The sequence below is a fragment of the Candidatus Dadabacteria bacterium genome (assembly GCA_026708565.1).
In the GTDB taxonomy this organism is placed as follows: Bacteria; Desulfobacterota_D; UBA1144; order Nemesobacterales; family Mycalebacteriaceae; genus Mycalebacterium.
Genome location: JAPOUR010000005.1, coordinates 57,672 through 103,081, shown reverse-complemented (window position 1 = coordinate 103,081; position 45,410 = coordinate 57,672). Strand labels below are relative to the sequence as shown.

The following is a 45,410-nucleotide window of genomic DNA, read 5'->3' as shown; positions in this document are numbered from 1 at the left end:
CGGACTTCCTTATCAGGTTCACAACATCAGCCTTCACGACGGGGAGCAGAAATCGCCCGAATTTCTTGCTATAAACCCCAACGGCAGAATTCCCGCAATAGTGGATGAAGACCGGGGCAACCTCGCGGTTTTTGAATCGGGGGCGATATTGCTGTATCTGGCGGAGAAGACCGGCAAATTGCTTCCCGCAGACACGGAGGGCAGATACGCCGCAATCCAGTGGCTTATGTTTCAGATGGCGGGAGTGGGCCCTATGCAGGGGCAGGCGCATGTTTTCCGCCACTACGCGCCGGAGCGCATTCCCTATGCGGAAGAGCGCTACACAAGAGAGGTAAACCGGCTTTACTCCGTTCTGGACGGGCGGCTCTCAACAGTTCCCTATCTCGCGGGCGAACAATACTCCGTTGCGGACATAGCCCTCTGGCCATGGGTGAAGGGTTGCGAAAAGGCGGGGGTTGATTTGGCGCGTTTTGAAGGACTCTCCGAATGGTTTGAGCGGGTCGGCTCGCGTCTGGCGGTCAAACGGGGAAGCGAAGTTCCGCCGCCGCCCGAAGAGACGGAAGAGGAAAAAAACCGCAGGGTCTCGCGGATTCTTGTTTGAATTTCACGGCGCGGCGGTTATGATTGCCCTTGCCCGCTTGGGGCTTCTTTTGATTTTCTGAAATGCCTGACGCAAACAGTTTTATATTCACATCGGAGTCCGTAACGGAAGGGCATCCGGACAAGGTCGCCGACCAGATATCGGACGCCGTTCTGGACGCCATGCTCACGGATGACCCCAAGAGCAGGGTTGCGTGCGAAACGCTTGTTACCACCGGGCTCGTGGTTGTGTCGGGCGAGATAACAACTTCAAGCCGCGTCAACATCACTGAAACGGTCAGGGAGACTGTGGAGCGAATAGGCTACACCGGCAGTTCAATGGGATTTGACGCCCGCACATGTTCGGTGATGGTGGCAACGGATATGCAGTCTCCCGACATTGCGGCGGGTGTTGACACCGGCGGCGCAGGGGATCAGGGGCTTATGTTCGGCTACGCAAATACCGACACGCCCGAACTGCTTCCTTTCCCGATAATGTGCGCCCACCGCCTCTCAAAGCGGCTTTCGGAGGCAAGAAAAAGCGGCAAACTGCCGTTTCTCCGTCCCGACGGCAAGTCTCAGGTTACGGTCAGATACGAAAACAGAAAACCGGTTGAGGTGGACACGGTTGTCGTGTCATCCCAGCACTCGCCCGATGCCGACAACAAGACAATACACGAGGGAATAACGGAGGAGGTTATCAAGCCCGTAATTGACGCCTCCCTTTTCACGGACAACACAAAAGTGCTGATCAACCCGACGGGCAGGTTTGTGATAGGCGGGCCTATGGGCGATGTGGGGCTTACCGGGCGCAAGATCATCATTGACACTTACGGCGGCTGGGCGCGCCACGGGGGCGGCGCATTTTCCGGCAAAGACCCCTCAAAGGTTGACCGCAGCGCCGCATATATGGCGCGGCACATAGCAAAAAATGTTGTCGCAAGCGGAGTCGCGTCCGAGTGCGAGGTTCAACTCGCCTATGCGATAGGCGTGGCAGAGCCGGTGTCCGTTATGGTGAACACGTTTGGAACTTCGGAGTTGCCGGAAAACGAAATAGCGTCCGCCGTAAGGGAGATTTTTGACCTTACGCCTTCGGGCATAATAAAGGAACTTGACCTGTTGAGGCCCGTTTACCTGCCGACCGCCGCTTACGGGCACTTTGGCCGCGAGAGCGGCAACGGGCTTTTTACATGGGAAAAAACCGACAAGACCGGGGGGCTGAAAAAGGCTCTCGGCGGATAGGAGAAAAAATGGCAAAACAAAAAACAAAAGGCGACATAAAGGACATCCGGCTTGCCGCAGAGGGAAAATTGAGGGCGGAATGGGCGGCGAAACAAATGCCCGTTCTTGAGAAAATTATGGCGCGGTTTGCCAAGTCAAAACCGCTCAAAGGCGTTCGCGTTGCGGCATGCCTTCATGTTACGACGGAGACCGGAAATCTGATGTTAGCCCTCAAAGCCGGGGGCGCGGATGTGCGCCTTTGCGCGTCCAACCCGCTCAGCACGCAGGACGACCTGGCGGCTTTTCTGGTCAAAAGCGGCATTCCGACTTTCGCGATAAAAGGCGAAAGCACGGCGACTTTTCACAAGCACCTAAAAGCCGTTCTTGCAATGAAACCGCACATAACGATGGATGACGGAGCCGACCTGACGGCGGAGATTCACAAAAATGCGCCCGCCGCCCACAAAGACATAATCGGTGGGACGGAGGAGACAACCACGGGCGTTATACGGCTTCAGAGCCTCGCAAATCAGGGAAAACTCCGGTATCCGATAATCGCCGTGAACGACGCCAAAACCAAGCACTTTTTTGACAACCGCTACGGAACAGGCCAGAGCACACTTGACGGCATCACGCGCGCGACAAACCGCCTCATATCGGGAACTAACTTCGTGGTTGCCGGATACGGGTGGTGCGGCAAGGGGCTCGCGATGAGAGCCAGAGGAATGGGGGCAAATGTGATAGTAACCGAGATTGACCCGGTCAAGGGGCTTGAGGCGAGAATGGACGGCTTCAGGGTGATGACGATGGACTCGGCCGCTTCGGTGGGAGACTTTTTCTGCACTGTTACCGGCAACCTGAACGTAATAAGAAAAGAGCATTTCCTCAAGATGAAAGACGGCGCGATAGCCTGCAATTCCGGGCATTTTGACGCGGAGATAGACTTGCGCGGACTGCGCTCCGTCACAAAGGCGCGGCGCGCCATAAGGGAGTTTGTGCAGGAGCACAAACTCAAAAACGGAAAGTGCGTCAACATTCTCGGAGAGGGCAGGCTGGTCAATCTTGCCGCCGCCGAGGGGCATCCCTCAAGCGTAATGGACATGAGTTTTGCCAATCAGGCGCTGTCGTGCGAGTATCTGGTGAAACACAAGGGCAAACTTTCCGCGGATGTTCATACCGTTCCGGAGAAACTGGACGCTGAAATTGCGGAGATAAAACTCAAGTCTCTCGGCATCGCGATAGACAAACTCACCGCGGAGCAGAAAAAATATCTGAGTTCATGGGAAGCGGGCACCTGAAACTGGTTGACGGCTCTCCGGATGAAATCAGGGAGATGTTCGGGAGTTACCTGACGGTTGTTCACGGGCTTTCAGACAACACCGCGAGCGCATACTGCTCCGACATAGAAAAATTCGTTTCTTTTGTGAAAGCAAGTTCGCCCTCCGCCGACCTGTCCGATGTGGGTCGCGGCGGCGTGAACGACTTTCTTGCCTCACTGAGAGACAGGGGCGTGAGCGCGCGCTCGGCAAACCGCTGCCTCTCATCCATAAGGAAGTTTTACCGGTTTCTGCAAAGCGAAAGACTGGTGGCCGCAGACCCCACTGAAAACATCACGGGGAGCAGAACGGACGCGTATCTGCCGAGGGTGTTGTCTGAAAAAAGTGTTGAAAAAATCCTTGACGCGCCCGGAACTGCCGGGTCTCCGGGCAAGCCTGAAACGGTGAGAGACTTCGCCATTCTTGAGGTGTTTTATGCGACGGGCGTAAGGGTTTCGGAGTTGTCTTCCCTGCCGGTGAACGGCCTTCATCCGGAGCACGGATACATACTTGTTCGCGGCAAGGGCGACAAGGAGAGGCTCATTCCGCTGGGGGAGCGGGCTCTTGAAAAGATAGGCCTGTATGTGTCCGGGGCGCGGGAAACCCTGCTCAAGGGAAGGGAGTCTCCGTATCTGTTTGTTTCCCGGAGGGGAACGCGTCTTACACGCCAGCGGCTTTGGAAGATGATAAAGTTTTACGCCCTCGCCGCCGGTGTGAATCAGAACATCAGCCCGCACACTATGCGGCACTCGTTTGCCACACACCTGCTCAACCGGGGCGCGGACCTCAGAACCATACAGATGCTACTCGGACATTCTGACATATCGGTTACGCAGATATACACTTCAGTCGGCATGGAAGAGTTGAAGGAACTTCACAACAGGTTTCATCCGAGGGCGTAGCGGTGTTTTCATTTGACCCTTATCAGATTGCGATTACCGCCGTTGTCATTCTGTTTGTGCTGACCGTGCATGAGTTCAGCCATGCGCTTGCGGCGGACGCCCTTGGCGATGACACTGCCAGAAGGTTGGGGCGTTTGACTTTGAACCCTCTCGCGCATTTGGACTTTCTTGGAACGGCGCTGTTTTTTATCGCCGGTTTCGGGTGGGCAAAGCCCGTGCCGGTCAATCCGTATAACTTGAGAAATCCCAAGAAGGATATGATAGTGATAGCCGCTGCGGGGCCGCTTTCAAACCTGCTGACGGCAATCATCGGCGGTTTTGTTATCAGGGCTGCGATGGAGGGCGGACTGCTTATGACTCAGACGGGCGAACTTGTGCGGGCGATACTGGTTTTGCTTGTTTTTTACAGTATTGCGCTTGCAGTTTTCAATCTGATTCCCATACCGCCGCTTGACGGCTCGCGGATACTTTACGGCATATTGCCGGACGGGATTGCGGAGTTTTACGCGCGGTTTGAGAAGGTCGGGATGCTTGTGCTGTTCGGGATTTTTATATTTGCAAGGGAAGGGGCGATGAGGGTTTTGTGGGGGCCGGTGGATTGGATGTTTCGCTTGTTCACGGGGATGGGGATTTTTTGAATGGGTTGCCTGTTATTCCTTGCTTCCCCGCCCTTGACATTCCCCCGCAAGTTTGAAACTCTTAACCCCGTTGTGGATTGAATGACTAAACAACAGACACTTGCGCCCCCGCCTGAAGAACGTTTCTACACCGTTGACATAGACGAGTTTGAAGGCCCCTTGGAACTGCTCCTCTCCCTTGTGAAGAAAAGAGAGGTGGACATATACGACATACCCATAGCGGAAATTTCAGACCAGTATCACCGGCGGCTTGAACTGATGGAAGACCGTAGCCTTGATGTGGTCGCGCGGTATCTTCCCTTTCTTGCCGAACTGGGGCTGATTAAATCCAGAATGCTTCTTCCCCGCCCCGAAGAGGAGGAAGAGGAGGAAGGGGTTGACCCGCGCATGGAACTGGCGCGCCGCCTGATTGTTTATGAAAGGTTTCGCGATGTTGCCGTGAGAATGGGAGAGATGAGCCTGCTGGGCAGGGATGTGTTCGCCAGAGGAGCGACTTATGCGGACGAGTTCGGCGAACCGGAAGTTGAGACCGAATTGGTCGCTTCGGGAATATGGCCCCTCGTAGTCGCGCTGTGCGGGATGAGGGCAAGGGTCAATGCGGGTGACACCGAAGATATTGAACTGCACATAGACCCCGTAACCGTTGAGCAGAGAGTCGCCGAGATCAGGGCGGCTCTGAAACAAAAGGGGTCGGTTGAAGATTTCAGCATGCTCTTTGATGAGAAACCGTCCAGGAGTCAAGTGGCGGTTTCATTTATGGCGATTCTGGAACTTGCCAGAAACCGTGTGATTGAACTGATTCAGAAGAGACCTTTCTCTTCAATAAAACTTTTTTATGTGGAGGGGCGCGAAAATGGAAAAGACCCGGATAAAGAAAATAGTTGAGGCGGTGATATTTTCATCGCCGTCGCCCGTAAGCCCGGCGGGGCTCAAGAGCGCGCTTCCCGAACTCTCGTCCGAAGACCTCGGCGCGGTTTTCAAGGAACTCGCCGAAGAATGGAAGGAAATGGACAGGGGGGTTGAACTCGTGAAGGTTTCCGGCGGCTACCAGTTCAGAACCGGGAAGGACTTTGCCCCGCAGATAACCGGCTTTAACAAAAAAATTAAAAAGTTGCGCCTGAGCAAGGCGGCGCTTGAAGTGCTCGCCGTGTCGGCGTATCAGCAGCCGCTCACCAGAGCGGACATTGAAGAAATACGCGGAGTGGATTCGTCCGCTGTCGTCAACCTGCTTATGGAGAGGGGGATGCTTGAAATCTGTGGAAGAAAAGATGTTCCCGGAAGACCTTTCCTTTATAAAACCACGGATGACTTTCTCAAGACCTTCGGCGTGGACAAACTGTCCGACCTGCCGACCCTCAAAGAGATAGAGGAAATAGAAAAAGACCTCGCCGCGCCCCCGCTGGTTATCGCCCCCAAAGATGCTGAAGATTCCTCAGACGGCAATTCAGAGCCCGGAGACGGCACGGAGAACGCGTAACTCTTCGGCGCGCATTGCCTCGCCCTCTTTTTTTCTCTTGTGCGTGTGTCCCGCGAGGTGGGCAACGCCGTGAATCACAAGTTTTTTGAGTTCCTCTTCAATAGTGATGCCGTAGTGGCGGGCGCGCCTCCGGGCGGTTTCAATGGAGAGGACAAGGTCTCCCGCAAGCCCCCGCTCCCCGTGCTCAAAAGAGAGCACGTCCGTGGTTCTTGATATGTTTCTGTAAGTCCGGTTGAGGGTTCTCATCTCCGGGTCGTCAACTATGGCGACACTTATCTCGCCCCTGACCGAAAGCAAACGTGCCGCCTCGGCGCAACAGAGTTTGACAAGCCCCGCGAACTCCGCCGCCCCCGCGCCGCTTCTGTCAACAAACGAGACCCTTGCCCCGTTTCCTGTTTTGAGTTTCCGCTTCTCCGGCACAGCGGGCAATAATATATAATCTGCGGCTGTTATGGCTACCAAAAAAGGCAAACCGCCGCTTGTGGCGATTGTGGGCCGCCCCAATGTGGGCAAATCAACTTTGTTCAACAGGATAGCCGGGGCGGACAAGTCCATAGTGGAGAGTACGCCGGGTGTTACGCGCGACAGGGTGTATGCGGACGTGAGGTGGAAAGGGGCGGAGTTTTGCCTGATTGACACCGCGGGGCTGGAGCCGCCCGGAAGCGCGGACGAGCCCGGAGCGCGTGAGCAGGCGGAGGTTGCCATTGAAGAGGCCGACCTCATACTGATGCTTCTCAGCGCGACCGATGCCCCTCTCCCTCAGGACGGCGAGATTATAAGGGCTCTCAGAAAGAGCGGGAAAAAGGTTCTCTGCGTTGTTAACAAGGTTGACCATAAAAAGCATGAGGGCCTTGTTGACGATTTTCACTCTCTGGGAGAGGTGGAGCGGGCGGGAGTCTCCGCGCTTCACGGCAGAAACATCTATGAACTTGTTGACCGGATAGCATCTCTGCTTCCGGCTTCAGAACCGTCTCTTCGGGAGGGTGAACCCGCCGTCCGGCTCGCCGTATTGGGAAAGCCCAATGTGGGCAAATCCACCCTTGTTAACACCGTTCTGAAGGCTGAAAGAATGGTAACCAGCCCGGTGGCGGGAACTACGCGGGACGCGGTTGATGTTGAGTTTGAATACGGCGGACGCAAATACGTCATGACGGACACCGCCGGTGTGCGGAAAAGGGCGAGAGTGGGGGCGGGAGTTGAGAGGCTGGCAACCCTCAGGGCGATAAGAAGCATAGCGGAGTGCGATGCGGCGGTTTTGATGATAGACGCGGCCGGGGGGCCTTCGCGTCAGGACACCCGGATTGCCTCCATTATAGAGGACAGGGGGAAGGCGGCCGTTATCGCGCTCAATAAGTGGGACCTTGCGCCCGATGGAATGGAGGAGGAGGCGGGCGACATAGCGGAGAAAACCGTCCGGCGGCTGGGCGGCGCGTTGCATTTCGCGCCGGTCGTAAAACTTTCAGCTCTTCAGGGCGGCGGCATACGCAGCCTCTTTGCCGCCGTCCGCAGGGCCGCCTCCCGGCACGGCGCTAAAATCTCCACAAGAAAACTGAACGATTTTCTCAAAAAAACGGTCGCGCGCGGGCCGTCGGTTTTCAAGGGGCGCGAGTTCAAGGCGTATTACATGAGTCAGGTGGGCGTCCGTCCGCCCGCCTTTGTGGTTTTCACAAACGCGCTGAGCGCCTCCATTCCCCGCCATTACGCAAGATATTTTGAACGTTGCCTCAGGGATGAGTTCGGCTTTGAGGGCACACCCGTGCGGCTGTTTTTCAGAAAAAGGAAGGATTCCGGCGGAAAATGACAGTGAGGAAAAGCCCCTCAAACCTCCGCCGCTTCAAGCAGAACCGCCTGAATCTCTGCGGTTTTCTCCCTTGCCTGATACAGCGCGCGGACGCGCTTTCTCGCGGCGCTTCCCATGGACTTTCTCATCCCGGCGTCTTCAATCAGCCGGCGGAGGTTTTCAGTCATGTGGCGGGTGTCTCCGGGCGGGCTGAGCAGTCCCGTAACACCGTCCTCCACCGATTCCTCTATCCCCCCGATTGCAAAGCCGACAACCGGCAAGGCAAAACACATTGCTTCTATGACGGAGCGCGGGAACGGGTCGGGATAGTTTGAGGGGATGAGGAATATGTCAAAGTCCGGCAGGCAGTCCGTCACGTTTTTCCTGAAGCCGGTGAAGATGAAGTTGTCCGCTATGCCCATGCGCTCCACTTTCTCTTTTATTTCGGACAGATGGTTGCCCACAAAAAAGCCCGGCGTGTCTCCCACTATCACGAATCTCAGAGCGGTTTTCAGTCCGGGGTCTTTGAGCAGCGCCGCCGCCGCTTCAACGAAGCGCCCGTAACCCTTGCGTGGAACCACCCTGCCGGTGTTTCCCACCACCACCGCGCCGTTCGGGATTTGATACTCCCGCCTGACCGTTTGCGCGCGCGGCGCGGCGGGGTCAAACTCTTCGGTGTCAATTCCGTTGTGTATGACACGAACCTTGGGGTTGCCTCCGAACTGAACGGCGGTGGCCTCGGAAACGCAGATAATCCTTTTTACCGCGTCCGCGCGGGCAAGGCGCGTGATTAGAAACTTCATAAACGGCGTCTGCTGAATGTTGCGCACATGCCACACCACGGGCACGCCGTGCAGCATTCCCGTGAACGCGCCCGTTATTTTCGCTATCGTCCCGTTGCAGTGGAGAAGGTCTATGCGCCGCTCTCGTATCACATTGCCAAAGGTGAGCACAAGGGCGGCTATCCGCGCTATGTTTGCCGCCGCATAGGCGGTTTTCATCAGAGCCGAAAGGACGCCGCCGAGGGGGCCGCGCCAACTCACCCGTCCCGGCAAACTGTTCCAAAACGGGCGGAAGAGCCCGTCGGGAAATCGGGAATCAACTATAACGTCCCGGTATATCCCGTGCTCTTTGAGCCTTTCAGAGAAGATGTCGTCTCTGGGAATGAGCACAAACGGGCGGACGGAGTTTCTGTCCAGGTGCTTGAGAATATAAAACAGACTCCTTCCGGGGCCGCCGTCCCGAACGGAGTGATTGATGAAGAGAACTCTTTTTTCGCCGTTTTCCATGACAGACGGCGGGAAATCTAACACACAACGGCGTCAAGGGAATTGCCCTTTGCCTCCGCTACCGTTAGAATAGCGCCTTTGTTGGCGAATCTTCATGAGTCATTCTTCATCAGAAACAGGCCGTAAAAGCGCGGACACGCCCGGACTTATATGGTTCAACGGCTCTCTTGTTCCGTGGGAGCAGGCAAATGTTCATATACTCACCCACACCCTTCACTACGGGATAGGGGTCTTTGAAGGCATCAGGGCCTACAGGGGCGCGGGCGGCAAAACCGCCGTTCTGAAATTGGGCGCGCACATAGACCGGCTTTTTATGTCCGCCCACATCGCGGGCATTAAAATCCCCTACGGCAAAGACGAGATACGCGAAGCGGTTTTTTCCGTTCTGGAGAAGAACAGTCTCAAGGAAGCGTACATAAGGCCCATCGCTTTTCTCGGACATGGCTCAATGGGGCTGTTGCCCGTGGACAACCCTGTCCGCGTCGCCGTTGCCGCATGGGTCTGGGGTGCCTATCTGGGTGATGACGGCATTAAAAACGGCATCAGAACGAAAATCTCATCCTTTACCAGAATGCACGTCAACTCCTTCATGACAAAAGCCAAGATATGCGGCAACTATGTGAACTCCGTGCTTGCAAAGCAGGAGGCAATATCAACCGGCTTTGATGAGGCGTTGCTTCTTGACGCGGAAGGCTATGTGGCCGAGGGGAGCGGTGAGAACATTTTCATAGCGCGCGGCGGAGCGCTTAAAACCCCTCCGCTGACCTCCGCTCTTGAGGGCATAACAAGGGCGTGTGTGATTGAGATTGCGCGGGACAGGGGAATACCGGTTGAGCAGCAGCGCTTTACCAGAGATGAGCTTTATACGGCGGACGAGGTTTTTCTGACCGGCACTGCGGCGGAGATAACCCCCGTGCGTGAGGTGGACAACAGGATGATAGGGGACGGCAAGCCCGGAGAGGTGACAAAGGGTCTTCAGGAAACCTTTTTTGAGATAACGAGAGCCGAGAACGGAAAATATGGGGAATGGCTTGAGACCGCCTGACCGTTCGTTACTTCTTCCACGAATCCCTCAAAGTTGCGGTTCTGTTAAACACCGGCCGCATGCCGCTTGAATCCTCATCGGCGGCAAAATAACCCTTTCTCTCAAATTGAAAAATTGCGCCGGGGTGCGAATCGACAAGAGACGGCTCAACCGGAACATCTTTCAGAATTTCAAGGGAGGCGGGGTTTGTCAACTCCTTCAGCGGCCCGCCTGAGGCGGCGGGGTTTTTTTCTTCAAACAGCCTGTCGTAAAGCCGCACTTCGGCGCGCGCCGCATGCCCGGCGCTGACCCAGTGTATGGTGCCGCGGGGCTTGCGCCCGTCCGGGGCGTTTCCTCCGCGTGTCTGCGGGTCATACCGGCAGCGCAACTCCCTTACACTGCCGTCCCCGTTTTTGACGACCTCCTCGCAAGTGATGAAGTATGCGTATCTGAGCCGCACTTCTGTTCCCGGAGAGAGGCGGTGAAACTTTTTGGGCGGGTTTTCCATAAAGTCATCCCGCTCTATGTAAAGGACGCCGGAAAACGGCACATCTCTGCTTCCCGCAGACGGGTCTTCAGGATTGTTCACGGCGGGCAGCATCTCTTCTGAGCCGGGCGGATAGTTCGTTATGACAAGTTTCAGCGGGTCAAGCACGGCCATTCTTCTTTCTGCGGTTTTGTTCAGGCGCTCCCTGACGGTGTGCTCAAGCAGTTCCAGTTCAATCGTGCTTTTCTGCTTTGTAACGCCCGCCTTGTCACAGAAATCCCTTATGGCTTCCGGCGGGTATCCGCGCCTCCTCATTCCCGATATCGTGGGCATGCGCGGGTCATCCCAGCCGCTTACCGCGCCATCCTCAACCAGTTCGGACAGCAGCCGCTTGCTCATCACCGTGTGGCTGATGTCCAGACGGGAAAACTCTATCTGGCGCGGTCTGCTACTACCGAGCCGATGGGAGAGTTTTTCAACAAACCAGTCGTAAAGGGGCCTGTGGTCTTCAAACTCAAGGGTGCAGAGCGAGTGTGTTACGCCCTCAATCGCGTCCGAAAGCGGGTGGGCGAAATCGTAAGTGGGATAGATGTTCCATTTTTCGCCGGTTCTGTGGTGAGGGGTTTTCAGTATGCGGTATATCACCGGGTCGCGCATGTTGATATTGCCTGCCGCCATGTCAATTTTCGCCCGCAACACCTTTTCCCCCTCATCAAACTTGCCGTCCTTCATTTGTTTCAAAAGGTCAAGGTTTTCCCACCGCGACCTGTCTCTGAACGGGCTGTCGCTTCCGGGCTCGGTCAGAGTGCCGCGAAGGCGGCGAATCTCATCGGGGCTCTGGTCATCCACATACGCGAGTTCTCCAAACGTGAGATAAGAGGCGCATTCAAAAAGTTTGTCAAAGTAATCGGAGGCGAAACGCAGCCGGTCTTCCCAGTCAAAGCCAAGCCACTTGACATCCTCCTTGATTGACTCAACAAATTCGCCGCTCTCCTTTCCGGGATTAGTGTCGTCAAACCGCAGTTTGCAGATTCCGGAATTTTCCGCCGCCACGGAAAAATTCAGGCAGATGGATTTGGCGTGCCCGATGTGCAGGCGTCCGTTGGGTTCGGGGGGGAAACGGGTGACCACCCGCCCGCCGTTTTTTCCGGCGCTTAAATCCCCGGCGATAATCTCCCTTATAAAATCTCTCTTTTTGCCGCCGCTCACGCGCCGCCCCGGAAGCGCAAAGTTACTTCCACTTGATATTGCATCCCATGCTTGGAATCTGGTTTTCTGAGGGAGACTGCCCGCGCGCTATTGCATCAAGCGCCGCGCGGAGGTCTTTCCCCGTAACAGGCTTGCCGTTTTCGGGCCTTGAATCGTCAAGTTGGCCTCTGTAAACGCACCGGAAATCAGAGTCAAAAACAAAGAAGTCCGGCGTGCATGTCGCGTCATACGCCTTTGCCGTTTCTTGAGTCTCGTCAAAAAGGTAGGGAAACGGATAGCCGAGCCGGTTTGCGTCTTCAAGCATCTTTTCGGGCGAGTCATCGGGATAGTTCTCAACATCGTTTGAGTTGATGGCGACAAAACTGACCCCGCGCTCCGTATATTCGCGCGCGAGAGACACCAGTTCATGCTGAATGTGCTTCACATAGGGGCAGTGGTTGCATATAAACATCACCACGGTTGCCACATCGGAGCGGAAATTTTCAAGTTTCCTGTTTTCCCCGCTGACCACGTCCGCAAGATCAAAGTCGGGCGCTTTCATTCCCAGCGGAATCATACTTGACGGTGTAAGAACCATGGCTGTTACTCTCCGGAGCCGTCAACGAAACCTATTTTCTTATGAGTTCCGTCACAAAACGGCTTTGTCTGTGAAGCGCCGCATCTGCACAGCGCCAATTTTTCCCCGCCTTCAACTTTTGCGCCCGGAGCGCCGGTCAACTCAAAATCGCCCGAAACAATGATGGGGCCGTTTTGAAGAATCTGTATGGTTGTTTTTTCGCTCATAACAGCCAATCCTACCACAACCGCCGCGCAAGTCCACATACCGGGGGTGTGGTATAATTCACACGGATTATGAGCATTATCGCCCCCTCAATTCTCGCCGCCGACTTCACAAATCTCGGAGAGCAGGTTCGCGTTGCGGCGGACGGAGGGGCGGACTGGATACATGTGGATGTTATGGACGGGCGTTTTGTTCCCAATATAAGCATAGGAGTTCCGGTTGTGGCGTCCCTTTCAAAGACCGGCTACTGCCCGCCGATGGATGTTCACCTTATGATAGAGAATCCCGAAAACATGATAGACGCATTCGCGCAGGCGGGCGGAGACCGGATAAACGGCATCACCGTTCAGATTGAGTCGTGCGAAGACGCGCCGCCGGTTCTCTCTCACATACGTTCCCTCGGCCTCAAAGCGGGTCTGGCTTTCAACCCTTCAACGCCCGTCTCCCGCATTGGCGGCATGATTCAATATGCGGATATTCTTCTTGTGATGTCGGTTGAGCCGGGGTTCTCAGGGCAGAGTTTCATAGAGTCGTCTCTCGGAAAGATAAGGGAGTTGCGCGGCGTATTGGGCCCGCCTTCTGACGGCGCGCCAATCATTGAGGTGGACGGCGGCATAACTCTTGAAAATGCCGGGGCGGTTTTCAGCGCCGGCGCGGACGCCCTTGTGAGCGGCTCCGGCATATTCGGCAAGCCCGACATAAGCGCGGCGGTCCGGAAAATGAAATCACTTGCGGGCGGTCGGGCGCAATGAGCGATACGGACTCTGAAAGCAGTTACATACGCGAGGTGACTGACTATTTCTGCGCCCTCGCGGGCAGGGTGGCGATGATCTCCTCCGAAGACGAGCATCTTCTTATGAAGTGGCGGAGAGACGGCATATCAAAGCAGGATGTTCTGACGGGCATAAAAAAGGCGTTTGAAGGCGGCGGGGTGAAAAGGATGAGAATTTCCGCATGCAGCAGGTTTGTTGAAGAGCGGGCGGGCGGCTCTCCGTCCGTCGCCCCCGGCGGGCAGGCGGAGCGCGCGGGCGTCCATTCCGTTCTTTCGGCGGTCTCAGTGAATATGACAAATGTTCTTGCTCAAACCCGCGACCCGAAGATCGCGGAGTGTTTGAGGGCGGCGCATAAAACCTTTTCGCAGTCCACTCCCGAAGCGCCGGATGTGTGGGATTTGTTGAAGCAAACGCGCAGGCAAATGTGTGAAGATTTAATGGCTGTTTTTGAGCCGTCCCGCCGCGAGCGTATTGTGTCCGCCGCGCGTGAAACGGTTTTTTCTTCGGGGCGGAAGTTTATCAATGAAGATGAAGAGCAAAAGGTTCTGACCGCCTGTGTGGATGATCTTGTTATGAGGGAGGCCGGTTTTGAGGGGCTGTTTTCCCTGTCGGGTGAGGAAGGCGATGGGTGACAGTTGCAACAAGTGCGGCGGCAAGAAGTATCGGATAGACGGGAAAGGCGAGTTTGCGCGCGCGGTTGTGTGTGGTTGCGCCGGGGATTGCGGCGATTGCGGGGGGCGGGGGTTTCTTATTGAAAAGAAGGATGGCTACAAGTCCAAGGTTTCGTGCCGCTCATGCTCAGATATGCGCGACAATGTGAAAAAATACAACCGGGCGCAGATTCCCGCAGTAATGGCGGGCGCCAGGGTGAAAGGCGGTAGCGTGACGAACAACTACATTGCCGCCGCCCAATATGTGGAGGGTTTTATAACTCACTATCCTGAAAGGCAAGGTTTTGTTCTTTGCGGTTCCGCCGGGTGCGGCAAGAGTGATCTTGCCGCCTTGGTGGTGGCGGAACTTACGCTCAAACAAGGGGTGGGGTGTCTCTTTCAGGATTTTGGCGATTTGATTCTCCGCTTGAAAGACAGGAGCGCGGGGACTTCCGAACTTGTTGTTCTTGAACCGCTTTTCAAAATCCCGTTGCTTGTAATAGACGGCGTCGGCTCCGGCGGGAGGGAGATTACGGATTGGGAGAGGAATGTGCTTGAGAGTATTGTTTCAAAACGTCATGGGGCGAGGGCGAAGACGGTTATTACCACTAAATATGGCGAGAGCGAGTTTAAGACTCATGTGGGGGACAGAAGTTTTTCAAGGATTTCGGCGATGTGCGAGTTTTTGGGGATGGATTGAGACGGAATGTTCGTGTATCAACCTCTTTACTTCTCCCGCGAAATAAAGCGAACCCGTCAAACAACAGGGAAGTGATGTTTGAAGCGCCTTTTCCATGGCAAACAAGGGAGGCGAAACCGCCTCCGCTCTGATTTGCGGGGGCGCGAGTTTTAACAATTTTTCAGGGTCAACAAACTTTTCACCTCCGGTCCCTGTGAATATAAGGCGCGAACATACTGGAGCGATATTCTCCACAAACCTCCGGTGGTCTTTGTCATCAGACATAGCCACAACAAAAACAAACTTTTCCTCCCCGTGGCTCTCCCTTATTGACCGCGCAAGACGTTCTGCGGCGGCGGCGTTGTGCGCTCCGTCCAATATCAGGGGAGGGGAGTGGCGCAGATACTCCATTCTTGCGGAGACAAAGGCGCTCTCCACCGCCTCCTTTGCCCCGTCCGGCGTTATGTTGAAACCGCCCGCCGCCTCAAGCGATTCGGCACACGCAAGGGCGACCGCAATGTTTTCCGCCCGGAAAATTCCTTTTGCCGCCGGGCGAATGCCGTGAATCTCCCATTTAAGTCCTCCGTATGAAAACTCCCCGTTCCCCGTTTGCCGACATCTGAAATCCCTTCCGTTTACAGAAACGGGAGCATTTTTTTCAGAACAGATCTTTTCTATGACACCAAGCGCGCCGCCCTCAGCCGCCGTTACAAGAGGGGTTTCCGGCTTTGCTATTCCCGCTTTCTCCGCCGCTATCTCCTCTACAGTGCCGCCCAGATAGCGGGTGTGGTCAAGCGAAACATTGGTTATCGCCGTCCCAAGCGGACGCGAGATGTTTGTTGCGTCCCACCTTCCTCCCATTCCGGTTTCAAGCACGGCAAAATCGGTTTTTCTTTCCTTGAAAAAAATAAACGCCGCCACAGTCAGGATTTCAAAATAACTCGGCTGAACGCCGACCAGAAGCGAAACCCGCCGCGCTTCGTTTATTGCACCGGCAAATTCGGCGTCTGTTATCGGAATCCCGTCAACGCTTATTCTCTCATTCACCTTTATCAGGTGGGGGGAGGTGTAAAGGCCCGTGCGGAGACCCGCGCCGGAGAGTATTTTGGCAAGCATGGCGGCGACCGATGTTTTGCCGTTTGTTCCGGCTATCAGCACGGAATTTTGCAGTAAATGCGGATTGTCCGCCGCGCTCATGATGGATGATATTCTCTCAAGTCCGGGCTTGACAGTGTGCCGTCCGAGCGAGTTGAGATACTTGAAAGGGTCTGTTTCAGGATTCAAGAAGAACAACGGCCACACTGTGGGATTTTTCATGAGAGAGAGACAGGTGGATGCGCTTCACTCCCATTTTCCGGGCGAAACCCGCCGCCCTGCCGGACAGATTGATGCGGGGTTTTCCGTGCCGGTCGCGGACTACTTCAATGTCGCCAAAAGAGATGCCGTATCTGAAACCCGTGCCGAGCGCCTTTACCAGCGCCTCTTTTGCGGCAAAGGTTGACGCCGCCCGCTGTGTGTTCCCGACTCCCCGCAACCGCTCCGCCTCACGGCTTGAAAAAACCTTTTTAATGAATCTTTGCCCGTGTTTTGAAAGAACGGAATTTATTCTTTCGTTGTCCACTATGTCCGTGCCTATTCCAAGTATCAACCCGTTTTCCCTCCCATGACCGCCACCATATCCCTCACCGCTTTCTCCATACCGTCAAAAACCGCCCTGCAAACTATGGAATAACCAATGTTCAATTCTTCCATTCCCTTAATGCCCGCCACCGCGCCCGCATTCCCGTAGTCAAGCCCGTGCCCGGCGGCTACACACAAGCCCGCAGACAGCGCGGATGAAACGGCGTCCTTTATCAGCAGCATCTCCCTGTCCGCATCTTTTTGTGAAGACGCATTTGCAAGCACGCCCGTGTGGATTTCAACCATATCCGCCCCGATATCAGCCGACGCCTCCACCTGCTTTGGACTTGGCTCTATGAAAAGGCTGACCGCCACATTCTTTTCTTGCAGAGCGGAAACCGTTTCCGCCACCGCCCGCCGGTTTCCGGCAACATCAAGCCCCCCTTCGGTTGTCAATTCCTCCCTCTTTTCCGGCACAAGGGTGGCCGTGTCGGGAAGAACGGACAGCGCAATCTCCGTCATCTCGGCGGTCGCCGCCATCTCCATATTAAGCCGGGTGGAGACGCGCCGCCGGAGTTCAAACAGGTCGCCGTCAAGTATGTGCCTTCTGTCCTCCCGCAAATGCGCCACTATGCCCGCCGCTCCCGCTTTTTCAGCGGCAAGAGCCGCCTTTACCGGGTCCGGCTCGCTTCCGCCCCGCGCCTGCCTCAGGGTGGCCACATGGTCTATGTTTACATTCAACAGCGTCACGGCGCGCCCTCCGCCCGTTTTATGGTCTCCGCTATTTCTTCGGCGGCGCTGTTGACCGCGCTTTCATCTTCACCTTCAACCAGCACTCTTGCAAGCGGCTCTGTGCCCGAATAGCGGATGTGTATCCTTCCCGCCCTCCCAAGTTTCTTTTCCCTTGCCGCAACCAGACCTCGGAGACCCGGCATGGAATCAAACGATTTTCTTTCCCGGACACGCACATTCTTGAGAACCTGAGGGAAAAGATCAAACTCCGGCAGGATGAGAGAGAGCGGTTTGTTTTTTTCTTTGACCATATCAGCCATGAGAAGAGCCGCGAGAAGCCCGTCTCCGCCGGTTGAATAATCGGAAAATATCAGGTGTCCGGATTTTTCACCGCCGAAATTTAAACCCTCTTTTTTCATTGCATCGGCGACATTTCTGTCTCCCACGGCGGTTCGCACCATCTTCAGCCCCATGTTTTCAAGAAAAATTTCAAGCCCTTTGTTGCTCATCACAGTTGCGGCAACGGAAGGTTTTTTAAGCGTTTGATTTTCAACCATCGCCGCCGCAAACAGGGCAATGATCTTGTCGCCGTCCACCTCCCGCCCGTTCTCGCAACAGAATGACACTCTGTCTCCGTCTCCGTCAAGGGCCGCGCCGAAAGCCGCGCCGCGCCGCCTGACCTCCCGCCCCAGCGCGGCGGGTTGCAGGCTACCGCAGCCGCTGTTGATATTATCGCCGTCTGGCTCGCAACCGATTGTGTAAAGAGCCGCCCCTGTTTTTTCAAATATCTCCGGAGCGATTTCACTCATGGCGCCGTTTGCGCAGTCAAGGGCAATTTTTATTCCGGAGAAGTCGCGCCCCTCCGGAGCGGACCCGCCGAGCGCGTCTCCGTAAACGGTTTTCCACAACCCGTTTTCCTCTCCGTTTCGGGGCGGCGGCAAATCTCCGGGTTTTTCAAACTCGCTTTCTATCTCCGCCTCCGCCTCTTGCGGAATTTTCAGCCCGTCTGAATTGAACACTTTGAAGCCGTTGTATTCCGGCGGATTGTGAGAGGCCGAAACCATGATTCCCGCATCCGCGCCGCTTTCAATAATGAGCGACACAACGGCGGGCGTGGGGCATATTCCGGCGCAAACAACCCGGGCTCCCGCGCCGGTGAGTCCCCGGCATATCTCATCTTGAAGACCGGCTCCGCACTTTCGCGTGTCTCTGCCCACCGCCACCAGAGGGGCGGGCTTGTTTCTTTTCAGAATTTCCGCAATTGCAAAGCCGACCTTTCTTGCGCCTTCCGCGCTCACCGGAAAAGCGCCGGACACCCCGCGTATTCCGTCCGTGCCGAACAGTTTTCCGCTTTCGCTTGTTACTTTCCCTTTTCCCCTTCCGTTGTTTTCTGTCTTGTAATCACGGTTTTTTCAGGCGAGATGCCCATCAGCCGTATCTTTTCAGCGTGGGGGTATTTTGATTCCAGAGGCACGGTTTTTCTGCCGCCTTTCTCTATTTCCCCCGCAGCGCGGACATCGGCGTATATTGTGATGTCTTCACTGTAAAGGCTGTTTATCAGGGAGCGCGGCCCGTAAAACTTAATGTCCGCCGTGTTATTTTTCAGAGAATAAATGTCTTTTTTGGGCGCGTTTACAATTTTCACTTCAAGACTGCGGAATGTTTTTTCCACGTTTGTCTCAATGATGTTTACCGTTACCTTCACAGTTTCGCTCTCCGTGAATTCCACACGGGAATCCGGCAGCACAAGTCCCACATCCAGAGAGAAGGTTGATTTTTCTTTTTCCACCTCAATGGGAACTGTTACCACCTCGCTGATGTCCCGTATGACCTTCTGGGGGCCCCTGATTCTAACCGCCGAGGGTATGACTTTTGCCGGGCCGTCCATTTTATATCCCTGCGCGGGCTGGCCGAGGTCGGGGTTCACGCGCACGAATTTCTCAAGAATTGTGTCTATGTCCAGATTGACCTCGCGGGGGCTTATTCTTACTATCTGCACATTTCTCGGAAGGCTGACTGATTCGGGGCTTATCTTGTGGGAGAAAGTTCCGGTGTTTTCATCCCGAAGGTCTACATTTATGGCGGCGTTGGTTTTCAGAACGGAGGAGACCTGACTGCGCGTTCCTTTTATTCTCAATTTTACGTAAACGGGCAGGTAGGGCTTGTTGCTGATGATCAGATTTTCCGGCAGGTTGAGGTAGTTGATGGGTATCTCAACCTCTTTTTCCAGATCGGACTCGTAGTTTGCCACAAACCACAGAGCGCCCGCAAGCAGGAATGAGAGGGCAAGCCGACCAACACTTACCGAGGACATCAACTGCTTTTCTCCTTGTCCCGCGCCGCGCCCTGTGAGTCAAGAAGAGATATAAGCGCGCTCCTGACCGCCGTTGCGTCTATTGCGAAATTCCGCTCGTTCTGAACCATGAGCGATATCTCCCCCCTTTCTTCGGAAACTACAATGACGGCGGCATCAGTTTCATTTGACAGCCCGAATCCGGCGCGGTGACGCGTTCCGAAATGATTGGGGATTTCCGGGTTTGTGTCTATGGGGAAGAAACATCCGGCGGTGTGTATCTTGTTGCCTCTGATTATCACGCCCCCGTCATGGAGGGGAGAGCCGGGGTTGAATATGCTTATCAGGGTTTCCGCGGAGACGGATGCGTCAATTACTATTCCCCCCTCGGCAAAATCGCCGAGGCTATTCGCCCTTTCTATGGCGATTATGGCGCCCGTTTTGTTATTGGCAAGGTAGTTTGCCGCCTTTACCACCTCATCCACCGTTTGCGCGTTGTAATTTGACTGCTTGAAAAATTTCCTCAACGGCGAACCGCGCCCGATACTGGCGAGTGCCGTTCTTATGTCGTTCTGAAACAGCACCACTATTATGATGATTATCGCGCTGAGGAACTCGCCGAGTATCCAGTTGATTGTGAAGATGCCCAGTTTGCCCGACAGCAGATAGACGCCGAATATAAAAAACAGCCCCATGATCATCTGTATGGCGCGTTTGCTCTGGAGAATGGATATGAGTTTGTAAATAATCACCGTGACCAGAAGCAGGTCAACGGCGTCTCCGACGCCGAAGCCGCCGGAGAAATCCAGTGACAAAATCTCCGTTATCTCTTTCATGCCGCCATCCTGTTTTTTATCGCGTCCGCCACTCTCGCCACACGCGCCATTTCCCTGACATCGTGCACCCGCACCACGGACGCGCCTTTCATAACCGCCACCGCCACGGTCGCCGCAGTTCCCTCAAGCCGCTCTTCGGAGGGAAGCCCGCCAAGCGCCTCGCCGATGAAGGATTTGCGCGAAGTTCCCACAAGAACGGGGTGGGGGAGGGCGGCAAACTCGTCAAGCCGGTTCAGTATTTCAAGGTTCTGCCGGAACGTTTTCCCAAACCCGATGCCCGGGTCAATCACTATGGACTCTTCACCCACTCCGGCCTCTATGGCTTTTTGCGCCGACAGTTTCAGACAGTCCGTCACATCTCTCACCACGCACCCGTATTCGGTTCTGCTCTGCATAATGTCTGGCCGCCCGGAGGTGTGGGAAAGGACTATCGCGCCTCCCGCTTCCGCCACAATGCCCGCTATTTCAGGCTCAAAAGCGAGGCCGCTTATATCATTTATCATTCGCGCTCCGCCCTCCAGAGCCCGCCGCGCCACTGCGGCTTTTGTGGTGTCAACGGACAGGATGCCGTCCGGAAATTTTTTCGCGCACATCTCAACAACGGGCATGAGACGCGCGGTCTCCTCCTCTTCGCTCACGGGAAGAGAGCCGGGCCTTGTGGATTCCGCCCCGATGTCCACAATGTCCGCCCCTTCATCAAACATGCGCCCGATGCGTGAAACCGTTTCCTCAATGTTTCCGTCAAATCTGCTTTGAGGGAAAAATGAGTCGGGAGTCAGGTTCACAACCCCCATTACGAGGGTCTTTGAGGTTTGTAAAACTTTGCCTTTGACCTTAAGAACCGGCGCTTGAGGAAACCGCGCCGCGCTTGTTTCACCCGCCGTCATGTTCCGGCGCCCGCCACTTTGAAATGCTTTGCGAACAAGTCCGCCGCCTCCATTATTTCGTCAATTTCTTTTCCGTCTATGCTCTCTTTCTTCAGCAGCCGCCGCGCCACCGATTTGAGCAGGTCGGTGTTTTCCCTGACCACCTTCAGGGTCTTTTTATAATTTGTCTCCACTATGTTTTTAATCTCTTTGTCTATCTCCTCGGCCGTCTGCTGGCTGTGCTCCGCGCTTCTTTGAAACTCCTTGCCGAGAAAAACCTGTTCATCGGTTTTCGCAAGCGATATGGGGCCGATGTTTTCACTCATTCCCCATTCGCACACCATTTTTCTGGCTATCTCCGTAACCCGTTTCAGGTCATTGCCCGCTCCGCTTGTGCGCTCTCCGAATATGACCTCTTCCGCCGCCCGTCCGCCGAGCAGAACCATAATCATTGCGTTCAGGTATGACCGGGACTGCGTGTATTTGTCTTCCTCCGGTATCTGCTGAGTCAGCCCCAGGGCCATTCCGCGCGGGATGATGGTCACCTTGTGTATGGGGTCTGTGCCGGGGGTGAGTTTTGCCACAATCGCATGCCCCGCCTCGTGATACGCGGTTATTTCGCGCTCTTTGTCGCTGATGACAAGGCTTTTGCGCTCCGAGCCCATCATGACCTTGTCTTTTGCGTATTCAAAATCCTCCATTGACACCACATTGACGCCGCGCCGCGCCGCGCGAAGAGCGGACTCGTTGACAAGGTTTTCCAAATCCGCTCCGGAAAAACCGGGAGTTGAACGCGCTATGACCGCGAGGTCAACATCCTCCTTAAGCGGCGTCTTTCCCGAATGAACTTTCAGTATGGCCTCGCGTCCCTTGAGGTCCGGCAGGGGGACTGCTATCTGCCTGTCAAATCTTCCGGGGCGCAAAAGCGCGGGGTCAAGCACGTCAGGGCGGTTGGTCGCCGCCATCACTATGGTTCCCCTGTTGTTTTCAAAGCCGTCCATCTCCACAAGCAACTGATTTAGGGTCTGCTCTCTTTCATCGTGCCCGCCGCCGAGCCCCGCCCCCCGGTGCCTGCCGACCGCATCAATTTCGTCCACAAAAACTATGCAGGGAGAATTCTTTTTCGCCTGAGCAAAGAGGTCTCTCACCCTTGAAGCGCCCACCCCCACGAACATCTCCACAAAATCACTCCCGCTTATCAGAAAGAACGGAACGTTCGCCTCTCCCGCTATCGCTCTGGCAAGCAGGGTTTTGCCCGTTCCCGGAGGGCCGACAAGCAGCACGCCCTTGGGAATCCTGCCGCCGATGGAGGTGAACTTGGACGGGTTTCTCAGAAACTCCACTATCTCCCTCACTTCCTCCTTCGCCTCTTCAATTCCGGCCACATCCCCGAATGTTATTCTGTTCTTGTCCATGGTCAGCATTCTTGCCTTGTTTTTCCCGAACGACATCATGCGCGAGCCGCCGGTCTGCATCTGGCGCAAAAACAGGAAGATGAGCATTATCAGGAACAGGAAGGGGCCCCAGCTTATCAGTATCTGCCCAAGTGTTTTGCCTGAACTTTTTTCGTAACTGAAGCGGGTCTTGCTGTTGACGAGGGCTTTGAGCAGGTAGTCATCGCTCACGGGGCCGAAGGTTTTGAACCCTTCCGCGCCGGTGGCTTGCGGGGTGTCATCGGCTTTGTCAACCGGCGGCGCGGGAGGCAGAAAGCCGTCCGCGAAAGAGCCTTCCACAAGGCCGCTTTCAAGGCTTATTTTCACCTCTTTTATCTTTCCGTCTTCAAGGTAGGAGAGGAAGTTTCCGTAAGAAATCTGAAGCGGTTTCTCTCCGGCTGAGTCCTTGAATTGGTAAAAGGCCACCAATCCGACAAAGATCAGCAACCAGATAAAGATGCTCCTGAAGACACTGCTTTTCATAGGGGCTTCTCAAAAATATCACACGCGGCGGACTGTTTCAATTACCCGCCCGCCGGATAGCGGTCGCCCGAATCGCACACTATGGTGACCACTTGCGCGGAAGGGCCGAGTTCACGCGCAACTTTTTGGGCGGCGATGTAGTTTGCTCCCGACGAGGGACCGGCAAGCAACCCGTTTTCCCTCGCCAGCCGCTCCGTCCCGCGCCGCGCCTCTTCGTCCGTCACCGTAACAATGGAGTCGTAAACTCCGGTGTCAAGAACATCGGGAATGAACCCGGCTCCTATGCCTGAAATGGAGTGCTTGCCCGCCTTTCCGCCGGAGAGAACGGCTGAGGCGTCCGGCTCAACCGCAACAATTTTTGCGTCCGGAAACTGTTTTGTTATCTCCCGCCCGATGCCGGTAATCGTTCCTCCCGTGCCGACCCCCATCACAAAGGCGTCTATCCCGCCGCGCATCTGGCCTGTGATTTCCCGCGCCGTTTCGCGCTCGTGGGTTTCGGGATTCAGCGGATTTGAGAACTGGTCCACAAGAAAGCGCGCCTCCGGCATTTCAGAGACAAACCGCTTTGCTTCGCTCATCGCTCCGAATATTCCCTTGTCCGCCGGTGTTTCAAACACCCCCGCCCCGTAGACGCGCGCTATCGCTTTTTTTTCGGCCTCCACATTTTCGGGCATAAACAGGGCGGCGGCGTATCCCCGCGCCGCGCACAGGTAGGAGAGCCCTATGCCGGTGTTTCCGCTTGTCGCTTCCACCAGGGTTGACAGACCCGCCCGAAGCAGTCCTCGGCTTTCCGCATCGGCGATTATCGCCGCGCAGATTCTTTCCTTGGAACTGCCCGACCCGTGCATGTTCTCAAGTTTCACCCAGATATCCGCCTCAGAGACCGGGGTTTTAAGTTTTAGCATCGGTGTCATTTTTCGTGCTTTCCGCCTTGTGAACTGAACTCTTCACCAGTAGATTGTAATTTATGGACGCAAAGATAATAGACCACAATTTTATATCACCGAAGGTCATTGCCTCATACCTGCTTGACAGTTCCGAAGGACTGGCGCTTGTGGAGAGCGGCCCGCATTCCACTTTCGGCAATGTTGAGAAGGGTCTCGCCGCGCTCGGGGCGGCGGCTTCGGACATCAGGCATGTGTTTGTTACGCACATACATCTTGACCACAGCGGCGGGGCGTGGAAGTACGCCGAAATGGGCGCAAAGGTTTATGTTCATCCGAACGGCGCGGAACACCTGACCGCCCCTGAACGTCTTGTGGCATCCGCGGCAAGGGTGTTCGGAGAGGACAATATGGCAACAATGTGGGGCGATATCAGACCGATTGACAAAGACGGAATCAAGGTGGTTGAAGACGGGCGGACGGTTTCTCTGGGCGGCCTCAAGATAACGGCTTTTGACACTCCGGGTCATGCGGGGCATCACCACTGTTACCTGACCAATGACGGCGAAATGTTTTCGGGCGACGCCGCGGGCGTGAGGATAGATTCCGGCGCTGTAATCCCGCCCACGCCGCCGCCGGAGATCAACATAGAACTGTGGCGCGAAACGGCAAACAAGATACGGAGCATATCTCCGGAGTGCCTCTGTCCGACACATTTCGGGCGGCACACCGATGTCGCCGCCCACCTTGACGACCTTGAAGAGGCGCTTGATGAGTTTTCCTCATGGGTTGGCAAAAGGGTTGAAGAGGGTGTTGCGGACGATGAGATAGCGGAGGGGTTTCAGCGGCATCTGGAAGATCGGGTGTTGTCGCGTCCGGAGGGGGAAAAGTTGCTTGACTCCTACAGGAACACGGACACGGTGGGAATGAACACCGGCGGGCTTATCAGGTATTGGAAGAAGTTCAGGATGGAAAAGTGAAACGGTTGGCTTTTGCTCCGTTTCATCAAGCAATGTATAATAGGCGTGCGTTGAATTCGGGGCGTGGCGCAGTTTGGCAGCGCACGGCGTTTGGGACGCCGGGGTCGGAGGTTCAAATCCTCTCGCCCCGACACGCTTGCCGGATTAGGCGTCTGCGCCCGTAGCTCAGCCCGGACAGAGCAACGGACTTCTAATCCGTGGGTCAGAGGTTCAAATCCTCTCGGGCGCGAAAAAAAGATATGGTGGATGTAGCTCAGTCTGGTAAGAGCGCCGAGTTGTGGCCTCGGAGGTCGCCGGTTCAAATCCGGTCATTCACCCCTGCAGGGCGCGCGTTGAAAAAATTCCATGGGACTTAAATGCGGTGTTGTCGGGCTTCCAAATGTCGGCAAGTCAACTCTTTTCAACTCTCTCACGGGAGCCGGGGCGGAAGCCGCAAACTTCCCCTTCTGCACCATAGAGCCCAATGTGGGCGTAGTTCCGGTTGCGGATGAGCGGCTGGAAAAGATAGAGTCAATTGTCCGCCCGAAGAAAACCGTTCCGGCTTTTATTGAGTTTGTTGACATTGCGGGGCTCGTCAAGGGGGCTTCCGAAGGCAAGGGCAGGGGAAACGCCTTTCTCTCCCATATTCGCGAGGTTGACTTGATAGCGCATGTTGTCCGGTGCTTTGAAGACGGCGACATCACCCATGTTGACGGCTCGGTTTCGCCCGCGCGCGACATTGAGACCATTGAGACCGAACTGATACTTAAAGATATTGAGACGCTTGAAAAAAGAGAGCAAAAACTGTCATCCCAGTCAAAGAGCGGCGACAAGGAGATAAGGAAACACCTTTCCGAAGTTGAGGAACTGAGGCGGTTTATTGAGGAAGGCAACCTTGCCCGCGCTCATCCGGATTGCGCGGAGATCAACGCGGAACAGCAGCTTTTTCTTCTGACCGCCAAGCCGTTTTTGTATGTGTGCAATGTTGCGGACGGTGAGGCCGATTCGGAATTCTCGCGTGAAGTTGAAAGCCATGCGGCAAAAATGTCCGCCCCGGCGGTGAAGGTTTGCGCCAGAATTGAAGAGGAAATCTCAACGCTTGACCCGGAGGAGAGAGAGGAATTTCTGCAGGAAATGGGGATTGAGACAACGGGCCTTCAAAAACTGGTAAAAGCCGCTTACGACGGGCTTGGTCTCATAACCTATTTCACGGCGGGTCCCAAGGAAGCAAAAGCTTGGACAATCAAACGCGGGACAAAAGCCCCTCAGGCGGCGGGTGTCATCCATACCGATTTTGAAAAAGGGTTCATCAGGGCGGAGACAATCAAATACGAGGACTTTGTCGCCGCAGGGTCTGAAGCCTCGGCGCGGGAAGCCGGGAAAATGCGCTCCGAGGGGAAGGATTACGAAGTGTGCGACGGAGACATTATGCTTTTCCGCTTCAATGTTTAGGGAGGCGGGAAAGTGTCCGTATACAAAACTGCGATAAGCCCCATACTTGACAGGTTTGATTCGGAAACGCTTCATTCCCTTGCCGTTGAAAGCCTGCATTTTGCGGCAAAAACGCGCCTGACCCTTTTTCTTGCCGAACTCGCGGCAAACGGCGGAACAAGGTTCAAAGACGCCCGCCTTGAGGTCGGGTTTGACGGCATTCGTCTGGACAGCCCGCTGATGGTCGCCGCCGGGTGGGATAAAGCGGGAAGGGCGGTTGAGGGAATGCGCGCCATGGGTTTTTCGTGCGCGGAGGTCGGAACTGTTACCTTGCGCCCGCAAGTCGGAAATCCCCGCCCCCGCCTTTTTTCACTCGCTCCGGGGGTGTTTCTCAACAGTCTGGGTTTCAACAGCCCCGGCGCGGACGGAGTCGCCGGAAATCTGGAAAAGTCGTTTCCGTTCCCGATGCCGGTCGGCATAAGCATAGGTTTGAATAAGGACGGCGACCCGGCGGAGCATGCGGAAACGGCGAAAAAACTGCTCCGGTTTGCTTCGTATTTTGCGGTTAATGTCAGTTCCCCGAACACTCCGGGCTTAAGGGATTTTCAGGCAAGGGAGTATCTGTCCGAGATCCTGAAAGCGGTTGTCCCCGTTGCCGGGGAAATTCCGGTTTATGTGAAGGTCTCTCCCGAACTGTCATTTGCCGAAACGGACGGCGTGATAGACGCGGTTTTGTCAGCCGGGGCGCGGGGCGTCATTGCGACCAACACCACAAACTCGCCGCAGATTAAAGCCAAATACGGCGAGCGGTGGGCTGAACGAAGCGGCGGAGTGAGCGGAGACGATGAGGATTACAGAAAACTGTCAACCGAAAGGGTCAGATATATACGCTCTCAGACGAAGGGGAAGATAACCGTTATAGGATCAGGCGCGGTTAAGGACGCCGAAACCGCGCTTGAAAAAATCAAAGCCGGAGCGAGTGCGGTTCAACTTTTCACCGCCATAAGAGGCGAGGGGGCGGGGGTTGCCGGTAATATAAATCGCGGGCTTGTCCGGTTTATGGAAAAAGAGGGCGTTAAGTCCATCTCCGAGATTGTGGGCGCGGATGTCTGATATAGAGTCAGTTTGTTTTGACGCAGGAAGTAATCCTGTTACAATGCCCATCACTTCGTAGAAAAAGTGTGGTTTGCTATGAAAAGACTACTTGCCATTGCCCTAATTGTCCTCTTTGGGCTTTCATCACTTGCGGAAGCAACAAAGAAAGATAAGTTGCTGGACTATCAGTTTATGGAAACCGCAACGCTTGAAGATATTAAGAAAGCCATAAAGGGAGGGGCGAAAGTAAAGGCGAAAGATAGAGATGGGAAGACTGCCTTGTTCTACGCAGCAAAGTATACCCCCTATCCCGATGTTGTGAAATTCCTTGTCAAGAAAGGTGTAGAGGTCAACGCCAAGACCAAGGGACAGTATTCGGACGCTTCAACGGCATTAATGGAAGGTATTGCCAATCCTAATCCTCAAGTTATCCAGTCCTTAATTGACAGTGGTGCGGATGTCAAAGCAAGGGATGTATATGGTGGTACGCCTTTGCATTATGCGGGCATTACTTCCCACAAAGTGTTGCCCGAAACTATCATTATACTTCTTGAAGCAGGGGCGTATGTGGATGCAAAAGATGATGCAGGAAAAACGCCACTGATGGAGGCAATAACTAACCCTTATGAACCAAATCCAGATGTTATAGTTACTTTTATTGCCAATGGTGCTGATGTGCGAGAGCGAGACATCAAAGGTTACACCGTTTATGGGTTAGCCGGTAGATCTGGACGAATTTATAATTGGGAAAATAAAGATGAGGTTCACAAGGCTCTTAGAATGGGTCAACAACGAGCAAGACAGAGGATTCAGCAGTTGTTGAAGAAGAAATAGCCACTACACTTTAACCAGCAGATTGTGGCGTTGGTTTCCACTCCGCTTCAATGGTGTCGGCGCACAAGTCGGCTCCGCAGTCCCATTCAATGAAATATCCGCCACTTCTGACTTTGCGGAAACTTTCCGCATTTTTCAGTTCTTCAAACGCTTCCAGATTCAAGTAGGCCGAAACATCAAACAGCCCGGACCTGCCGTCTTCGGCTACAATGTAAAGTTTGTAGTTGTTCTTAGGTAACACTTCCCTGATTGTCATTATTCCAGCCCCTTGATTGGCAACGGTTTTTCCCCATTCATGGCAAGTTTCCAGTTTGCCGCTAAATCTTCCTTGTGAATTTCAATCCACGCAACAACAAGTTTATGCTTCTTAGGAGGCAGTTTACCCGAAAGCAACCCCCCGTCTTCAATTGAATACTCTCCCATCTGTCCCTGATACTCTGCGTGTATGTGCGGAGTGTGATGTTTTCCTATGTCACGGAAGAACATCCTGATAACTATTCCGTAAAAGACCGATATTGTGGGCATGTTCAGTTCAAACAGGGAAGACCGCTCCCGTCAACTCCTGTACTCCGAGTTAATTCTAACATACTCAAGCGACAAGTCGGACGCGAGAACAAACGCTTTCCCTTTTCCTTCCGAGAGGCGTATCTTTATTGTGTAACCGCTTTTTTTCATTATTTTTGCCGCTTTTTTCTCCACTCCCGCAATCTCCATTCCACGGCTCATAACCTTCAGCCCCTCAATAAAGATGTCCATCCCGTCAGGGTTGAACGTAGCCCCCGACCTTCCAACGGCGGCGGCCACACGCCCGAAATTCGGGTCTTCCCCGAAGAACGCCGTTTTCACCAGCGCTGAACCGCCTGCCGCCCTTGCGGCTTTGTCCGCATCAGCCGCGTTTTTCGCGCCCTCAACTTCAATCCGAACCGCCTTTGTCGCGCCTTCGCCGTCCCTCACTATCATCTCCGCAATGTCTCCGCAAACATCCGCAACCGCTTTTGAGAACCTCGCGCCGTCCGGGCTTGAAGCGGAGAAAGTTTTGTTTCCAAGCGCCCCGCCCGAAAGCAGAAAAACCGAGTCGTTTGTTGACATATCGCCGTCCACAATTATCCGGTTGAAAGAGCCGTCCGCCGCCGCGCGCACGGTTTTGTCGGCAAGGGATTTTGAAATTTTTATGTCCGTGAGAATAAAGCAAAGCATGGTCGCCATGTCCGGCGACACCATTCCCGCGCCTTTGCCAACGGCAAGCACAGTTCCGTTTTGCCCGCCGATTTTAACCTTCCTTGAAGATATTTTTGGGAAGGCGTCCGTGGTCATTATCGCCCGCGCGACTTCTTCCGCCCCGCCCGGACTCATCCGTGAAACCAGAGACGGAATCGCCTTTTTGATTTTTTCCGCCGGAAACTTTCCGCCTATAAGCCCCGTTGAAGACGGGACGGCGAGGGAAGCGTCAATTTTCAGGGCGCGGGAGAGGGCGGAGGTTGTTTCCACCGCCGCGCGGGCTCCGGCTTTGCCGGTCATCGCATTTGCGTGGCCGCTGTTTATTAGAAGCGCCTGACATTTCCCCCTGCGCATCCGCTCCGCTCCTAAAATGACCGGCGCCGCCTTGACCCTGTTGGTTGTGAAGACGGCGGACGCCACGGCGGGGCTTTCCGCAAATATCAGCGCAAGGTCAAGCAAGCGGCTTTTGATGCCGCACCGGACGGACGAAAAAAGGAAGCCGGGCACGGCGGGCGGGCGGGTTTTCAAGTTCTTCGCATTCATACGTTCAGCATATTCTCCAGAAGTTTCGCCGATTTCAACTCTTTTCCCGTCTGATACTGAACAAAGGCGTTGAGGCATTTGATGTTTTCAAGCGCGCCGCCCGCCGAGCGGAGACTGAACGCCTTGCGCGCGGGCCGCCCGCGCGACTTGCGGGCGCACCTGCCGCACAGAAAAAGACCGGACGGAAAAACCAGCACGCCGCTTTGCGGACTGTCGCCGCACCCGCCGCAGAGTGAGAAATCAACTCCGTATCCGAGTATGCCGAGCGCGGCGGTCTGGAAATCAAGAGTCGCCTGAAACCCCGCGCCGCCGTCCATCGCCTCCAGAGCGCGGACGGCTTCGGCAAACACTTCTTCGCAAGGGCTTTCTTCCTCGGACACGGCGGCGTCTATGAACTCAAGCACACAACTTGCCTGAAGAAACACCTCCATCTTTTTTGCGATATTCTCAAAACTTTTCACCACTTCGGCGTCCGTAATCGCCCGCCCGCCGGAGCGGGTGAGCGCCGTTTCAACCCTTATGAGCGCAAACGGCTCAAGCCGCCCGCCAAAGCGCTTTCTGCTGGTTGCGGCGTTTCTTGCCGCCGCCCTTATTTTGCCGAACTGTTTTGTAAACAGGGTTGTCATAATGTCGGATTCGCCCAAAGGCATTTTCTTTATGAGCAATGCTTCCGAGACGCCCGTCAAAACAGCAGCACCGTTCCCACGAACAGGTAGAACACCGAGCCCAGCATGTCGTTAAACATCATCAGAAACGGGCCGGATGAGGCCGCGGGGTCTATGTTCAATTTTTTCAAGACCATGGGAAGCACAACGCCGATGGAGGATGTCGCTATGGTTGCGGTGAGCATTGCTATGAAAACCGCAGAGCCCACCATGAAGTTGCTTGGGTCTCCCGGGTTAATGAAACCGACCGTGAACGCTCCTATAATTCCGCAGATAAGACCGAGGATCAGTCCGACTTTGGTTTCCGCAAACAGGATTGACACCACCTGCCCGCCGCTTATGCTTCCAAGCCCCAGCGAGCGTATGACCACAGTGTTTGTCTGAACGCCCACATTTCCGCCCGCCGCCATAATGGCGGGCATAAAAGCCGCGAGTATGGCGAACTGCTCAAGCGTAACCTGAAAGTTGTTCAGAACCAGAAACGCGATGAGGATTTCCCCGAGAAGCGTGAAAATTATCCACGGGATTCTCACCTTTATCTTTTCAAACACCGGCGTGTGAATGGGGTGGAGGTGATCCCCCAGTCCCACGATGCGGCCAATGTCCTCCTCCGCCTCCTCGGTGATAACATCCATTATGTCATCGCCGGTTATTCTGCCGAGAAGTGTTCCGTTCTCGTCCACAACGGGCGCGGAAAGCAGGTCGTATTTGCGGAACATAACGGCCGTTTCCTCCTGATCCATAAGAGGGGAGACCGTGGGTTGCCCCGACACCGATTCCATTACGCTCCACAGCGGGGCGACGGGGTCTGCTATTGCCAGTTTGCCCAGCGACACCGCTCCGACCAGTTTGTCTTTCTCGTCAACCACATAGATTTTGTAGTATTCCTCAACATTGTTTGATTTGGACAACTCCCTTATCTTCTCAATGGTTTCCCTGACCTGAGACTCCGGCGAGCCCTTGAGGACTTCGGTCTGCATTATCCCGCCTGCGGAGTCGTCCGGGTATTTGAGCAGCGGTTCAACTTCCCGCCTTTCCTCAGGGTCTATTTTTGAGAGGACTTCCTCCGCCTTTTCCTCGGACAGTTCCTGCAAAAGGTCGGCTGCGTCATCGGAGTCCATCTCGCTTGCGATGTCCGCTATTTCGTCTTCGTCAAGGATGGAGAGCAGTTCTTCCCTGAGGCTTTCATCAAGTTCGGGAAGCACTTCGGAGGCAACAGATTTGCTGAGGGACGAGAGCACAAACGACTGCTCGTCTCTTTCAAGAACATCAATAATTTTGGCGATTTCGGACGGGTGAATCCCGCCAAGCGCCTTTGCGACATCGGCGCGGGCGCCGTTTTCCGCGTTCCGCCTTATTTCTTCTATCAGTTCGCTTCCGGCCATTTCGGCTATTGTATCGGTCAGTTATATTAAAGCCAAACACCAAACGGGGGACAAACAAGTGCTTAAAGACAGAAGAATAGATTTCGGCGACCCGCCGCAAAAAGAATGGGAGTTGCTCAAGCAGAAGGTTGGCGGCGGCATTGAGTATATGCTTCCGGACTCGCAGAGATGGTTTCTCGCAAAGGTTGACGGAGACGGCATAAGAATTACAGCGGCGGAGAGGAATGTGCGCCCGCTTTCTGTTCCGGATGAACCCCTGATTGACTTTGCAGAGTTCAGTGTGGTTGCCGGGGCCTACAATGAGACCCTGTTCGGCGGCATAAACAATCTGCAACCCAAACTGGCGGCTCAGAAAAAGAGCCCCCACATGCGCTACATATTCATGCTGATATACAATCTGCTGTAGTTTGCGGCGCGGTCAAAACAGTATCTGTTTTCCCTTTTCCCTTATCTCGGCGGCGGAGCGGAATCCGCAGAGCATCATTGCCTTGTCAAACTCCGCCCTGAGGATTTCAAGAACCTGCCGCGCGCCGTTTTGCCCGTCCGCCGCGAGCCCCCACAGAATAGGTCTTCCCACCAGAACGGCGTCCGCGCCGAGGGCAAGCGCCTTGAAAACATCAGTTCCCCGCCTCACGCCGCCGTCAACGAGCACCGCCCCGCCGCCGTCCACCGCTTCGGCAATGTCGGGCAGGGCGTCTATGGTTGCCGGGCTTGTGTCAAGCTGGCGTCCGCCGTGGTTTGAGACCACAATCCCGCTCGCGCCGCTTTTCAGGGCAATTCTTGCGTCTTCGGGATGAACCACGCCTTTTACCAGAACGGGAAGTTCCGTTATGCCTTTGAGCCATTCAATGTCTTTCCATGAAAGGGAGGGGTCTATGGAGGAGGCAAAGTAGTTGCCGAGTCCGGAGCCGGTGTCTTCGCTCATCTTTTCAAGTTGCGCGGCGGTCATGTTTTTGATTGTCAGCCCTTCGGGCAGGCGGAAGTCGTTGCGCACATCGCGCTCGCGAGTTCCGAGAATAGGGGCGTCAACCGTAACAACAATCGCCTTGTAGCCCGCTTGTTCCGCTCTTTTCACGAGTTCGGCGGTGGCGCTTCTGTCGCGGTAAACATACAGTTGGAAGAAAAGCGGGACTTCCGCCTCTTTCTTCACATCTTCAAGGGCGGTGTTTGACAGGGTGCTGAGTATCATAAGCGTTTGCGCCTCGCTTGCGGCGCGGACGGTGGCAATCTCCGCCTGAGGAGACGCGAGCCCGTGAAACGCAGTCGGAGCGACCAGTATGGGCATTGAACACCGCTGCCCCAGAATCTCAACGGACATATCGCGGTCGGACACATCCACCATCACCCTGTAGCGGAGACGTATGCGGGAATACGCCGCGCTGTTGTCTGAAAGGGTGAGTTCATCGTGCGCGCCGGAGGCGTAATAGTCGTAAAACATTTGCGGAAGTTTTTCTTTAGCTTCTCGGTGGAAGTCGTTGATGTTAATGAGTTTTTTGGTGGTCATTTTGAATTTCTCCTTTGTATTTGAATCCTGAGTTGTTTGTAAGTTTGAAATGAATGAGTGGATTTTTTCAGCATAAAAATCCCATTTTTCTTTTTGCTTGTAAAACTTCCCATAATTACTCGGATGCCAAGTATGAAGCCAGAAAATGCGCCTTCCGTGCAAAACGGACTCTGAAGCGAACCTGTCAATCTGTTTCTTCTTCTCTATGAGTGGGAGAACCGCCTGTTCTGCTTCATTGCCCTGAGTAACCAGTATGTCGGGAGCAAGAATTTTCAACTCCCCGTCCATATATTCCCTACAGTTATCAAACAACCGCTTATCCGCTTTTCTCTTATGCTTCTTATTTAGGCAACACTTTGCAGAGTTTGCGTGAGCAAAAAAATGCTTTGCTTGAGATAACTCCAGTTCGCGGTTGAACTTTCTGAAAATAATCCACGCAAGTTCGTGGGTTCTATACCAATGCCTGCCTTTGTGCAATGAGTTAATGTCTCTTTCTACTTCTTCTTGTTTTCTTACTGCGGAAGGAAGTCTTTCTCTGTCATCAGGTTTTCCCTTGCCAGAATCCAAAGATAGAAACAGTAACCTAGGGAGTTCGTTTCGTACATACCCGCTACTCACAAAAGCCGATTTTGGCCCCGTGAACTTTTTACAATCTCCTTTGCAGATTTCTTCGTGTTTACAAGTGAAAGAGGTTGATAATATCCCTTTGCGTTTATAGTAGCCAGTCAGTTTCTGCAACATTCTAATTATACACCCTCAACTCATTATACAGCGCATCCCTTTCAACCGGCACATACCCCGCATTCTTAATCATATTCACCATAAAATCCCTGCTGTGTCCCAACTCCGAGGGCGCTCCGGCGTCGTGAATGATTTTCTCGCGCATTATCGTGCCGTCCGCATCACTCGCGCCGTAGTGAAGGGCGACTTGCGCCGCCTTTTCACCGAGCGTTATCCAATACGCCTTTATGTGCGGGATGTTGTCCAGAAACAGACGCGCGGCGGCGTGAATCTTCATATCGTAAGAGGCGGGGAAGGGCGGAATGTCTTTCAATCCGGTGTTTGCGGGCTGAAAAAGAACGGGAATGAACGCAAAGAATCCGGGCGCCTCATCCTCAAGGTTTCTCAACCTCTCAAAATGGTCAATGACGTGAAACGGCTTTTCCAGATGGCCGTAGAGAATGGTGGCGTTTGTCGGTATGCCCATGCCGTGCGCCAGTTTGTGAATCTCCTCCCATTTTGTGGCGACCGTTTTCGGGGCGCAGATTTTCTTTCTGATCTCCGGGTGCAGTATCTCCGCCCCGCCGCCCGTAAGCGCGTTTACACCGGCGGCGGTCAAATCCTCAAGGACGCGCTCAACCGGCTTGCCGCTTATCTCCGAAAACCAGTCTATCTCCACGGCGGTAAACGCCTTGATGTGACAGGAGGGCTGCGCCTCCCTTATTGCCCGGACAATGTTCAGATAATGGCTGAATTCCCAGTCGGGATGCAATCCGCCGACTATGTGAACCTCCTTGAGGTCGCTATGCAGAAGCCCCAATATCTGCTCCGTTGTCATCTCATAGGCATCGGAGGATTTTTTGGTTTTTCCAAACGCGCAGAACTTGCAGGATATGGCGCATATATTGGACGGGTTTATGTGGCGGTTGACCACGAAATAAACCTTGTCGCCGCTCTTTCTGCGCTTTACCATGTCCGCCATCATTCCGACCGTGTGCAAGTCATCCGTTTCCAGAAGCCGCACTCCGTCTTCAAAAGACAGCCGCTCGGACGCCTCCACCTTCCTGAGCACGGGAAGCAGAGACTTGTCGGCGCACAATTTCTCTATGAGTTCCGGTCTGTTTTCCAACTCTTTGACACCTTTGCCTGAATTTCCGGCGTCATTTCGGTTACTTCAGGATACCACTCCTTGATTGTGGCGTCTATTGCCATGCGCCCCTCCCTTTTTATGTCCGAGCCCACGGGGGATGTTTTTTCAAACTCAATGTCAAGGCGCGGGTCAAACCGCGTGAATATGCCCCATATCAGTTCGGTGTCGTTATGGACGTCTATGTCGGCGCTCACAAAGACGGCGATTCTGATGTTCTCAAAGCCGGGGGTTTCAAAAAGGCGTTTCGCAAGGCCGCCGGGGCGGGCAGCGAGTTTGGCGACAAAAAAACCGCCCTCAAGCAACCGCCAGTCTTTTATTTCAGGGTGTTTTTCCCTTGGGTCGGGAACGGAAGAGCAATACTGCGCGGGCGGCGCGCCGGTTTTTTTGACGGCGTTGATCCCCATCTTGCTTCCCACGTTGAACCTTCCGCTTGTGAAATCAAGCGTGTCAAGAGGCGCGGTCGGAATAAGGACAAAATCGTCTTTCGGGTCAAAGTGTTTTCCTATCTCCCTTGTAACGGCGGAGAAGTCCCGCAGGTTGACATCGCCCGACACGGTAACAATGCATTTTGTGAGCGCAAGCTGCCCCGTTCCCCAGAGCGCGAGCATGGATTTGACCGCGTTTTTCGGATACCTCTCGTCCACCTTCACAAACAGAAGGTTGTGAAAGCCCGCTTCGGGGCACGCCCACATCTCTTTTATTTCGGGATGGATTATGCGTATCAGGGGGGAAAACATCTCTCCCGCCGCGACTCCGAGAAACATATCCTCCTGCGGCGGCTTGCCCACCACTGTGGCGGGAAACACCGCCCCGTCCGCAAAACTCATGCTTTTTGCCTCAAAGACGGGAAAATCCGCCTGCATTGAATAATGGCCGAAATGGTCGCCGAACGGCCCCTCGGTGCGGCGCTTGTTTTTCGGAACTACGCCCTCTATTACCATCTCGGCATTTGCGGGAATCTTCAGGGAAACAGACCGCCCCTTTGTCATGGAGACCGCCCTGCGGCGGAGGTATCCCGAAAACGCCACTTCATCAACCCCTTCGGGCAGCGGGGCGATGGCGCTGAATATCAGGGCGGGGTGGCCTCCGAGGACAACCGCCGCCTCAAGGTCGCGCCCCAGTTTTTCCGCCTCATCGTAATGAGCCGCGCCGCCCTTGTGGGGATGCCAGTGCATGCCGGTGGTTTTTGAGTCGTATATCTGAAGGCGGTAAAGCCCCATGTTTCTTGAGCCTGAAACGGGGCTGTGAGTTATTACGAGCCCGAAGGTTATAAACCTTCCGCCGTCTTTCGGCCAGCACTTTATGGCGGGCAGGCTCAAGAGGTCTGCCTCCTCGCTGTTTGCCAGAACGGGCGCGCGCGTCCACGAGTTTGATGTTCTCATTGAGAGGGCGCGCGTAAGTTTGGGCAGCGCGGAAAATACGCCCTTCACCGAGGGCGGGTTTACCTTTTCAAAAATCTCCACAAGTTCCTCGCCCACCTCTTTGGGGTCGCCGCCGAGAGCGGTTCTGATCCTCTCCTCCGAGGCAAAAAGGTTTATTGCGAGGGGAAAGCGCGAGCCCTTCACGTTTTCAAACAACAACGCCGGGCCTCCGGCTTTCATCTCGCGCGAGGCAATTTCCGTAATCTCAAGTTCGGGGTCAACGGCGGTTTGAACCCTCATCAGGTCGCCTTTCTTTTCAAGGTGCGCTATGTATTCGCGGAGATTTGAGAAGGTTTTGCTCACTCAAGTTCACCGCTTCGCCAGCCGTCCGCATGTTTGTTTGACGAGACGGAAATGAGCCTGTCCACAAAGGCGCGCGCGAGTTCTTCGGCGGTTTTTGCCCCGGTATAAGAGGGCGGGCTTACGGGCATTATTGTCGCCCCGTAGGATGAGAGGCGGGCGGCGTTCTCAAGGGCGACGGTGCTGAGCGGCGTCTCCCTTAACGCTATAATCAGTTTGCGCTTTTCCTTGAGCGCCACCTGGGCGATTCTTGTTATGAGAGTGTCGGCTATTCCGTTTGCGATTTTGGCAAGAGTGGAAACGGAGCAGGGAACTATGACCATTGAGTCAAAGTGATTGCTTCCCGATGAAAACGGCGAGGCGAGGTCGGAATCGCTGAAGGTTTTATCCGCCCACTGTCCGAGTTCCTCCATTTTGACCCCCATTTCCTCGTTCAGAACGGCTTTGCCCCATTTGCTTGCGACCAGATACTTCTCCCCTTCGCAGCGTCTCAGAAAATCAACCGCATAGACGGCCCCCGAAGCCCCGGTTATGCCGATTATTGTTCTCAAATCCCGACCTCTCTCACAAGTATATCCCGCACAGAATGAAAACTAAAACAAGCGCCCCGCAAACCGCGTTCAGTTTGAAAAAGGCAAAGCCGATGTTGTCCGCCGCTCTGCTCTCCGCCGCCAGAACGGCGCAGACGGCCGCAAGGGCGGCGAGGGAAAACATATTCCCGCCGAATTCCAGTATTTGCAGCGCCGCCAGAGGAATCGCCGCGCCTGCGTGAAGCGCCGCCGAGACCCGCCGCGCGCCCCGCGCGCCGAGAGAGACCGCCGCCGAATGCAACCCGTTTGCCCTGTCAAAATCCTCATCGGCGGTTGAATAGATGACGTCAAACCCCGACACCCACAACAGTGTGAACAGGCCGAGCATCAAGGGCGCAAAAATTTCATCCGCCGCGCACCGCACGGCGAGCCAGCCGCCCGCCGGGGCAAGCGCAAGCGCGAACCCGACTCCGAGGTGGCACAGCGGCGTTATCCTTTTCATATAAGGATAGGCGGAGAACACCGCCACCGGAAACGGGGAGAGCAGGAACACAAAAGGGCATATCATATACGCCGCCCCGAAATACACGGCAAGGCCCGCGCCTGTTACCGCATACGCCTCGCCCCGGCTTATTTTTCCCGCCGGAATCTCCCTGCCCGCGGTTCTGGGATTTGCCGCGTCCACGGCGGCGTCAACAATTCTGTTTACCGCCATTGCAGCGGTTCTCGCCCCCGCCGCCGCCGCAACTATGAGCGCCGCAATGCGAACGTCCGGAACGCCGCCCGCCGCCAGCATTGCGCCCGCCGCCACCAGCGGAAGAGAAAACAGGGTGTGTTCAAACTTCACAAAAGAGAGATATTTTTTCATCACTGAAAATAGGGCTTGAGAAAACGGCCGGTCAGAGATTTTTTGTTTTTTGCCACTTGCCGGGGTGTTCCCTGCGCCACGATTTCCCCTCCGCGCTTTCCGCCTCCGGGGCCAAGGTCTATCACATGAGCCGCAGTTTTGATTATCTCCGGATTGTGCTCAATCACAATTACGGAGTTTCCCGCCGAGATAAGTTTTTCAAGAACCTCAAGCAACCGCCTCACATCTTCGGTGTGCAGGCCGATTGACGGCTCGTCCAGAATATACAGAATGCCGCGACCGTCTTTTCTTGACAGTTCGCGCACTATTTTCATCCTCTGCGCTTCTCCTCCGGAGAGCGTTGTCGCCGACTGGCCGAGCCTCAGGTATCCGAGTCCGACATCCGTGAGCCCCTGCAATTTCTTTGTGACCGCCGCGGAGCCGGAGAAAAACCCCGCCGCTTCGCTTACTGTCATGTTCAAAACATCATCTATGTTTTTGCCCCGCAACTTTGCTGAAAGAACGTTGTTTTTGAACCTCTTTCCCTCGCATTGCGGGCACGTGACGGACACGTCCGCAAGAAACAGCATCTCCACTTTTTGTATTCCCTCCCCCTCGCACATTTCGCACCTGCCGCCCGTGATATTGAAGGAGAAGTCCGACACGGAAAGCCCTTTTTCCACCGAATCGGGCGAGCCCGCCATCGCCTTGCGTATTGCGTCATACGCCTTCACATAGGTAACGGGGTTTGAACGCGAATTTTTCCCTATGGGAGACTGGTCAAGCATTACCGTGTCCGTGATTTTTTCCGCTCCGGAAACGGCGTCGCAATCCGCCGTCTCGCGCGTCCCGTTTAGGAGGTTTTTGTGCAGGACATCTTTTATCAGGGAGCTTTTGCCTGAGCCCGAAACTCCGGTTACGCATACGAGAGTTCCGAGCGGTATGGAAACGTTGATATTTTTGAGGTTGTTTTTTCTCGCTTTTCGGACGGTTATTTTCCCGCCGCCGTTTTTCCCGTTTCTTTTCGGGGGCGTGATGGTTTTTTTCCCCGAAAGATAGAGGCCCGTATAGGAATGCGGCGCGCGGGAAACCATTTTCCCCGGAGGCCCCTGATAAACCAGATTTCCGCCTTCCTCTCCGGTTTCCCTGCCTATCTCAACTATGTGGTCGGACTCTTTTATAATGTCCATATCGTGCTCCACCACCACGACCGTGTTGCCGTTGTCGCGAATGTTTTTAATTACCGAAACCATGTTGCGCGTGTCCTGAGGGTGCAGACCCACGGAAGGCTCATCCAGTATGTACAGGGTGTCCGTGAGGCCGGAGCCGATTTGAGAGGCAAGCGCGGCTCTCTGCGCCTCGCCTCCCGAAAGCGTGCGCGTGAGGCGGGAGAGGGCAAGGTATTCAAGCCCCACATCGCGAAGGAAACAGAGCCGCCCGCGTATCTCTTTCAACACATCCGCCGCGACCGCCCGGCCTGTTTTTGAAATAATTTTTGATATTGATTTTCCGGAAAACATCTCCGCCAGTTCGCCCACGGGAATTTCCGTCATCTCGCTTATTGAGAGTCCCCCGATCTTGACCGCATCGGCTTCTGGGCGCAATCTGCTTCCGCCGCATGCGCCGCACAAAACAGTTGACCTGTAACGTGAGAGAAAAACCCTTGTCTGAACCTTGTAGATTTTCTTTTCTATTTTTTTGAAAAACCCCATTACGCCGCCTCGCGCCACGCCGACCGAGCCGTCGCCTTGAAACAATGTTTCCTTTTCTTCGGGGCGGAGGCTGTCAAAGGGAACGTCCGGGCTTACGCCGTTTGCTTCCGCGAGTTGAATAAGTTTTCTGTTGGCAAATCTGTATGAAGGGTAGGTGAACGGCTCAACCGCCCCGCCGCGCAAGGTTTTCGCGCCGTCCGGGACAATAAGAGAGCGGTCTGTTTCAAGTCTGTTTCCAAACCCGTTGCAGTTTCCGCACGCCCCTCGCGGGCTGTTGAACGAGAACATCGCCGGATACGGTTTCGGAAAAGTCAGTCCGCACTTCTCGCAGGAAAGCCCCTTTGTGAAAGAGAGCGGTTTTCCGCCCTCCGGCTGAACCACAACGGAGGGGCTTTCCCTGAAAGCCGTCTCCGCCGACCCGCTGACCCTTGAAAGCGGTTTGTCCGTGATGTTTACTCTGTCAACAACAACATACGAAAAGTTTTCAATCTCTCCGGCGTCTTCAATCCTCTCAACCTTTCCCGATCTTGTGAGCGCCCTGACAAACCCTTTTTTCAGCAGGCGTTGCGCCGTTTCATTTTCCTCCGGCTTGAACATAATGAGCGCCGCCCGGCCCTTGTATCCGGATGCCAGGGTTTTCGCGACAGACCGGGCGGAGTGCTCAGTTGCGCGCCCGTCGCAGCCGGGGCAGACGGTCTCGCCCGCGCTTGCGAAAAGCAGGCGGAGGTAGTCGTAAATCTCGGTTGTTGTTCCCAGTGTTGAGCGGTTGTTCTGAACGCGGTTTCTGTTTTCTATGGAGATGGAGGGGGGGAGGTTTTCAATGGAGTCAACATCGGGGCGGGCGACCCTGTCCAGAAACTGCCTTGTGTAGGTGGACAGGCACTGTATGTATTTCCTCATGCTTTCGGCGTGGATGGTGTCCACCGCGAGAGACGATTTCCCCGAACCGGAAAGCCCCGTTATCACAGTCAAACTTTCCGGCGGGATTTCAACGTCTATGTTTTTGAGGTTGTTCTCCCTCGCGCCTTTGACAAGCACGGAACGTTTTGTGAGCGCCGCCATTTCACAACTATAGATTTCAATCCCCGCAGTTGCAAAAAACAGCCCGCCGCCCGTTCCGCCCCCGGCGGCGCGGGGGCGGGCATATTTGCGAAATCCTCTCAATTTTGTTAGCGTTTGCGTATGATGTCCATTCTTGAACAAACAGACCCGGCGGTGGCGGACGCCATAAGGCGGGAGTTAAAGAGGCAGGAAACAAAGATTGAACTCATCGCCTCGGAAAACTATGTGAGCCCCGCCGTGCTTGCCGCCATGGGAAGCGTGATGACCAACAAATACGCCGAGGGGCTTCCCGGCAAACGGTATTACGGCGGCTGCGAGTTTGTTGATATCGCCGAAAATCTCGCGCGGGACAGAGCAAAGGAACTCTTCGGCGCGGACTGCGTGAATGTTCAGCCTCATTCGGGGGCTCAGGCAAACATGGCGGTTTTTTTCTCATGCCTCAGCCCCGGCGACACCTTTCTCGGAATGGACCTCGCCCACGGGGGGCATTTGACGCACGGAAGCAAGGTCAACTTTTCCGGGCGTTATTACAACGCCGTTTCCTACGGGGTCAGCCCGGAAACCTTTCTTATAGACTATGATGAGGTGAGAGACATTGCCCTCAAACACAAGCCGAAGTTGATTGTCGCGGGCTTCAGCGCCTATCCGCGCCGCCTTGACTTTGAGCGGTTCAGGCAGATAGCCGACGAGGCGGGCGCGATGCTGATGGCGGACATAGCGCACCCTGCGGGGCTTGTGGCGGCGGGGCTTTATCCCGACCCGGTTCCCCATTGCGATTTCGTTACAACCACCACGCACAAAACCCTCAGGGGGCCGAGAGGGGGGATAGTCATGATGAAGGGCGAGCACGAAAAGGTTGTGAACGGCAGGGTGTTTCCCGGAGTTCAGGGCGGGCCGCTTATGCACGTTATCGCGGCAAAAGCGGTTGCTTTTGCCGAGGCTCTCTTACCGGACTTCAAACTGTATCAGCAGCAGACGCTTGACAACGCGCGCGCCATGGCGGACGGACTCACGCGGCGCGGTTTTGACGTCATCTCCGGCGGAACGGACAATCACCTGATACTGATTGACCTGACGAACCGGAACATAACCGGCAAGGACGCGGAGATCTGTCTTGAAAAGGCGGGCGTTACGGTCAACAAAAACGCCATACCTTTTGACACCCTTCCTCCGGCGACTTCAAGCGGCATACGCATAGGCACTCCGGCGGTTACCACACGCGGGATGAAAGAGGATGAGATGGACCTGATAGCGGACTTCATTCTGAGGGCTCTTGAGAGCCCGGACGATGACAAAAAACTTGCCGGGGTCGCCGCCGGGGCGCGGGATTTGTGCGCGCGGTTTCCCGTGTATGAGGGAATGGAAATTTGAGGTGCATATTCTGCATGGCGGATGACACCAGCGTTGTGGATTCGCGCAGCAATGATGAAACGTCCTATGTCCGCCGGAGGAGGGAATGCTCCTCGTGCAAGAAAAGGTTCACCACATACGAGCGGCCTGAGGTGAAGATTACCGTTGTCAAAAAGGACGGGCGCAAAGAGGATTTCCGCAGGGAGAAGATCGCGGACGGTGTTAAAAAGGCGTGCGAGAAAAGAGGCATCAGCCCCGAAGATGTGGAAAACTTTGTGCTGAAAATAGAAGGCGAACTCGCAGGCAACGGGGAGCGCGAAATAGAGGCGCACAAGGTCGGGGAACAAATAATGAAAAACCTTCGCAATCTGGACAAAGTCGCCTATCTGCGTTTTGCGTCCGTCTATAAATCGTTCAATGATGTGAGCCAGTTTCTGGACGAGGTAAAAGACCTCGCCCTTGATGAGAAAAACGTTCCGGAAAAAGAGGACTGACCGGTGCTTGTTGACACGCACGCCCATCTGGAAATGCTTGGAGACGGCGCGCCGGGCGCGGTTGAGAGGGCGGCTGAGTCCGGCGTCGGGGCAATAGTTTCCATGTCAATTGACCCTGAGAGCGCCGTGCGAACCCTCGCTCTTGCGGAACGTTTTGAGTCCGTCTATGCGGCGGCGGGCATTCATCCGCATTCCGCGTCCGTATTCGGAGACGGAACAGTTGAGACCCTGGCAAACCTCGCGTCAAACCGGAAAGTTGTGGCGATAGGGGAAACGGGTCTTGACTATCACTATATGAAGTCCGACCGAGAACGGCAGGTTGAGTCTTTTGAAGCCCTTGTGAGCCTTGCGGGGCGGCTGGGGCTTCCCGTTGTTGTCCATGTGAGAGAGTCGGCGGATGATGTTGAGTCAGTGCTCAAAGCAAAGGCGTCCGGCGACAAGCCGGGAGTGATTCACTGTTTTGCCGACTCTTACGAGACTGCAAAGAGGTTTCTTGACCTTGGGTTTTTCATCTCCTTTTCGGGAATACTTACCTTTAAGAATGCTCCGGAAGTCCGTGAAACGGCTGCAAAAATTCCGTCCGACCGCATACTGGTTGAGACTGATTCCCCATATCTCGCACCCGTTCCGATGAGGGGAAAAAACAATGAGCCGGCATTTGTGCGCCATGTGTTTGATGTTCTCGCCGAAGTAAGGAACGAGACGCCCGCCCAACTTGAAGACACTCTTTTCCGCAACAGCGCGGCGCTGTTTGCGGGCATAAGGGCCTGAGAATTTCATGGAGAAAAAGCCGAAAATTGCCATCACCCTCGGCGACCCTTCCGGCGTGGGGCCGGAGATTGCCGCCGTAGCGGCGGCGGACGAAGAGACAAGGCGCATATGCGAGCCGGTTATTTTTGGAAGCCCGGATGTGTTCGGCAAGGCGTGTGAACTTGTCGGCGCGGACGCGGGCGGGATTGAGGTGGCGGAAACCGGTGATATGAGTTTTGATGACCTTGCCATAGGGGAGGTAAGCAAAGACTCCGGCACAGAGGCGCTTGCGTCCGTCAGGGAGGCGGTGGAGAGCGTCCTTTCCGGTTCGGCGGACGCCGTGGTTACCGCTCCCGTTCACAAAAAGGCGATTCGTCTTGCCGGTTCAGTTCATCCGGGGCATACGGAGATGCTCAGGGAAATGACCGGCGCGGAGAATGCGGTGATGATGTTTGAAGGCGGAGACTTGCGGGTGGCGCTTGTTACCATTCACTGCGCCTTGAGCGAGGTTGCGGGGCTGATAACCGCAGACGCTGTTTTTAACACGGTGAAGGTTTGCTCGGACGGGCTTTCGGAGAGGTTCGGCATAGAGTCTCCGAGGATTGCCGTGTGCGGCCTCAACCCCCATGCGGGGGATGGCGGCGAGTTCGGCTCGGAGGATATTGAGCGCATAGCCCCGGCGGTTATGAGGGCTTCCGCCGAGGGTCTGGATGTCTCCGGGCCTCTTCCCGCCGATGCGGTTTTTCATTCCGCAATGGAGGGCAGGTGGGACCTTGTTGTGGCCATGTATCACGACCAGGGGCTTGCGCCGTTTAAGATGCTGGCTTTCCACAGGGGGGTGAATGTTACTTTGGGGCTTCCCATAGTGCGCACCTCTCCCGACCACGGAACTGCGTTTGACATAGCCTGGCGCGGGGTGGCAAATCCGCGCAGTATGAAAGAGGCGGTCAAAACGGCCGTCCGTCTGGTCACATAAGGCCCAGCCGCAGTTTCAGAATTGTTTTTGCGATTGAAAATCCGTAGGAAAACTGGCGGGTTGAAGAGCCGTGAACCCGCTTTGAAAATGACATGGGCACTTCCGCAAATTTGAAGTCCGGGTGGTTTTCGTGAAGTTTGCAGATGATTTCCTGATGTATGTCAAAGTGCTCGCACGCAAGCGGCAGGGCTTTAATTTGCGGGGCTTTGTAAAGTTTGAAACTGGTTGACCAGTCTTTGCAGTCAATTCCCAGAAGCGTGGAGCAAAAGATGTTGAGGGCGCGGGACATAAGGTGGTTAAGAAAGTAATCTTCCGAGCCGCCGCCTTCGGTGTAGCGCGAGGCGATAACCATGTCGTGGCTCTCTCTCAGGTCAAGCATTGAGGGAATAACTTCGGGCGGATGGGAAAGGTCTCCGTCCATCAGTATCGCGTATTGCGCATTGACTCTTCCGATGCCCGTCCGCACCGCTCTGCCGTATCCGTCTTTCCCTCCGTCTGTCGGCACATAGTCA

At 54.9% G+C, this 45,410-nt stretch carries 47 protein-coding genes and 3 tRNA genes (1 of these 50 only partly in view); 24 read left to right on the top strand and 26 right to left on the bottom strand.

Annotated elements, in window-relative coordinates; translation table 11 throughout:
* The 7 genes from OXF42_01575 to scpB form a co-directional block, all read left to right on the top strand.
* A partial coding sequence (locus OXF42_01575; GenBank protein ID MCY4046788.1) for a glutathione S-transferase family protein occupies positions 1-601 on the top strand: 601 nt, incomplete at its 5' end.
* Between the two features lie 62 nt (positions 602-663).
* The gene (gene metK, locus OXF42_01570; GenBank protein ID MCY4046787.1) at positions 664-1,821 is read left to right on the top strand and encodes a methionine adenosyltransferase; all 1,158 of its coding nucleotides are present in this window, start codon (positions 664-666) and stop codon (positions 1,819-1,821) included.
* Between the two features lie 8 nt (positions 1,822-1,829).
* On the top strand, positions 1,830-3,098 hold the full coding sequence (gene ahcY, locus OXF42_01565; protein MCY4046786.1) for an adenosylhomocysteinase: 1,269 nt from the start codon (positions 1,830-1,832) through the stop codon (positions 3,096-3,098).
* Positions 3,080-4,018, top strand: a complete 939-nt coding sequence (gene xerD, locus OXF42_01560; protein MCY4046785.1) for a site-specific tyrosine recombinase XerD — start codon at positions 3,080-3,082, stop codon at positions 4,016-4,018. Before ahcY ends, xerD begins: the two co-directional genes overlap by 19 nt.
* A gap of 2 nt (positions 4,019-4,020) precedes the next feature.
* Positions 4,021-4,656: a site-2 protease family protein gene (locus tag OXF42_01555; GenBank protein ID MCY4046784.1), complete on the top strand. Its 636-nt coding sequence runs from the start codon at positions 4,021-4,023 to the stop codon at positions 4,654-4,656.
* An 81-nt stretch (positions 4,657-4,737) separates the two neighbouring features.
* Complete coding sequence (locus tag OXF42_01550; GenBank protein ID MCY4046783.1) at positions 4,738-5,541, top strand: segregation/condensation protein A; 804 nt, start codon at positions 4,738-4,740, stop codon at positions 5,539-5,541.
* Positions 5,510-6,133 (top strand): SMC-Scp complex subunit ScpB, encoded by a 624-nt coding sequence (gene scpB / locus OXF42_01545; protein MCY4046782.1) that lies wholly within the window; start codon positions 5,510-5,512, stop codon positions 6,131-6,133. Before OXF42_01550 ends, scpB begins: the two co-directional genes overlap by 32 nt.
* Here the strand turns inward: scpB and ybeY are convergent.
* A complete protein-coding gene (ybeY, locus tag OXF42_01540) occupies positions 6,101-6,553 on the bottom strand; it encodes an rRNA maturation RNase YbeY (protein ID MCY4046781.1) in 453 nt (150 codons plus the stop codon). The genes scpB and ybeY overlap by 33 nt on opposite strands.
* Before the next feature lie 31 nt (positions 6,554-6,584).
* Between ybeY and der the strand changes: the two genes are divergently transcribed.
* Positions 6,585-7,934: a ribosome biogenesis GTPase Der gene (gene der, locus OXF42_01535; GenBank protein ID MCY4046780.1), complete on the top strand. Its 1,350-nt coding sequence runs from the start codon at positions 6,585-6,587 to the stop codon at positions 7,932-7,934.
* A 17-nt stretch (positions 7,935-7,951) separates the two neighbouring features.
* Here der and OXF42_01530 read toward each other — a convergent pair whose 3' ends face one another.
* A complete protein-coding gene (locus OXF42_01530; GenBank protein MCY4046779.1) occupies positions 7,952-9,202 on the bottom strand; it encodes a glycosyltransferase family 4 protein in 1,251 nt (416 codons plus the stop codon).
* A gap of 94 nt (positions 9,203-9,296) precedes the next feature.
* Here OXF42_01530 and OXF42_01525 point away from each other — a divergent pair, with 94 nt between their 5' ends.
* On the top strand, positions 9,297-10,247 hold the full coding sequence (locus tag OXF42_01525) for a branched-chain amino acid transaminase (protein ID MCY4046778.1): 951 nt from the start codon (positions 9,297-9,299) through the stop codon (positions 10,245-10,247).
* Between the two features lie 7 nt (positions 10,248-10,254).
* Here the strand turns inward: OXF42_01525 and OXF42_01520 are convergent, their stop codons facing one another.
* Genes OXF42_01520 through OXF42_01510 form a run of 3 tightly spaced genes read right to left on the bottom strand, consistent with a single transcriptional unit; the run spans position 10,255 to position 12,705 of the window.
* The gene (locus tag OXF42_01520) at positions 10,255-11,922 is read right to left on the bottom strand and encodes a glutamine--tRNA ligase/YqeY domain fusion protein (protein MCY4046777.1); all 1,668 of its coding nucleotides are present in this window, start codon (positions 11,920-11,922) and stop codon (positions 10,255-10,257) included.
* A 22-nt stretch (positions 11,923-11,944) separates the two neighbouring features.
* A complete protein-coding gene (locus tag OXF42_01515; protein MCY4046776.1) occupies positions 11,945-12,499 on the bottom strand; it encodes a thioredoxin family protein in 555 nt (184 codons plus the stop codon).
* Between the two features lie 5 nt (positions 12,500-12,504).
* Positions 12,505-12,705, bottom strand: coding sequence for a CDGSH iron-sulfur domain-containing protein (locus tag OXF42_01510; GenBank protein ID MCY4046775.1), 201 nt, complete (start codon positions 12,703-12,705; stop codon positions 12,505-12,507).
* Positions 12,706-12,774: 69 nt separating this feature from the next.
* Between OXF42_01510 and rpe the strand changes: the two genes are divergently transcribed.
* The 3 genes from rpe to OXF42_01495 are packed head-to-tail and all read left to right on the top strand — an operon-like array spanning position 12,775 to position 14,826.
* The gene (gene rpe / locus OXF42_01505) at positions 12,775-13,455 is read left to right on the top strand and encodes a ribulose-phosphate 3-epimerase (GenBank protein ID MCY4046774.1); all 681 of its coding nucleotides are present in this window, start codon (positions 12,775-12,777) and stop codon (positions 13,453-13,455) included.
* Complete coding sequence (locus OXF42_01500) at positions 13,452-14,108, top strand: hypothetical protein (protein ID MCY4046773.1); 657 nt, start codon at positions 13,452-13,454, stop codon at positions 14,106-14,108. Before rpe ends, OXF42_01500 begins: the two co-directional genes overlap by 4 nt.
* Positions 14,101-14,826: an ATP-binding protein gene (locus OXF42_01495; GenBank protein ID MCY4046772.1), complete on the top strand. Its 726-nt coding sequence runs from the start codon at positions 14,101-14,103 to the stop codon at positions 14,824-14,826. Before OXF42_01500 ends, OXF42_01495 begins: the two co-directional genes overlap by 8 nt.
* On the opposite strand, the gene OXF42_01490 is transcribed toward OXF42_01495, so the two are convergent.
* The 9 genes from OXF42_01490 to OXF42_01450 are packed head-to-tail and all read right to left on the bottom strand — an operon-like array spanning position 14,785 to position 23,982.
* Positions 14,785-16,089: a bifunctional folylpolyglutamate synthase/dihydrofolate synthase gene (locus OXF42_01490; protein ID MCY4046771.1), complete on the bottom strand. Its 1,305-nt coding sequence runs from the start codon at positions 16,087-16,089 to the stop codon at positions 14,785-14,787. The two genes, OXF42_01495 and OXF42_01490, sit on opposite strands and share 42 nt — an antisense overlap.
* A complete protein-coding gene (acpS, locus tag OXF42_01485) occupies positions 16,079-16,453 on the bottom strand; it encodes a holo-ACP synthase (GenBank protein ID MCY4046770.1) in 375 nt (124 codons plus the stop codon). The genes OXF42_01490 and acpS overlap by 11 nt, the downstream gene beginning before the upstream one ends.
* Entirely contained in the window at positions 16,450-17,175 is a 726-nt protein-coding gene (locus OXF42_01480; GenBank protein MCY4046769.1) for a pyridoxine 5'-phosphate synthase, read from the bottom strand. Before OXF42_01480 ends, acpS begins: the two co-directional genes overlap by 4 nt.
* Complete coding sequence (gene glmM / locus OXF42_01475) at positions 17,172-18,500, bottom strand: phosphoglucosamine mutase (protein MCY4046768.1); 1,329 nt, start codon at positions 18,498-18,500, stop codon at positions 17,172-17,174. The genes OXF42_01480 and glmM overlap by 4 nt, the downstream gene beginning before the upstream one ends.
* 17 nt (positions 18,501-18,517) lie before the next feature.
* Positions 18,518-19,471 (bottom strand): CdaR family protein, encoded by a 954-nt coding sequence (locus OXF42_01470; protein ID MCY4046767.1) that lies wholly within the window; start codon positions 19,469-19,471, stop codon positions 18,518-18,520.
* Positions 19,471-20,286, bottom strand: a complete 816-nt coding sequence (gene cdaA / locus OXF42_01465; GenBank protein ID MCY4046766.1) for a diadenylate cyclase CdaA — start codon at positions 20,284-20,286, stop codon at positions 19,471-19,473. Before cdaA ends, OXF42_01470 begins: the two co-directional genes overlap by 1 nt.
* A complete protein-coding gene (gene folP / locus OXF42_01460; GenBank protein MCY4046765.1) occupies positions 20,283-21,173 on the bottom strand; it encodes a dihydropteroate synthase in 891 nt (296 codons plus the stop codon). The genes cdaA and folP overlap by 4 nt, the downstream gene beginning before the upstream one ends.
* Complete coding sequence (gene ftsH / locus OXF42_01455) at positions 21,170-23,068, bottom strand: ATP-dependent zinc metalloprotease FtsH (protein ID MCY4046764.1); 1,899 nt, start codon at positions 23,066-23,068, stop codon at positions 21,170-21,172. Before ftsH ends, folP begins: the two co-directional genes overlap by 4 nt.
* A gap of 41 nt (positions 23,069-23,109) precedes the next feature.
* Positions 23,110-23,982, bottom strand: coding sequence for a cysteine synthase family protein (locus tag OXF42_01450; protein MCY4046763.1), 873 nt, complete (start codon positions 23,980-23,982; stop codon positions 23,110-23,112).
* A gap of 53 nt (positions 23,983-24,035) precedes the next feature.
* On the opposite strand from OXF42_01450, the gene OXF42_01445 reads away from it, so the two are divergent.
* The 7 genes from OXF42_01445 (at position 24,036) to OXF42_01415 (ending at position 28,271) form a co-directional block, all read left to right on the top strand.
* Positions 24,036-24,932, top strand: a complete 897-nt coding sequence (locus OXF42_01445; protein MCY4046762.1) for an MBL fold metallo-hydrolase — start codon at positions 24,036-24,038, stop codon at positions 24,930-24,932.
* Positions 24,933-24,989: 57 nt separating this feature from the next.
* A tRNA-Pro gene (locus OXF42_01440) sits at positions 24,990-25,063 on the top strand.
* 23 nt (positions 25,064-25,086) lie between these two features.
* Positions 25,087-25,161: transfer RNA gene (locus OXF42_01435), tRNA-Arg, on the top strand.
* 13 nt (positions 25,162-25,174) lie between these two features.
* Positions 25,175-25,249: transfer RNA gene (locus OXF42_01430), tRNA-His, on the top strand.
* A 28-nt stretch (positions 25,250-25,277) separates the two neighbouring features.
* Positions 25,278-26,363 (top strand): redox-regulated ATPase YchF, encoded by a 1,086-nt coding sequence (gene ychF, locus OXF42_01425; protein MCY4046761.1) that lies wholly within the window; start codon positions 25,278-25,280, stop codon positions 26,361-26,363.
* Positions 26,364-26,375: 12 nt separating this feature from the next.
* On the top strand, positions 26,376-27,455 hold the full coding sequence (locus OXF42_01420) for a quinone-dependent dihydroorotate dehydrogenase (protein ID MCY4046760.1): 1,080 nt from the start codon (positions 26,376-26,378) through the stop codon (positions 27,453-27,455).
* 78 nt (positions 27,456-27,533) lie between these two features.
* Entirely contained in the window at positions 27,534-28,271 is a 738-nt protein-coding gene (locus OXF42_01415; protein ID MCY4046759.1) for an ankyrin repeat domain-containing protein, read from the top strand.
* Positions 28,272-28,281: 10 nt separating this feature from the next.
* Here the strand turns inward: OXF42_01415 and OXF42_01410 are convergent, their stop codons facing one another.
* The 5 genes from OXF42_01410 to mgtE are packed head-to-tail and all read right to left on the bottom strand — an operon-like array spanning position 28,282 to position 32,082.
* Entirely contained in the window at positions 28,282-28,527 is a 246-nt protein-coding gene (locus OXF42_01410) for a DUF2442 domain-containing protein (protein ID MCY4046758.1), read from the bottom strand.
* A complete protein-coding gene (locus OXF42_01405) occupies positions 28,527-28,796 on the bottom strand; it encodes a DUF4160 domain-containing protein (protein MCY4046757.1) in 270 nt (89 codons plus the stop codon). Before OXF42_01405 ends, OXF42_01410 begins: the two co-directional genes overlap by 1 nt.
* A gap of 30 nt (positions 28,797-28,826) precedes the next feature.
* Positions 28,827-30,032 (bottom strand): bifunctional glutamate N-acetyltransferase/amino-acid acetyltransferase ArgJ, encoded by a 1,206-nt coding sequence (gene argJ / locus OXF42_01400; GenBank protein ID MCY4046756.1) that lies wholly within the window; start codon positions 30,030-30,032, stop codon positions 28,827-28,829.
* A complete protein-coding gene (gene recO / locus OXF42_01395) occupies positions 30,029-30,718 on the bottom strand; it encodes a DNA repair protein RecO (GenBank protein ID MCY4046755.1) in 690 nt (229 codons plus the stop codon). The genes argJ and recO overlap by 4 nt, the downstream gene beginning before the upstream one ends.
* The gene (mgtE, locus tag OXF42_01390) at positions 30,715-32,082 is read right to left on the bottom strand and encodes a magnesium transporter (protein ID MCY4046754.1); all 1,368 of its coding nucleotides are present in this window, start codon (positions 32,080-32,082) and stop codon (positions 30,715-30,717) included. Before mgtE ends, recO begins: the two co-directional genes overlap by 4 nt.
* Positions 32,083-32,140: 58 nt before the next feature.
* On the opposite strand from mgtE, the gene OXF42_01385 reads away from it, so the two are divergent.
* Positions 32,141-32,488: a hypothetical protein gene (locus tag OXF42_01385; GenBank protein MCY4046753.1), complete on the top strand. Its 348-nt coding sequence runs from the start codon at positions 32,141-32,143 to the stop codon at positions 32,486-32,488.
* Between the two features lie 12 nt (positions 32,489-32,500).
* On the opposite strand, the gene OXF42_01380 is transcribed toward OXF42_01385, so the two are convergent.
* The 6 genes from OXF42_01380 to uvrA are packed head-to-tail and all read right to left on the bottom strand — an operon-like array spanning position 32,501 to position 41,430.
* A complete protein-coding gene (locus OXF42_01380; protein MCY4046752.1) occupies positions 32,501-34,327 on the bottom strand; it encodes an alpha-hydroxy-acid oxidizing protein in 1,827 nt (608 codons plus the stop codon).
* A gap of 1 nt (position 34,328) precedes the next feature.
* On the bottom strand, positions 34,329-35,435 hold the full coding sequence (mqnE, locus tag OXF42_01375; GenBank protein MCY4046751.1) for an aminofutalosine synthase MqnE: 1,107 nt from the start codon (positions 35,433-35,435) through the stop codon (positions 34,329-34,331).
* Complete coding sequence (locus tag OXF42_01370; protein MCY4046750.1) at positions 35,411-37,180, bottom strand: menaquinone biosynthesis decarboxylase; 1,770 nt, start codon at positions 37,178-37,180, stop codon at positions 35,411-35,413. The genes mqnE and OXF42_01370 overlap by 25 nt, the downstream gene beginning before the upstream one ends.
* Positions 37,177-37,728 (bottom strand): UbiX family flavin prenyltransferase, encoded by a 552-nt coding sequence (locus OXF42_01365; protein ID MCY4046749.1) that lies wholly within the window; start codon positions 37,726-37,728, stop codon positions 37,177-37,179. The genes OXF42_01370 and OXF42_01365 overlap by 4 nt, the downstream gene beginning before the upstream one ends.
* Positions 37,729-37,741: 13 nt before the next feature.
* Positions 37,742-38,575, bottom strand: a complete 834-nt coding sequence (gene ubiA / locus OXF42_01360; GenBank protein ID MCY4046748.1) for a putative 4-hydroxybenzoate polyprenyltransferase — start codon at positions 38,573-38,575, stop codon at positions 37,742-37,744.
* Positions 38,575-41,430 carry an excinuclease ABC subunit UvrA gene (gene uvrA / locus OXF42_01355; GenBank protein MCY4046747.1) on the bottom strand — a complete coding sequence of 952 codons (2,856 nt, stop codon included), beginning with the start codon at positions 41,428-41,430 and terminating at the stop codon, positions 38,575-38,577. The genes ubiA and uvrA overlap by 1 nt, the downstream gene beginning before the upstream one ends.
* Before the next feature lie 21 nt (positions 41,431-41,451).
* Between uvrA and OXF42_01350 the strand changes: the two genes are divergently transcribed.
* Genes OXF42_01350 through pdxA form a run of 4 tightly spaced genes read left to right on the top strand, consistent with a single transcriptional unit; the run spans position 41,452 to position 44,898 of the window.
* Positions 41,452-42,699, top strand: coding sequence for a serine hydroxymethyltransferase (locus OXF42_01350; protein ID MCY4046746.1), 1,248 nt, complete (start codon positions 41,452-41,454; stop codon positions 42,697-42,699).
* On the top strand, positions 42,696-43,172 hold the full coding sequence (gene nrdR, locus OXF42_01345) for a transcriptional regulator NrdR (protein MCY4046745.1): 477 nt from the start codon (positions 42,696-42,698) through the stop codon (positions 43,170-43,172). Before OXF42_01350 ends, nrdR begins: the two co-directional genes overlap by 4 nt.
* A gap of 3 nt (positions 43,173-43,175) precedes the next feature.
* On the top strand, positions 43,176-43,943 hold the full coding sequence (locus tag OXF42_01340) for a TatD family hydrolase (GenBank protein ID MCY4046744.1): 768 nt from the start codon (positions 43,176-43,178) through the stop codon (positions 43,941-43,943).
* Between the two features lie 7 nt (positions 43,944-43,950).
* On the top strand, positions 43,951-44,898 hold the full coding sequence (gene pdxA / locus OXF42_01335; GenBank protein ID MCY4046743.1) for a 4-hydroxythreonine-4-phosphate dehydrogenase PdxA: 948 nt from the start codon (positions 43,951-43,953) through the stop codon (positions 44,896-44,898).
* On the opposite strand, the gene OXF42_01330 is transcribed toward pdxA, so the two are convergent.
* Positions 44,891-45,410 carry the 3' portion of a glycosyltransferase gene (locus tag OXF42_01330; protein ID MCY4046742.1) on the bottom strand. 188 nt of this gene lie beyond the right edge of the window, so 520 of the gene's 708 nt are visible here — the last part of the coding sequence; the start codon falls outside the window, past its right edge — the gene reads right to left on this strand; it ends in the stop codon at positions 44,891-44,893. The genes pdxA and OXF42_01330 overlap by 8 nt on opposite strands.

What these genes read in the sequence shown, in the direction of transcription:
- xerD (MCY4046785.1), top strand. Translation starts at nt 3,080, where the DNA reads ATGGGAAGCGGGCACCTGAAACTGGTTGACGGCTCTCCGGATGAAATC.
- OXF42_01445 (MCY4046762.1), top strand. Translation starts at nt 24,036, where the DNA reads ATGGACGCAAAGATAATAGACCACAATTTTATATCACCGAAGGTCATT.
- der (MCY4046780.1), top strand. Translation starts at nt 6,585, where the DNA reads ATGGCTACCAAAAAAGGCAAACCGCCGCTTGTGGCGATTGTGGGCCGC.
- OXF42_01510 (MCY4046775.1), bottom strand. Translation starts at nt 12,705, where the DNA reads ATGAGCGAAAAAACAACCATACAGATTCTTCAAAACGGCCCCATCATT.
- OXF42_01525 (MCY4046778.1), top strand. Translation starts at nt 9,297, where the DNA reads ATGAGTCATTCTTCATCAGAAACAGGCCGTAAAAGCGCGGACACGCCC.
- OXF42_01550 (MCY4046783.1), top strand. Translation starts at nt 4,738, where the DNA reads ATGACTAAACAACAGACACTTGCGCCCCCGCCTGAAGAACGTTTCTAC.
- pdxA (MCY4046743.1), top strand. Translation starts at nt 43,951, where the DNA reads ATGGAGAAAAAGCCGAAAATTGCCATCACCCTCGGCGACCCTTCCGGC.
- argJ (MCY4046756.1), bottom strand. Translation starts at nt 30,032, where the DNA reads ATGAATGCGAAGAACTTGAAAACCCGCCCGCCCGCCGTGCCCGGCTTC.
- ahcY (MCY4046786.1), top strand. Translation starts at nt 1,830, where the DNA reads ATGGCAAAACAAAAAACAAAAGGCGACATAAAGGACATCCGGCTTGCC.
- mgtE (MCY4046754.1), bottom strand. Translation starts at nt 32,082, where the DNA reads ATGGCCGGAAGCGAACTGATAGAAGAAATAAGGCGGAACGCGGAAAAC.
- OXF42_01500 (MCY4046773.1), top strand. Translation starts at nt 13,452, where the DNA reads ATGAGCGATACGGACTCTGAAAGCAGTTACATACGCGAGGTGACTGAC.
- OXF42_01405 (MCY4046757.1), bottom strand. Translation starts at nt 28,796, where the DNA reads ATGCCCACAATATCGGTCTTTTACGGAATAGTTATCAGGATGTTCTTC.
- scpB (MCY4046782.1), top strand. Translation starts at nt 5,510, where the DNA reads ATGGAAAAGACCCGGATAAAGAAAATAGTTGAGGCGGTGATATTTTCA.
- rpe (MCY4046774.1), top strand. Translation starts at nt 12,775, where the DNA reads ATGAGCATTATCGCCCCCTCAATTCTCGCCGCCGACTTCACAAATCTC.
- folP (MCY4046765.1), bottom strand. Translation starts at nt 21,173, where the DNA reads ATGACGGCGGGTGAAACAAGCGCGGCGCGGTTTCCTCAAGCGCCGGTT.
- OXF42_01415 (MCY4046759.1), top strand. Translation starts at nt 27,534, where the DNA reads ATGAAAAGACTACTTGCCATTGCCCTAATTGTCCTCTTTGGGCTTTCA.
- metK (MCY4046787.1), top strand. Translation starts at nt 664, where the DNA reads ATGCCTGACGCAAACAGTTTTATATTCACATCGGAGTCCGTAACGGAA.
- OXF42_01530 (MCY4046779.1), bottom strand. Translation starts at nt 9,202, where the DNA reads ATGGAAAACGGCGAAAAAAGAGTTCTCTTCATCAATCACTCCGTTCGG.
- ubiA (MCY4046748.1), bottom strand. Translation starts at nt 38,575, where the DNA reads ATGAAAAAATATCTCTCTTTTGTGAAGTTTGAACACACCCTGTTTTCT.
- ychF (MCY4046761.1), top strand. Translation starts at nt 25,278, where the DNA reads ATGGGACTTAAATGCGGTGTTGTCGGGCTTCCAAATGTCGGCAAGTCA.
- OXF42_01410 (MCY4046758.1), bottom strand. Translation starts at nt 28,527, where the DNA reads ATGACAATCAGGGAAGTGTTACCTAAGAACAACTACAAACTTTACATT.
- OXF42_01495 (MCY4046772.1), top strand. Translation starts at nt 14,101, where the DNA reads ATGGGTGACAGTTGCAACAAGTGCGGCGGCAAGAAGTATCGGATAGAC.
- cdaA (MCY4046766.1), bottom strand. Translation starts at nt 20,286, where the DNA reads ATGAAAGAGATAACGGAGATTTTGTCACTGGATTTCTCCGGCGGCTTC.
- OXF42_01515 (MCY4046776.1), bottom strand. Translation starts at nt 12,499, where the DNA reads ATGGTTCTTACACCGTCAAGTATGATTCCGCTGGGAATGAAAGCGCCC.
- OXF42_01470 (MCY4046767.1), bottom strand. Translation starts at nt 19,471, where the DNA reads ATGTCCTCGGTAAGTGTTGGTCGGCTTGCCCTCTCATTCCTGCTTGCG.
- OXF42_01380 (MCY4046752.1), bottom strand. Translation starts at nt 34,327, where the DNA reads ATGTTGCAGAAACTGACTGGCTACTATAAACGCAAAGGGATATTATCA.
- OXF42_01350 (MCY4046746.1), top strand. Translation starts at nt 41,452, where the DNA reads ATGTCCATTCTTGAACAAACAGACCCGGCGGTGGCGGACGCCATAAGG.
- OXF42_01450 (MCY4046763.1), bottom strand. Translation starts at nt 23,982, where the DNA reads ATGACACCGATGCTAAAACTTAAAACCCCGGTCTCTGAGGCGGATATC.
- ftsH (MCY4046764.1), bottom strand. Translation starts at nt 23,068, where the DNA reads ATGAAAAGCAGTGTCTTCAGGAGCATCTTTATCTGGTTGCTGATCTTT.